Here is a 57,671-nt window from a genome sequence, read left to right on the forward strand (position 1 = left end):
GGGGCGAGGCATGGGTAAGGAACCTAAACCTGGTGAAATACGAAACCATTACCGAACCTATTGAGGCTACTACCAAAATACGCTATAAGGACGCCGGTATGTTAAGCAATATTGTGCAGGTTGGAGAGCATATGAAAGTCGACTTTCACCACAAGGTATCGGGTATAGCACCCGGCCAATCGGCTGTTTTTTACGAAGGCAATGACTTGTTAGGCGGCGGTTTTTTAATCTGATAACAACTCCGATTGTTGCTGTTATTGTTGAAAATTTGCACCTTGTTTGCAAAAATTTGCAATAACTAAAGTTTGCGTTTCATTTTCTTTATGCTTTATTTGCAAAAAAACTTGATAAATGGCTAAAAATTTACTCATTGTAGAGTCTCCGGCGAAAGCCAAAACCATTGAAGGTTATCTTGGAAAAGATTTTACCGTTAAATCGAGTTACGGCCATATCCGCGATTTGGTCAAGTCGGAAGACGCCATTGATATCAAAAATAATTTCGAACAGAAATACGAGGTACCTGCCGATAAAAAGCAGGTAGTAAGCGAGTTAAAAAAATTAGCTAAAGAAGCCGAAATGGTTTGGCTCGCATCGGACGAGGACCGCGAGGGAGAAGCTATATCGTGGCATTTGTTTGATACCCTGGGTTTAAAAGATGCGACTACAAAACGCATTGTTTTTCACGAGATAACAAAGGGTGCCATTGAGAAAGCTATCCAAAACCCACGAAAAATAGATTATAACCTGGTGAACGCTCAACAGGCCCGCCGGGTATTAGACAGGTTAGTAGGTTTTGAACTATCCCCTGTTTTGTGGAAAAAGGTTAAGCCATCGCTTTCAGCTGGTCGTGTACAATCGGTAGCGGTAAGATTGATTGTTGACCGTGAGCGTGAAGTCAATAAATTTAATTCGGAAGCTGCTTTCCGTATCGTCGCTATTTTTGGTAAGGGTAAAGAAGCCTTTAAAGCTGAGTTGCCCGAGCGTTTTAGCAAGCAAGAAGATGCTGAAAAGTTTTTGACGGATTGTATCAACGCTGCTTTCGCTATAAAAAGTCTGGAAACAAAGCCGGCAAAGCGTAGCCCTGCCGCACCGTTTACCACATCTACTTTGCAACAGGAAGCCAGTCGCAAGCTGGGTTTTTCGGTATCGCGTACCATGTCGGTAGCGCAAAAGCTGTATGAGTATGGTAAGATCACCTACATGCGTACTGATTCGGTAAATCTGTCGGACACGGCGTTGAACGCCGCCGAAAAACAGATTGTATCGGCCTACGGCGAAAAATACCATCAGTTACGCAAGTATAAAACCAAATCGGCAGGGGCGCAGGAAGCGCACGAAGCCATCAGGCCAACTTTTTTTGAAAACCACACTACAGACGGCGACCCGTCGGAACGTCGTTTATACGAGCTGATATGGAAGCGTGCGATAGCATCGCAGATGAGTGAGGCACAGTTTGAAAAAACTACCGCCAAAATTGACATTTCGACACGCAGCGAAGATCTGGTTGCCAACGGCGAGGTGATGAAGTTTGACGGCTTTTTGAAGGTTTACCTCGAATCATCGGACGATGAAGAAGAATTATCGGAAGATGGCGACAATGCCATGTTACCGCCATTAGTCCAAGGTCAGTTATTGACTCTGCGCGATATGACCGCTACCGAACGCTTTTCGCGGCCGGCTGCGCGCTATACAGAAGCGAGTTTAGTGAAGAAATTGGAAGAATTGGGTATAGGCCGACCATCTACTTACGCTCCTACCATCTCCACCATTCAAAACCGTGGTTATGTGGTTAAAGAAGACCGCGATGGCAAACCGCGTAACTATCGGGTGATGACATTGGCAAACGGCCACATCAGCAAAGAAGAAAAAACGGAGAATACCGGTGTTGAACGCGCCAAGTTATTCCCAACGGATATTGGCGCCGTGGTGAACGACTTTTTGGTTCAACATTTTAAAGGCATCGTCGATTTTAACTTCACCGCTAAGGTTGAAAAACAATTTGATGAGATAGCCCAGGGATTGACCGATTGGACAGATATGATCCGTTCGTTCTACACCCCATTTCATATTGAAGTGGAGAGCACCAAGGAGACTGCAGAACGTGCAACCGGCGAGCGCGATTTGGGTATCGACCCGGTAAGCGGCAAAAAAGTATCAGTGCGTATTGGCCGTTACGGCCCTTTTGTGCAAATCGGCGAAAGCGAAAGCAAGGAAGAAGGCGGCAATACCGTAAAACCGGCATACGCCAGTTTACGCGCAGGGCAAATGATAGAAAGCATTACGCTTGAAGAAGCTATGGACCTGTTCAGGCTACCTAAAAAAGTTGGTTTTTATGAGGATAAGGACATGACAGTTGCCATCGGCAAATTTGGCCCGTATATACGCCATAACAGCGCCTTTTATTCGCTGCCAAAAGAACTTGACCCGCACGATGTTACTGAAGCGCAGGCCATAGAAATTATCGAAGCGAAACGTAAGCGCGATGCGGAAAGGCTCATCAAAACCTTTGATGAAGACCCGGATGTGAAGATATTGAACGGCCGCTGGGGGCCATACATTGAATTTGGCAAACTGAACCTTAAAATACCTAAGGACAAAGACCCTAACACCTTGACCTTTGAAGAATGTAAGGCTTTAGCCGATATAGCCGAAAAGGAACCTAAGAAACCGGGACGCTTTGGCGCCAAAAAGGCAGCACCTGTTAAAGCAAAGACACCGGCTAAAAAGAAACCGGCAGCAAAAGCTGCTAAAAAGAAGTAAAACCGCGCCCTGCGCTTTGCCGAGGACATGAAAAAAGACCTTCCCCAAAATATAGTACAGGATATAGCTATTGCCGTAGCCTTAGAGCGTGAGGATATCGAACTCAAGATATGGTATGTTTATCTCATCAACCTCAAAAAGGTGGCGATAGAAAATGTACTTATCACGTCGCGCGGGTATGGCGAAAAGAACGGCGAAAAGGTAAAAACTTCGACATTGCGCCACATGTTCCCGAAAGTTGAAAGCGGAAAATCTGTTTTGGTTGAACCTATTGACGAGCAGACCTTCGGCCTTGCCAATGAGTATTGGCTGAGCTACTATATAGACGGGAATATTTACGATAAGAAATTCATCTTTTTGCCCGAAAGCATTATCGATTCGAACTTTATTAAGCTACCTGTTTTAAACAAACCGGGTGTAATGATATTGTAAAAAAGGCCGTACCTATCCACCCAAGGACAAATATCCAAACTCAATGAGGCTCAGTGTTTTGTTAACCAAAGCGCTTTAGGATGCTGTAACAGCAACTTGCCCCAACTGTGAAATATCGGCATGATGATTTTCATATCTTAAAAGCAGCAATTTAAATGCCATCTATCTGTTTTAACGGAACATAAACCCGAAAAGTTGTATAAAACGACGATTTAGTTAGGTTTTTATGTTGATGACAAAATTTTATTTTATTTTTAACCATGCTTGAACAGATAGACCTGCAAAATGTTCTGATTTTAGACATCGAGACTGTCCCGCAATACGCACACTTTGACGAAGTGCCCGATGCGATGCAAAAACTGTGGGCAGCCAAAACCCAATATCAGCGCAAAGACGAAACGCCTGAGGAATTTTATGAACGCGCCGGCATTTGGGCCGAGTTTGGTAAAATAATTTGTATATCGGTAGGCATATTTACGCCGGGGCCGCCTGTTGGTTTACGGGTTAAATCATTCGCCGACCATGATGAGGCCGTTTTATTAAAGCAGTTTTGCATGATGCTAAAAAAGCAGCCAAAAACCTTAATGCTTTGCGCCCATAACGGGAAAGAGTTTGACTTTCCTTATTTGTGCCGACGGATGATCATCAATGGTATATCGATACCGTCACAACTGGATATGGCCGGTAAAAAGCCATGGGAAATTGTGCACCTGGATACCATGGAATTATGGAAGTTTGGCGATTACAAAAGCTACACCTCATTGAGCCTGTTGACCGAAATATTTAATATCCCCACCCCGAAAGATGATATTGACGGCAGCCAGGTTGGCCATGTTTACTGGCAGGAAAACGCATTGGAACGTATTGCTACCTATTGCCAAAAAGATGTGATTGCTACCGCGCAATTACTGCGGCGTTATCGTTTTGAAGAGCTAATTGACGAGATGGATATTGTATATGTGTAAACTTTCAACAAATTATAATGCTGACGTCGACTTACTCACTGTATGGATATCGGGGTTTGGAAAATCCTTTTCTATCAAACCATCGCGCATACGGACGATGCGGTGGGCATGCAGGGCAATATCCTCTTCATGCGTTACTAAGATAATGGTATTGCCTTTGGCATGAATTTCTTCCAGCAGGCCCATAATTTCGACAGATGTTTTAGTGTCGAGGTTACCCGTAGGCTCATCGGCTAAAATGATGGATGGGTTATTGATAAGCGCCCTGGCTACGGCCACACGCTGGCGCTGCCCGCCCGAAAGCTCATTGGGTTTGTGCTCCACACGGTTGCCCAAGCCTACGTTCTCTAAAGCTTTGCGCGCACGGTCAACACGCACTTGTTTTTTTACGCCTGCATAAACCAGCGGAAGACCCACATTGTCTAACGCGGTGTTACGTGGCAGTAAGTTAAACGTTTGGAAAACGAAGCCTATTTCTTTGTTGCGCACTTCGGCCAACTGGTTGTCGCTCATGCGGCTTACGTCAATGCCATTCAAGATATAAACACCTTTGGTTGGGGTATCCAAACAGCCCAAAATATTCATCAAGGTTGATTTGCCTGAACCTGAAGGACCCATTAAAGCAACAAACTCGCCCTTGTTAATGGTGAGCGATACCGATTTTAAGGCATGAATAATTTCGGCACCGATAACATATTTGCGACCTATATCTTTAATGGTAATTAATGGCTCCATCCGTTTTTGTTTTGTTTGACTAAGATATGGTATGTTATGTTACAAGAGAAAAGAAATTAGTTTGCCATCCCATGAATGGAAATAGCGATATAACGGACGACCAATAATAAAACCAGCCACATCAAATCTACCCAATTACTCTTTGCGTACTATTTTGTTGTCCACCTCAATTTCACTTAATATACCCGGGGCATTAGTTGAGTTAGTGAAGCCTTTGCCAGAGCTTGGGGCAGATATTTTGGCTAAATCATTATTAATCTGATCTAATTGTTTAAATAAGCTGTTAATTTCCTTTAAGTGCGAATTGAATATCTTGACCTTGTTATTATAAGCGTCAATTTTATAATTGTTAAGTACGGCATCCGCTTTTTTGGACGTGTCGGTAGGTAAATAACTATAAGGGGACAAATTGCTGATTGTAGTTTGTATTGGGGTGAGCGAGGGTGTCGTATCTTTCGCATCAATCCCTTGCAGCACAAGGCGTACGGGGTCGGGGTTATAAGCTACCAGACTTTTGTATTCATCAACAATTGTTGTCGTGGTTTTGCGCTGATTTGTATAGGTGTTGGCTATAATATTGTTTTTGACATTGTCTTTAAACCCGTTAAATAGAAGCGAAGTAAAATCATAGGCTTTAGTACGCAACACAGCGTTTTGTACCGAATAGTAATTGCCTAAAGATTGATCTTTGGTGTACAGTACGCCCAAATTGGTACTCAATAGCTGAAAACCCGGAACAGCCCCTGTTACGGACAAATCGGTTTCATTGCCAAAGTTATAAAATTGTTTTCCTGTAATTTCAAGGTCATCAATCCGCTCGTATGATGACAGAAAATATAACCTATACCTTTGAAATTCTTTATCAGGGTCGTCGATCTGCGCGTAACAGTTTTGAAGAAACGATTGCACCGATTTATCGTCAAAAACCTGATAGATATTGGCATTATTGCCCGGTCTCCATCTTAAAAGAGAAATTTTTCCTTTAAACTGAACCTGGAGCGTATTATTAACTTTTAATGAGTCGAATAATTTGACTAAAAAATAAGTAACCTGCGTGTTTGATTGTAATTGGTGTCCGGTATTAATTAAAGCTGATAGGCTATCCTGAATAGACAAATAATTTTCGGTATTGTTCCAAAATGATGGCTCTAACGGTGGAACAAGTAAACGGTCGGTTTTAGTATCAACAAAATAAAAGTCCCCAAAGGGTAAACATTTTGAAAATTGTTCTCGAGCAAAGAAAAGCCCGTCATGGCCGTTGAATCCATTTTCAACAAAAAATTCAATACTTTATTGTTTTGTAATTTAAGGCTCAGGTTTTCCAGCGACTCAAAACTCGTATTTTCTTTTTCGGGAATAATTATGGGTATATAGCACGCGTCGTTTTGTTGTCCCTTTAGCGAAACAAAATCTTTCTTGACAATGGCTGATGTTTCATCTTCTGCATTTTGACCATAAAAAGAAATAGTATCCCCTTTGCTTATCGACACATCTTTTATCTTTTGCTCGCCCGGTTGCAATTTAACCAACGACTTCAGCTTAAAATTGCCCGACTTTTTGGTAATCTTGTAAAACACCGTGATACCAGCTTTGGTAGTATTTTTAATCCTGAATTTAAAGCCATCGGCTATTGCCAGTACTGGAAAAAGCGTTGTAAAAAGCAATAAAACAAAACAAAAATGTTTTTGCTTTTTTTGTCCGCAATCATTTTTGTATCCAATCGATTCGACGTATTGCAATAAGGGAGGCTGTTTACCTTTATTACCAAATGAGCATTTAAACATGGTGATTTTCTTTAAATAAACTTATTTGAAAGCTTATTGTTTGATTATTGGATACCAATTGCCGCCCATGCATTTAAACGCACAGGCAGCAGAGAGGCAAGTTTAAAACACAAGGTTTTCACTATTTTCCGATTTCGACGCGGCGGTTCTTTTCACGCCCTTCTTCGGTGCTGTTATCAGCAACGGGATTTTTGGTACCATAGCCCTTACCTGTAATTTGTGCTGCGGTTACGCCCGAATTAAGCAAGTATAATTTAACTGCATTGGCCCGGTCTTGTGACAGCGTCATATTATGCTTTGGTGTGCCTTCTATCGAGGCATATCCTTTTAAAGCGAGTTTTATACCCGGATTAGTTCTCAGTACAGAGGCTACCTGATCCAATATGGCATACGAGCTTGTTTTTAATACACTCGAATCAAATTCGAACTGGATGGTAACCTTATTGTTATTATCAAAACTTAAAGTTGGTGGCTGCGGAGCGGGCGGCGCGACCTGTGCCGGTTTTACTACAGGAGCCTGTTTAGGCGTCTCGGCAGTCGTCGCAGGTTTTACCACCGGCGCTGGTTGGTCAGCAGGTTTTTGTGCCAGTTTTTTTGTTTTACACGCTTGTAAGGCCGCTAAGGCAAATAAAATTGTTATAAATAGAAGATTAGATTTTATAAGTTTCATGGTTGAATTTTTTTATTTTTTTTAAAAAATAGTTATCGGCCGTGTCCATAACCTGTTGATTAATTATTCGATATTTGTAGTGCACCGCGTGCAAATTGTTTATTTGACTTTAGCTGTGGCCTCCTTGTTTGCAAAAAAGGCTTGCGCTTGTTTGTTATCAGGATTAATGTCTTTTGCCTTTCCAAAATTTTCCGCAGCTTTGGCATCGTCCTTTTCCTTGTATTCATAGTATGCTCCCAAATAAGCATAAGCTTCGCCCAGGTTTTTTTTGGTTCTATCGTCGGTTGGCGGTGTTACGGTTGCCAGCGCTATAAATTTTTCGTAGAATGGTTTTGCAAAACCTTGCAGGTTGTTCCTATCGGCATCTTCCATATCTTTGACCCTTGCCCTGTAAAGCATTACATCCGGAATTGGCCTTGCCATTGTCTTTTGCTGTACATAACTAAAAGCGGAGTCGGCTTTTACCAACAGTGTGGAATCAGCTTTGGGTTTATTTGCAGCGGTAGCACTACCGGGAGCAAAATACTGATCACTGTAAGCAAAATAGTAACTCATACCTTCTCTGAAATAGTCATTTAGTTTTGCTTTGTGCGAAGTTTCGATATAGTTTTTATAGGCATCGCCAGCCTGTGCATACTTTCGGTCGGTATAAAATATTTTGGCTATTTCAGTGTTCACATCATCGCGAAAATTGCTGTCTAACATCGCGGCTTTTTGCAGTGTTAAAATACCAAGGGAATCTTGGTTTGTTTTAATCTGCAAATGCCCTAGATATAAATAATCGCGCGGGATAATCCGCTTAGGATCGGCTTTGGCAATAAACATGTTGATGGCATCTAAGCCGGCCTGATAGTTCTTATTCTCGTAGGCGGAATAAGCGAGGTACCGGTACACGCGCAGGTTTGATTTGCTTGATTTTGCGATGTCATTCGCCACTTGTTCCAGTGTTTTATAATCACGTGCAAGTATCAAGAAGTCCGCATAACGCATTTCAGATTCAAGCGACCGGTCGGTCAGGTCGAGGTACTTTTTATAATAATCGGCCCCCTCCTTAATTTTTTCTGGCGACATCGAGGGCTTCAGTTTAGCCCATAAAAGCTCAGTTTCGGCCAACTCCCGGTACGCAGGGCTAAAAGAGGCGTCAATGGCCAAGGCATCCTTTAGTTTTTGGATGCCATCCTCAAAGTTATAGGCTTGTTTCCATAATGCACCTATCGCAACTATCGCTTTTACCTCTTTGGGGTTGAGTGTTAAAGCTTGATTGTAATTGATATAGGCATTGTTGTTATCGTTTTCCACACGATAAGCATCGCCAAGGGCAATAAAATATTCGGGGTTATTCGTACCTAAATTCTTTTTGCTATTCAAAAGCGCTATGGCCGATGCCGGATCAGGGTCAGGTTTTAAAAGGTATGCTTCGGCCATATATATAACCGGTTCTGCATTTTTACCTGTTAGTGATCCGGCTTTATCAAAATCAGCTTTTACCTCGGTCAAATTTTTGTCAGCTCGGGCTACCGCACCTATCCCGACATAGTTCAATGCGGATTTCGGGTTATCAGCGATACCCTTTTGAAACATAGACATAGCTGTGTCGGGGTAGTCCTGTTTCAGGTAAATCCAGCCCAGATAAAAATAGTCTTCGTACTTTAACGGCGACGAAACCAGTAGTTTGTTTAATATTGATTTAGCTTTCTGATACTGTTCAGCATCAATGGCTTTTTTAGCATCGGTTATGGTTTGCGCAAAAACGGATGATACCAATAACAACAGGCATACAGTGCTTACATAAGCTTTCTCTAATTTTTTCATGATCTTTTAATTTAATAGTTAAATTACAAGGCAATAATCAGCGCCTCACCAAGATAGCGCGCATGTGCAAGCAAAAGGACTGGCATAGATTAAGTCCGTCCATACCTTTACAATTGAAGTAACGCATACGGCGCTTTACACAAAAGCCCGCATAAAACGCACTTTCTAAAACAGGTAAGGAAAAAGCGGTGACTAACCAATCAGCAAATTGCGGAGGAATTTGTCAGATCCGGAAGATGCGGAAAACGAGATAAGAATATTGTTTGTTTCGGGGATGATATAACTCGGGGGGAATTAACCGGCTAATGAGTTCGAGCAAAACAAACCCGCTAAAAATAACTAATAAAATAACCGATACTGACTTAATTATATGATGCTGGTCGTCATCAAGGGTGGATCTGTCAATCATCTGTACAAAAACCATGTTTTGGTAGCTGCAATTAACCGTTGGTTTGCTAAAGCCAATGCCGTTAAAAGCTGACGCTCTGTTAGACAGCGAAGTATTACAATTAGGGATAAAGAACAGGTATGCAAGGGCGCAAAAAAGATATGTCATCAAAAAAAACATAGCCTGACGCCCCGACAAAATATGCGACTTACCCTTTTTCATTGATTATTATAACGAACGATGATGAACGTTGTGATAAAATTATGAATAAAAACCGTTTATAAAAAGCAATGTTTTATTAAGTTTTCCCAAAACTACCCAATCACTTTCGCCACCTTAAAATAATCGGCATCGTGCACAGGTGCGTTTGATAATGCTTCTTCATGGCTAATTTCCTGTTTCAGCACATCTTCGCGGAAGTTGTTTACGGTATCGGTCATGTACACCAAGGGTTCAACGCCCGTGGTATCCACCTCGTTCAGTTTGGCCATAAAATCGAGTATGTTGCCCATATCGCCAATCAGTTCTTCGCGCTCGGTATCGGTAACCTCCAGGCGGGCCAGGTGGGCAATTTTGTCGACGGTATCTTTATCTATCTTCATGCTGTGGCAAATTTATCATTTATCAGGTTATAAACCATATCTTTCAGCATATCGGCATCGGCAATGGTCAAATTTGCGGTTTCGATGGGTTTGTGTACATAAATATCGCATACGCCGGGGCGGGTGCCAAGCTCAAAACCACTGTCGAACAACACTTTCCAGGTATTGAGTGAGGTAATGGGTATGATAGGTATCTTCAATTCAATCGCCAAGCGGAAAGGCCCGTTCTTAAACTCGTGCAATATGGGCGGGTAGTCGTCGCCAATCTTACCTTCAGGGAATATCACCATCGAGCGGCCATTCTTTAAATGCTCCTCGGCCTTTTTAAATGCTTTAAAGGATGATATCTTACTATCCCGGTTAACCGGGATATCCAAAGTTTTTAAAAATATGGCGAAAAATGGATTGCTAAGCAGCTCTGCTTTGCTGATGAAGCTAAAATCGTTTTTAACCGCGATGCCCATCGACAAAATATCGAGGTTGGAAGTATGATTGGGGCAAATGATGTAATTGCGGGTCCAGTCGATAGGTTCTTCATACTTTATCCTGAAAAAGATACCCGAGGCCGTAGCGCTGATATAACTGGCAATACGGCGCACCCGGTTCACGTTTTTGTAGCCCGAAGGCTTACGCGAGTAGATATATAGAAAGGGATAGAAAAGCGTAAGCGCGATAACAGCAGTAAATATGTAGTAGTAATTGTGCAGGCGGCGCAAAAAAAGAATCATCTGGTTCAGTTTGCTTTAATATACGGGTGCGAGTAATCGTCAGATTTTACCACTTTTAAACTTTCGGTCGATGATGTTAAAAACCTGTTCTTTTAAGGTGTCGGCGTCATCAACCGTCATGTTGGTGGTTTCGATAATTTTGTGGTAGTAAATATCGCAAATGCCGGGTTTGCTGCCACGCTCCAGACCGGTATCCCACAGCAGTTTCCAGGTATTGATACAGGTTACCGGGATAATGGGTATTTTTAATTCAATCGCCAGACGAAACGGCCCGTTCTTAAACTCATTAAGTTGGGGCGGATAATCTTTAGGTATCTTTCCTTCCGGGAAGATGATCAGCGTCATCCCTTTTTTAAGGTTTTCTTCGGCTTTTTTAAAGGCACGGAAAGATGACATTTTGCTTTCACGGTTAACCGGTATATCTATAGTGCGGAAGAAAAGACCAAGCCAGGGTTTGTGCAATAATTCTTCTTTACCTATATAATGGAAATTGTTTTTTGTGCCGAGCGTGGTTGCTGTGATATCGATATTCGACACGTGGTTAGGACAAATAATATACGTGCGCGACCAGTCAATAGGCTCCTGGTAGGTGATACGATAGAAAATACCTGAAATGGCCGAACTCAGGAAACCGCATATCTTCCTGAAAATGTTCATGATAGGATAACGCTCAGGCTTGCGCGAGAAATAATACAGACAGGGATAGAATATAATTAAAAAAAGACCAACGCTATAGCGGTAATAACGGCCATGCAGTTTTTTTAACATTGTTTTCATTCCGCATCAAAAATAGAAAAAATACTTACTTTCGCGCTATATGGAAACTGTTGTCAGCGGTATTCGTTCTACCGGCAAATTACATTTAGGAAATTATTACGGAGCTGTACAAAACTTCGTAAAGATGCAGCACGAGCATAACTGCTTTTTTTTTATTGCCGACTGGCATTCTTTAACTACACACCCTAACCCGGCCGACCTGCACGGAAACGTAAAGCAAGTATTGGTTGAATATCTGGCCGCGGGCATTGACCCTGAAAAAGCTACGATATATATACAGTCGGAAGTACCGGAAATAGCAGAACTATACCTTTATTTAAACATGAACGCCTATTTAGGCGAATTGGAACGTGCTACATCGTTTAAAGATAAGGTGCGCGACAATCCGGATAACGTGAATGCGGGGCTGCTTACCTACCCTGTGTTAATGGCAGCCGATATTTTGATACATAAAGCCACCAAAGTGCCTGTAGGTAAAGACCAGGAACAGCATTTGGAAATGGCCCGCACCTTTGGCAACCGTTTTAACCGGATGTACAACAACGAATACTTCCCCGAACCATACGCTTTTAACTTTAGCGCTAAACTGGTAAAGATACCGGGATTGGACGGCAAGGGCAAAATGGGCAAATCGGAAGGGGAAGCCAACGCTGTTTATTTGTCTGATAGCCCGGAAGTAATCCGCAAAAAGGTGATGCGTGCTGTTACCGATGCAGGGCCGACCATCGAAAACCAACAAAAGCCCGACGAGATACAAAACCTGTTCGATTTGATGAAAGTTGTATCGACACCCGATACCCTGCAGCATTTTGACGACTTGTATAACAAAATGCAGATACGCTACGGCGACCTGAAGAAGCAATTGGCCGAAGACATGATTATAGCTACCGCCCCCATGCGCGAACGCATTGAGGCTATTGCCAACGATGAAGTTTACCTGCGCCAGGTATCCATATATGGCGCTATAAAAGCCCGTGAAAGCGCACAGAAAACTATTAAAGAGGTACGGGAGATTATTGGGTTTAGGAAGTTTTAATTCCTTAACTCATCTGTTGATGCCCTTTGGACCTAACGGGGAAATAATTGTATGTTAATCCATACAATAAATATTTTCACATTGTTTTAATTGTAATTTTAACAATAATTTTTATCTATATTGCATAAGTTTTTTTCATAGAAATAAAACTCTACCTGGACGACTTATGACTAATACCCTAACCCGACTGTTGATCAGTTTTTGCTTTGCGATATTCATTATGTCGTGCAAACAAAAACCTGTTGCATCTGCCACAACAGCCGCCTATCAACACCAAATTGACAGCCTGATAGCCAAGGGGAAGAAGATACAAAGCGCACACATCGATTCGTTGCTTCCGATAGCGAAGAAGCTGGACCAACTGGCAAATTTGAATTCGGACAAACCGGCGGCTATATATAGCGAGTTGTTTACGGCGCATTACTACTGGCTATCGGCTGAGCCTCAACAGTCGATGGAAATTGCGGTTAAATGTCTGGCCGATGCCGAAAAAGAGAGCTTAAAGGAGATTTACCCAGATATTTATAGCCTCATTTCGAACCTGCACAAAGAGAATGGCAATTATAAAATGGCCTTCGAAGCTGATGCAAAAGGTTTAGACTGGGCCATTGCTAATCGCGATACCACTTCGATTATCGCGCTGTTAAGTTTAAAGGCGATGCTTACCCACACCCATCAGTTATTTCTGCACAGCAAAGCTTTAAACGACACTTCCATTAACCTGCAGTTTTCGGCGTTAAAAATGGCCGAGTCGAGCCCAAAATATGAAAGTATGCGTATCCGTTTTTACGACAACATATCGCAGTACTACCTTGACAATAAAAACTATGATAAAGCCATTTTTTACGGCAACAAGGGTGTGGCGTTGGCGTTAAAACATAACCAACCACGCTCGTTAACTTACGCATACTCCTGGCTGGGCGAGGCATATTACTACAAAGGCGATAAAGTTAAGGGGCTCGATTATTTAAACAATGCCCTGTCTATTTCGCGATCAATTAAAGAGCCCTACCGTATCATGGAAATTTACAGCCATCTGTACGATTGTTATTATTCTTCGGGGGATTATAAGAAAGCACTTGCAATGCTAACTATATCGAGGGACATGCGTGACTCGTTACAGGTAAGCATGAACGAAAAACAGATCAGTGAACTGCAGATCAAGTACGAATCGGTAAAAAAGGACAAGAAAATTGTATCCATGGGTCATGATGAAGATGTAAAAAACCGGTTAATCATGGTGATATTAAGTGGCTCGTTGATTTTTGTTATCTTTTCGGTGCTGTTGTTTTTGCAATATCGTTTTATTAGTCGCAACAACCGCCTGATAAGCTTGAGCAACGAGCAGAAAGGAAAAGCGCTCGAAAATATAGCACATATCCAATCTCACGAGCTAAGAAAGCCGCTGGCTTCGATAATGGGATTGATCAACCTGATTAAAGCGATGGATTATGAATTGGACAAAGAGTGCATTTTAAAGCTTGAAGAAGCCGGACGAGAACTGGATGCAAAAATTCACGCAGTGCTTGAGCATATTGATAACGAACAAGTTGCCAACAACAATCACAAATGATGCAAATGATTATTTGTTATTGATGATGATTTAATTAATTTGCACTACTATATAAATTAATTAAACTGTCAACCCTAAGCCTGGTAAAACGCCCGGCTTGGGGCTTAACTCAAATTATGCACATAGCCATTGTTGGAAACATTGGTGCTGGTAAAACCACACTGACCGAATTATTAGCAAAAAATTATGGCTGGGAACCTTTATATGAGGCCGTTGACCATAACCCCTATCTGGAAGACTTTTACAGCGATATGAAACGCTGGAGCTTTAACCTGCAGATATACTTTTTGAACAACCGCTTTCAGCAGATTATTGAGATTCAAAAAGGTAACCGCAACATTATACAGGACAGGACCATTTACGAGGATGCCTTTATTTTTGCTGAAAACCTGCATGATATGGGGCTGATGACCACCCGCGATTATGAAAACTACCGTGCCATATTTGATAACATTACCGCTTTTATCAAACCGCCCGATTTGTTAGTTTACCTCAAAGCATCAGTGCCTACGCTGGTAAACAACATACAACGCCGCGGCCGCGAGTACGAAAGCGGCATCCGGTTGGATTACCTGTCGAAACTGAACGACAAATACCAGAAATGGATAAGTGGCTATAAACTGGGCAAATTGCTGATATTGGATAAAGATGTGCTCGATTTTACCAATAACCCCGAAGACCTGGGCACCATCATCCAAAGTATTGAAAGGGAAATAAACGGTTTGTTTTAATCCCAATGAAAGTATTAGGCATTATCCCCGCCCGCTACGCGTCTACCCGTTTTCCGGGAAAGCCATTGGTTAAAATTGGCGGCAAAACTATGATACAACTGGTTTACGAGCAGGCCAAAAAATGCAACGCTTTAAGCGAAGTTTTTGTGGCTACCGATAATCAGGGTATTTTTTTGCATGTGCAGCAATTTGGCGGGCGTGCAGTAATGACATCGGACCAGCATCAAAGCGGCACCGACCGTTGCGCCGAAGTGGCCAAAAAATATCCTGAGTACGACGTTATCATCAACATACAGGGTGATGAGCCATTTATTGAGCCCGAACAAATAGCAAAAGTTGCCGCATGTTTTAATGACCCCGATACGCAATTGGCGACACTCGTCAAAAAAATCATAACGACCGAAGAACTATATAACTTCAGCTCGCCCAAAGTCATCATCAATAAAAACTGGGAAGCTATCTATTTCTCGCGTTCGGCAATACCCCATGTGCGCGGCGAAGAGCCACAACGCTGGCTGTACCATAACACCTATTATAAACACATCGGCATATACGGCTACCGCGCCGACATTTTGCAACAGGTAACTAAACTACCTGTATCATCGCTCGAAAAAGCCGAAAGCCTGGAACAACTGCGCTGGATAGAGAACGGCTACCGCATAAAAGTTGCCGAAACGGATATTGAAACCCTTGCAGTGGATACACCGGAAGATTTGGAGCGATTGCTGAAAGGTTTGTAAGTACTCCTTACTGAGTTTGAAATCTATCAACTATTAAATCCTAGCTGCAACAAATTCAGTTCGCAGAGCATCTTTCAATCTTCAAAAAAGCCAGACACAAAGTCCCCGAGGGGCTTTTTATATGATTTATAAAAAATATTCTATATAAATTATGTTTTTTACATATATAATCATATACTTGTAGAGGAAACCATTCCCCGTGGTTTATTTAAGATAAACGGCATAAAATCAGCATTTTATGTTTAATTCAGGCATACGAATAATTACAGTTTAGTTAATATTAATTAATTTTATAATTAATATTAAGATTACATTAAGCGTGTTTTATATTATTAGGATAATATACTATCCAAACGAAAAACCTGGCCCGTACAGGTGCTTAAAACGGGGGTGCAACCCGAAAAACCTTACGAGTAGGGATAACCATTAACCAAATTAAAATTATGTCAACAGAAACATCTCCGTTAATCGGCCTGTACCAGCTATGCCTGCTGGCCGAACAAAAAGGCTTATTGGGTGCACCCACATTCCATCTGGGGCTTTTAGTTAATGCGCCACACGGTACCGTTACCGGCCAGGTGCATATTACGCAAGCCGTTACCCCACCGAGCGGCGCCGTTACCGTTAACGTTACAGGCACCCTCCACGAGTTGGTTTTTGGCCCTACGGTAACCAAAGTTTTAACGCTTTCGGGGCAGTATATCGTATCGTTTCCACCGCCTGCTATTGGCTCTTACCTTGCGCATTTTTCGGCAACTATTGTTTTCCATGGTAATGGCTGGGTAAATGGCCTCGGCAATTTCCATTGGGCAAACCATATCGACAATAATGTTCCTACAAACAGCATTGCTTGTCCGAAATAAAATTTCAGCCCTACAAAAAGCAGCCCTGAATGATTCTTGGGCTGCTTTTTTGTTTGCAACGGGTTGATTTTGAAATGGGGGCGATTTTCCTTATATTGTAAGATATTGCACCTTTGAGAAAAAGGTAAGTCATTTCTTTGAAATAAACCTACTTTTACCCCCCCCTTGTTTGAATAGCAGATGCAGTGGTGAGTGGCGGGAGAAAAGATTCTTTTAAAACACCTACTTTTACCCCCCCCCTGTGTTTGCAAAGCGTACAGCGCGGAGGGCATAGTGTTGGAAAACCCGTTCTTTTAAAATACTGACTTCTACTCCTACCTCAATGACCGGGTTGAATAACAGATACGGCCCGGGCTGCAACAAAACTCAGTTCTCAACAAATTGGTCGAAATCCAAAATAATTCTTACATTTGTATCCCGTACACAAACATTTGGTTTCTTCGTTTTTGAGGCCAGAATCCATAAAACACATGACTAAATATATTTTTGTTACGGGTGGCGTTACCTCGTCGTTAGGAAAAGGTATTATTTCTGCATCGTTAGCCAAATTGCTTCAGGCCCGTGGTTACCGGGTAACCATTCAAAAGTTCGACCCTTATATCAACATCGACCCTGGTACTTTAAACCCCTACGAACACGGCGAATGCTTTGTTACCGAGGATGGTGCCGAAACCGACCTTGACCTTGGCCACTACGAACGCTTTTTGAATACGCCGACATCAAAAGCCAACAACATCACTACCGGACGCATTTATCAAAATGTTATCAACCGCGAACGCGAGGGCGCGTTTTTAGGGAAGACTGTTCAGGTTGTGCCGCACATTACTGACGAGATAAAACGCAATATCCGCATACTGGGCGAAACCGGCGATTATGATATCGTGATTACCGAAATTGGCGGTACCGTAGGCGATATTGAGTCGTTGCCGTTTATCGAAGCAGTACGACAATTCAGGTGGGAAGTAGGCCAAAACAGTTCGCTGGTCATACATCTTACGCTTATCCCCTTTTTGGCAGCAGCGGGCGAACTAAAAACCAAGCCCACACAGCACTCGGTAAAAATGTTGCTGGAGTACGGCATACAGCCCGACATATTGGTTTGCCGTACCGAGCACAGCATCAATATGGATATCCGTAAAAAGATAGCCTTGTTTTGTAACGTAAACATCAACGCGGTTATCGAATCGATAGACGCATCGACCATTTACGATGTGCCTTTGTTAATGTTAAGGGAGCAATTGGACAAAACTGTATTGAGCAAGTTAAAACTGCCAACCAAACAGGAACCAAACCTGGATAACTGGAAAGACTTTTTAGGAAGGTTGAAAAACCCGACCGCCGAAATCAAAATCGGTTTGATAGGCAAATATGTTGAACTGCCCGATGCTTATAAATCCATCATCGAATCGTTCATCCACGCAGGTGCCAAAAACGAATGCAAAGTACGTGTTATTAGTGTACAATCAGAGCAGTTAACACCCGAAAATGCTGTTGAAAAACTAAAAGGCCTACACGGCGTATTGGTAGCCCCTGGTTTTGGATTACGTGGCATCGAGGGTAAAATTGAAGCCATACGTTATGTACGGGAGAACAATATCCCATTCTTTGGTATATGTTTGGGTATGCAATGCGCTGTTGTTGAATATGGTCGTAATGTTTTAGGTCTTGCCGGCGCCCACAGCACAGAAATGGACCAGGAGACTCCCCACCCTGTTATCAGCATGATGGAAGAACAGAAAAAGATAAAGCTGATGGGCGGTACCATGCGTTTAGGGTCGTACCCCTGCGAACTAAAAAAGGGAAGTAAAGCTTTCGCTATATATGGTAAATCGCCAATTACCGAAAGACACCGCCACCGTTATGAGTTTAACAACGACTACCGCAAGCAATACGAAGCATCGGGCCTTATACCATCGGGTATCAATCCGGAAAACGACCTTGTGGAGATAGTTGAACTAAAAAACCACCCGTTTTTTATAGGCGCCCAATTTCACCCCGAATTAAAATCAACGGTTGCTAATCCGCACCCACTTTTTGTTAACTTTGTGGCCGCTGCTTTGGCCTATGCCCGTAAAAATTAGCAGCAACATAGTTTTATATTACAATGGATAGAAATACGTACACAGGGTTTTTCCTGATCTTGCTCATCCTTGTTGGGTTCTCGTTATGGATGAACAACGGCAACAAGGAAATTCTCGCAAAACAAAAACAACAACATACCTTAGATTCGGCACGCAGGGCCGACTCAATCAGACAACACCCGGCAATTGTTAAAGCCAAGGGCGATACATCGAAAACGGTTAGGCCTGTGGATTCGGCTCTGTTAAAAAGCCCTTTCGGTATAGCTACCATCGGTACTGAGCAACTGGTAACCTTCGAAAATAAGGATGTACGCCTCAAGGTTTCCACTTTAGGAGGCCGTGTACAATCAATAGAGTTAAAAAACTATAAGACTTTCGACGGCAAACCGCTGATACAAATCAACGGAGCTCAAAACCATTTTGGTTTGATTTTTCCAGTAGCCGGTAAAAACATCAATACCAACAACTATTACTTTAAACCGAGCGCCGCTACATTGGTTTCGAACGGCAGCGACTCATCAATAACCTTTCGCTTAAATTATAGCGCTACACAGTATATAGATTATAAATACTCGTTAAAGCCCGAAGGTTTTAAAGTCGGCTTTAATATTAAACTGACCGGGCTTGAGCAGGTAATGCCACAAAACGGTTTGAAGTTAAGCTGGCAATCGAGCTTGTTGAAGACTGAAAAGGACATGTCGCAGGAGCGTTTGTACTCAACTGTGTATTACAAAAACACTTTGGACGAAGTCAACAACCTAAGTACCGGTAAAGACGATACAATTACTATTGGCGACAAATCGGTTCAATGGGTATCGTTCAAACAGCATTTCTTTTCGAATGTGTTGATTTTTAAGGAGGGGTTTAAAAACTCGAACCTGCATGTTAGTGTCGACGATAGTTCGAAAGTGGAGGTAAAGCAAATGCTGGCCAACCTGCAGCTACCTGCTACCACAACAGGTATTTACCCGATGGAGTTTTATTTTGGCCCCAACGATTTTACCATATTAAAAGCTCAGGGTTATAAATTAGATAAACAGATAGATTTTGGCTGGGGTCCGCTCAAATTCATCAACCGTTATGCCGTGTTATACGTTTGGGACTTTTTGAAAGCCTCGGGCTGGAACTATGGCATCATCATTTTATTGCTCACATTGGCTCTTAAACTGGTATTATCGCCGCTGACGTACAAATCGTACCTGTCTATGGCCAAGATGCGGGTAATGAAGCCGGAGATTGATGAGATAAAAGCCAAAGTTGGTGAAGACAACCCTACCCTGTTGCAACAGGAAACCATGAAACTGTACAAAAAAGCAGGCGTAAACCCGTTAGGTGGCTGTTTGCCGATGCTGTTACAGTTACCCATAGTATTCGCTTTCCTGCGCTTTTTCCCGGCATTGTTTGAGTTAAGGGGGCAAAGCTTCCTGTGGATGAAGGATTTGTCGACCTATGATGACTTAATCAAATTTGGCACCACACTGCCATTTATTGGCGACCACCTGAGTTTGATGTGTTTGCTGATGACGATATCGACCTTCATTTATACATACTTTAACAACCAGATATCGGGCGTTACCGGGCAGATGAAATACATCGGTTATATAACCCCTGTCATCTTTATTGTGGTATTGAACAAGTATCCATCAGGTTTGAACTATTACTACTTCCTGGCCAACATGATGACTTTTGCACAGCAATATATCATACGTTTGATGGTAGATGATAAAAAGATTCACGCCCAATTACAGGAGAATAAAAAGAAACCTGAAGACAAGACCAAAAAGAAATCGGGCTTTGCCGCGCGTATGGAAGATTACATGCGCCAGCAACAACAATTGCCTGCTTCGAAAAAGAAATAACTGCTTAAGGTAATATGAAAACAAAAAGCGATGGGTTTTAATCCATCGCTTTTTTTGCATCAAAGTTTATTGTTTAGGGGGTTGGGGAGCTGGTGGCGGGCCTTGTCCTTGCGAGGGACGTGGCGGGCGCATCGATTTTTCTACTACTTTGTACTTTTCGAATTGCGCTGGTGTTAATGCCTTTTTTATCACTTCATCGCGAATGGCCGAAAGGCTGTCGGCCTTTTTCTTCTGCTCAGGCGATAAACGGGGCGGAGGTGGTGGCGGAGGCGGTTGTTTATCCTTGCCTCTCACCTTTTCCATGCTTGTAAAAAAAGCCTGGTAAGCCGTAGCCACTTTTTCTGATTGTTCTTTGTTGAGCGATAAGTCTTTCTCCAGCTTTGCTGTAACTTCTTTTGAATGCTCTGCAGGTGGAGGCGGTGGGCCTTGTGGTTTGCCACCGGGCGGCGGGCCCTGCTGTGCATGTACGGCACTGGCAAAAAACAACAAAGCCGGTAACATGATATTGATCTTAGTTTTCATAATTGATTGCTTTACTACATAAGATGTTATCTACTTCAAAAACCTTCGCTAAAATAATTATTGCGGTGGCGGGCCTTCTCCCGGCGGCGGCATACCATTTGGCGGACCATCCTTGAAGCCGCCACCACCCGGCGGCGGGCCCTGTGGCCGCCCCCCTGGCGGCGGCGCCATTATGCGCATTACTTCTTTTATACAGTTATCAAATTTTACTTTTTGTTCGGATGTGCACATGGCGCGCACTTGTTTAAAATGAGTAAAAGTCAGCTCGTCCAACTCCTTTTCGAGCCTGCCAATGGTTGATGATGCGGTGTCGATTGTTTTTGCCGAGGCAGTAGTATCGCTCAACAGATCGAAGAAATTATCCTTGGCGGTATGTAACTGGTCGCGCAAAGCCCTAACTTTTTGCTGGTGTTGCTGTACCAACGCGATATAAGTTTTTTGCTGCTCGGTGTTAAAACCAACCTGCTTTATAACAAAAGCTTGTGCCTGCGATGGGCCTTGCCCGCCAGCCGGGGCATTTGCCGACACATGGTGTATCTTATAATACCAAAACGTACCGAGCGTAACAATATTGGCCATTACCAATAGCACCAACACAATACCTATAAATTTACTTTTCATTATAAAAACCTTTAATGGTTAGTTTGAATACCCTGTACTTGTGCCCAGGTTATATTCGGTAGCAAAGCTCTGCGCTGCTGTTGTTGCAGCTTGCGCTGCCTTATTGCTTATAATGATACCTCGTATTGCAATCACATTCAATATCAAAAAAAGTGTAAGTAAGCTAATGCTGATAGCCGGACGGTTGAGCCATTGCAAAAAGCCAGGCTTTGCAGTGGCTTTCGTTCCCTCCATCCTGGCCAGCAGCCTTGTATAAAAATAAGGCGGTGCCTCGGCCCTGCTTATATGGTCGATGCTGTTTAATATGGCATCTATATCCTGTTTTTGTTTAGTATCGTTTTTCATCATCGTATTATTGATCTGTGTAATATGTCTCCAATGTTTTTCGCAGGTTTTGTTTAGCGCGGTGCATATACGATTCAACGGCGCCCACGCTTGCACCCATTATTTCGGCAACCTCCTGGTAACTTTGTTCTTCAATTTTCACCAATAAAAAAGCTACCTTTTGATTTTCGGGCAGTTTATCTATCGCTTTAAACAGTATAGCCGATCGTTCTTTGTTCTCCATCTGCACGCCCGGATGTATAAAATCGGGCGGATCAACAATCACCTCATCGTTTAAGCCAAACAGGCTGGTTACAACAGCGAACCTCTTCTTCCGCTGTTTGCGCCGCTGCCAGTCTAACGCTTTGGTTATGGTAATGCGATAAAGCCAGGTAGACAACTTCGACTCGCCTTTAAACTGGCCAATCGACTCATAAACCTGTATAAAAACCTCCTGTGCTACATCTTCAGCCTCCTCCTGTTGATGTATGATACCCAGGGCCGTGTTAAAAACCATGTGTTGAAACTGCGAAACCAGCTGCGCAAATGCAGACTGTTGCCTGTTTTTTAAACCTTCAACCAATAGTTGTTCAACCAAACCGGTGCTATATTTAAAGAGTTTGACGTTATTGCAGAAAGAAACCTGCGGTGTAATTTAAAAAAATTCGCACAATAAACTATTGGTTTATTTTTGAACGGAGCATACCTCAATTTTCTTAGACGAAGGCGCACAGTATCATACTAATTAAAACCGCAACCCGTTTATGTTAAAACTATACAACAGGAGTAAAATTTTGTTGCCATTTAACAATTTAGTGATACATTAGTATTTGTGAAAAAGTGCGTCCCCTTGTTGCTGCTGTTTTGCGTTCCCTATTTGTTAAAGGCCCAAACCGATACGGTTACACCTAAAATAAACGCCCTGCCCTATCTTCGTGTTGATGCCGGAGCGCAGTTTAAAGGCGAGCCTTTCGAGAAATACCTTTCGGACCATATACGCCTTCAAACCAACCTAAAAACTGGCCTTTATGGCAATGCCGTATTGGCTATGCGGGTTGAAAGCGATGGCCGCATATCGGAAGCACGCTTATTAAAAACCTTGTACCCAGCGGTTGATAACGAAATAATCCGCACGGTTATGGCATCGCCTAAATGGCAGCCCGCCATGCTAAACGGTAACCCGGCCACTATTTATGTCGTTTTCAATATCGCCATCTCTATAAAAGGCTCGGCCGAAGCGCCATCGCCACAAAAACAATTGAATGTAACGCCTGTTATTACCAAGAATGCTGTTCCCGCTAAACCTGTCAAGGCCGACGTTTATACAAAGCCTGAGTTCCCGGGTGGCGACGACGCGTTTGGCAGATACCTGGGTAGCAATATCAAATATCCGCCGGCAGCCGAGAAAACCAAAACAGAAGGCATTGTTTTCCTTAAGTTTATGATCAGCGCCGAAGGTATTGTAGGCGATATACAAGTACTCAGCTCGCCCTCTACCGACCTCAGTCAAGAGGCGATACGGGTAATCAAAGCTTCACCTAAATGGCAACCTGCCACCGTAAACGGCAAGCCGGTTTCAGGCTCGTACAGGGTGCCTATCAACTTTAAAATGCAGAACAGACCACAATGAGGTACCTTTTAAAATCCGAAATCCAGATGAAAAAATATATCCCGATAATCGCCCTGCTGCTACTGGCTTCTTTAAGCAAGGCACAAACCATCAATATAATTAAAACCGGTCCCGCACCCACTGTAAAGGCGATCGATGTGGAGCCCGAATACCCCGGTGGCACCAAAGCCTTCTATAAATATATATCCGGGCATGTATCGTTCCCGGCCGATGTTGACCCTGCCAAACTGCAAGGCATCATGACCATCAGTATGGCTATCGAAAAAGATGGCCGTTTGACCGATTTTCAGATCATCAAAGGCGTATCAGATGTGATGGACAAAGAGACCATCCGCGTTATTGCATCGGCACCACATTGGAAACCCGGCATGCAGCACGGCGAACCCATCAGGGTGAGGTATACCTACAACATCAATTACGCGCTGATAGGCAAAAAGAAGTAGGCTTTTATGGCACAAAAAAAATAGCGATGGGTTTGAAACCCATCGCTATTTTTTTTTGAATGATTGCTAATTAAGCTTCAGGCTCAGCAGCCGGAGCGGCGTCTTCTTTAGCTGGCGCGGCTTTCTTTGCTTTTGGTGCTTTAGCTACAGGTGCTGCTTCTTCGGCAACAACTTCCGCAACGGGAGCTGCTTCTGCAACAGGGGCAGCTTTAACTTCTTTTTTTGCAACGGGTTTAGGTGCTTCAACAACCGCAACAGGTTCTGCTTCGAAAGGAAGAACAGATACATACGACCTGTTATCGGCTTTCTTTTTGAAAACTACTGTACCATCGATCAACGCAAACAGCGTATGATCTTTACCTATACCTACGTTTTTATCAGGATTGTGCGGGGTACCACGCTGACGAACGATAATGTTGCCTGCGATTGCCGGCTGACCGCCGAAAATTTTGATACCTAAACGCTTGCTATGTGATTCGCGACCGTTTCTGGAACTACCGGCGCCTTTTTTGTGTGCCATTTTCTATATTTTTTTATGAACCGTTACCGGCTCTGATTTTAAATTAAATTATAACGAAATCCCGGTAATTGCAATTTTGGTAAATTGCTGACGGTGACCGTTTTTCTTTTTGTAACCTTTTCTGCGTTTCTTTTTAAACACGATTACTTTATCACCCTTTAAATGAGACAGTATGGTAGCTGTTACCTTAGCGCTTTTCAAATCAGAACCTAATTTTACTCCACCTTCGTTTTCTGCTAACAATACCTTGTCAAATTCAATACTAGCGCCCTCATCACCCTGTAACCTGTGTACAAAGATCTGCTGGTCTTTAGCAACTTTAAATTGCTGTCCGGCTATACTTACTATTGCGTACATTGTTATTTATTTTTGTTTATTTAAAATGAGGTGCAAATATAGGGTTTTAGTTTTCAAATAGCAAGCGGGGCGGATAATTTTATAAATAAGGCGGGGGCAACACCAAATACTTATATCATCACAAAGGAATAGGCTTAGTGTCTTCGTGCCTTTGTGGCTTAAAAGAATTTGGGCGTTTCCGTTAGCTAACGGACCGGGCTATCCACTGCAAGTCCTCATTCACCCCGATAGAAGGGCTCATTCCGGGCTTTCCGCTACTATCCCTAACGCAATTCCTTTGCTCGATTCTTGCCTCTATCTTTTCTCCGCTTCCTCCAACTTCCCCTGTATCTCTTTCACCAACCGTTCCGCGGCATCTTTTAGTTCGGGCTTGTCATCATAAGCGTCGTTAAAAAACACTTTCTTGCTTTTGCGTTTGTAGTTAAACTCGATGTAATAACGCGGCGCTTTGGCCATGCGGGCTTCCAGGGTATCGGGTTCTATGCGGGTCGGAAAATTCCAGAAACCCAGGTCGGCGGCTTTGCGGTGCAGGTACAGCAGGTCATCGTTATTGAGCTTGAGGTGGATATGTACCAACGAATCGCGCGAGGTGAGGTACTGGTAATCCCCTGTTTTGGAGTTATAACGATTCAATAAACTATCTCCTGTACCATAATTAAACACAATGGAATCGAACTCGGCAAACTTATAGGGTGCATTCTTCACCATCATACCGTAATAGTAAAAACAGTAAATAAGGAAGGGCACGATGATGCTTAATATGAGGAATATCTTTTTAGAGCGTAGCGACGACATAGAAAATTGTTTATTGGCCTGCAAAGTTAACAGCTTTCGGCGGTATTAAAAGGCATTGTTAAAACGGACTATCCAATCCGTAATTACGGTAAACCGAATCGATATTGTGTTTGTCTTTCCCTGTTCCTATCATCACCAAAGTATCCTTGCTCAGCATTTTGAGGCGGGCGTGGTAAATATCATCATCAAAAGTGATCACCATCGAATCGCGCTTTAACGTAAAGGGGTAATCGGTATTGGCTATGCCTTAAAATATACGGTTACTGTCTATAGCAAACAACAAGGTGGTATCGCCCAAGCGGCTCCATTGCCCCTTCGTTACTTTCTCCAGGTCCTTTATCGAGTCGGGATAAATACCCATCGCGGCCAACTTTGCACCATCGCCATTATAAGACGAATGGCAACCGAACATGGTTATACTTGCGATAAGGATTAGGGTTAACTTAAAAAAACGCATTGTTTATATTGTGTTATTGGTTATTGACTTTTTAAGGTTTGACCCGCGATATGGGTATTTATGGGTACATTAAAAAAATTACGTCATGCCGTCCGTTAGCTAACGGATCTTCACCCCATCAGACAAGCAACCCGGTAACAGGTACTAATGAACTAATGAACAATTGAACCAATGAACCAACAATATGGGTAAATATGGGTGTTTTCAATTTTATTTTTTTATCACGAAACCGGACATTTTTTGCCATTTGTGTAAAATTCTCACCCAATTTCGCCAACACACATGGGTATTTATGGGTGTTTTTAGAAAAAAACAAGTGTCTCTTTATCAAATTCACAAAGTCGTACCCATATCTTATGTCAATGTGGTTATGGGTATTTTAAAGGCCATATCCGCCGCATTTACCATCGCATCTGTACCTCGCGTACCACTACAAATATACGGATTTTGAAGCTTAAAACTGCATTCTTACCTAATATCCCCTTCAGGGCGTTAGGGGGTCCTCCCACTTACTCACTACCGCCGTAGCCATGGCATTACCCAGCACATTGGTTGCCGAGCGGCCCATATCCAGCAGCGGGTCGATGCCGATGAGGAGCGCCAGGCCCGCTTCGGGGATGTTAAAGGTGGCGATGGTCCCGGCTATCACCACTAAGGATGCACGCGGCACGCCCGCCACGCCCTTGCTGGTGAGCATCAGGATGAGCAGCATGGTGAGTTGCTGCCCCAAAGGCAGGTGGATATTATAGGCTTGCGCGATAAAGAGCGAAGCAAAGGTCATATACATCATGGAGCCGTCGAGGTTAAAGGAATAGCCCAGCGGCAATACAAAACTTACAATCTTGTCTTTACAGCCAAAACGTTCTAATTCGATCAGCACACGGGGGTACGCAGCTTCGCTGGTGGAAGTACTGAAGGCGATAAGGATGGCATCTTTAATACTGTTCACCAAAGTAAAGGCACGGCCCTTTAAAACCAAATAGCCCACAAAAATGATAACGAGCCAAAGGATGAGCAGTCCCGAATAAAACTCGCTGATAAACACCGCGTAGGTAGATATGATGCCCAAACCCTGTTTGGCCACAATGGCGGTAATAGCGCCGAAAACCGCCAAAGGTGCCAGTTTCATCACATAGCCGGTTATCTTCATGATCACATGGGCAATGGCATCCATGGCTTTGATGATGATTTTACCCTGCTCGCCTACCGATGCCGTGGCGATGCCAAAAAATATGGCGAACACCACAATTTGTAGTATCTCGTTATTGGCCATGGCCTCGATAAAGCTGCGCGGCACCACGTGGCCCACAAAATCGCGCAGGGATAGCGCCGATTTCTTGATATCTGTACCCAAATGACTATCGGGCAAAGGGATGTTCATGTGGCTGCCCGGCTGGTACAGGTTTACCAGCAACATTCCCAACAATAACGAAACCAAAGTGGCCGAAATGAACCAAAGCATGGTTTTGCCGCCGATACGCCCTACGGCGCTCACATCGCCCACCTTAGCCACACCCACCACCAGTGTGGTAAACACCAAGGGTGCTACGATCATTTTAATGAGCCGTAAAAATATATCGCTGATGATGGTAAAGCCCTCCAACTTGTCTTCGCGCTTAGTATCAGCCTCCTTGTGTATTTTGGCCTGCGCCGACCGCTGGACCTTTAAGGCTTTGTACTCCACCGAATTGGTGTCTTTTATCAATACGATGCGGTTATCCAAAGTACGGGTAACCGCCTCCGCATTGCCCAAACTGTCATTATACGGTTTTAGTATGCTGACATTGTACAGGTAACCAACCAATACCCCGGCAACCAGGGCAATGAAGATAAACAAGGTGAGTTTGCTTTTGGCCATGTGTTTTAAAAAGCATTAAAATATAACAAAAATTCAATTAGAATAGATTTTAGCGGCGTATGCTGTTATGACATATCTTCACGTATAAAAAAGCTTATTTTATACTGATCGATCCAACTGTTTTTACATACTTGTCCTTAAGGGCTTCAACGTCATTATATGCACTTCCAAGAAAAAAAATGCTTGACTTTTCGCCAATCAAAGCAACCATATAACTTATTCCATTTTTGTTATTGTATGACACGTTTGAAGTCATAGTTACCGCCGGATAATTATTAATGGTTGTTTTTACAAAGTCCTTTTTGTCGAATTTAACCCCCTTTTTTTCATAATTCCAACTGATACTTTCCAAAAGTGCAATGGTGCTTTCCTGTGATACTTTAGGAAGTGTACCGATCTGAAATGAATCAGAACCAATTTCCTGGCTGTCTTTTAATCCATCTTTGGAATAGAAATAAATATTAGATATGGCAGTGGAAAATTTAAAGTTCGTTATTGAATGATCGAAATCAAAATTGGCTAACTCTAACGGATCTTTTTGTAAAAATTTATCAAAATAAACCGACCCAACGATTTTCCTTAATTCTCCTTTTGTTATTTCGTCGGCTATTTTACAAACGCCTGTGATAAAAACAACAAAAGTTTCATCCCCAAAAACTAACACTACCTGCATTTTATCGAACTGTTCTGAAGGCGCTTCACAGTAAACCCCATCAAATTGGCCTATTTTTACGTCCTTTAACACGTATAATTTTGCACCCGAGGCAATAAGTTTTTCTTTAAATTTCCGCTTTGATTGAGTAAAGTTATTATTGTCTGCCTCGGTAACTTGCAAGTACTGATCATTATCTTTCTGAAATCTTGTTAACTCTTTGATGTATTGATAACCAGGTGGTTGCTTTAAATAAATTTTAGTGCCTAATATTCTTTTCAAATCATTGGCCCTAACGTTTTGTATTTTATCAGGGAAAATTTTTTCATTTTGGGCAAAGCAATTAAACACTACAAAAACTAAGATCAGGCTAAAAAGGTTTTTCATTTCTTTACTTTGTATTTTTTCTAAAATAAACAAAATTCCAACTTGCCATTCATATCTGATGATTTTTTCTCGATATCTCATGCATACCAGCAATACAGCTTAAATCTTAATTTTTCTTATCGATTTAATAAACCTGATACTCCTGCTACCATGAATCACATTTAACACTTCGATCCTTTGCTTTGCCACGCGATAGATAACGAGATAATTGCCATGAATGAGGTTTCGATACATTGCTGATTGCGTTTTTAAAAACCTGCATTCGGGGTACAAAAGGTAATCTTCCGAGAGAGATTCAATTCTTTCGTTCAATTCATCAATAAAAACAGTCGCAGCGTTTAATGCGAAAGTTTCTACTCCATAATCAAAAACATCTTCAAGACTTTGTGTAGCAATATCACTAATAACTACTTCGAGTATTTTTCTTTCCACTTAGCGATTTTTTCTTTGAGACTTTGCATTGAGTGAAACGGACCATTCTCCGCTTCTTTGATCATCTGCTCCATCTCCTGCTGGCTAAGCGGTTCCCCGGGGAGGGCATAATTTATTTTGGATGATTTTACCTTTGCCATAAACCAAAAATACAAATTTAAAGTTTACGTTTTTAATGGCTATTGAATTTTTACGAATCTATTAGTATCTAAATCGCTTTGCGTCTTCGCGTCTTTGCGTGAAATAATAAATACGTAATTTGCCAAATTATTATGGGCATCAAACAATACGGCTTACAGGAAGTAAAAAAAGAACTGCAACAGTTAAACGGAAAGCAGGTGGCCGAGTTGTGCCTGCGCATGGCGCGTTATAAAAAAGAAAACAAAGAACTCCTCGCCTACCTGCTGTTTGATGCCGATGATGAACTGGCTTTTGCCGAAAGCTTTAAACAGGATATTGGCCTTGCCGTTAGTCAGGTGCCATCGCAAAGTTATGTGGCTGCCAAAGCCTTGCGCAAAACGTTAAAGTTGGTGAATAAATACATCAAGTTTACGGGCTCAAAACAGGTAGAAGTTGAACTGTTGCTTCGCTTTTGTCGCAATTACGTGGAATATGTTGACAGGCGCACCTCGCACAAACCCCTGCGCCTTATCCTCATTAAACAACTCGAAAAAGTAAAAAAGGCCATTGCCAAGTTGCACGAAGACCTGCAGTTTGATTATACACAGGAATTTGATGCGCTGCTTGACGATGCCGTTACCCGCCTGCCCTGGCTGCACAAACACGACCTGCTATTGTAACATTTGTTAAATTAGCGCATCTAAAAAACAAAAACTACTAAGTGGCCAAAGAGGAACTCTTTAAAAAGGTATTCGAAGCTAATTCAAAAAAGATATTCCATTTGTGTTATGGTTATACCGGCGATGATGACGCCGCTAACGACCTGATGCAGGAAACTTTTATGAAGGTTTGGCAAAACCTCGATAAATTTCGCAACCAGGCCATGATATCTACCTGGATATATCGTATCGCCGTTAATACCTGTCTCACTTACCTCCGCTCCGAAAAGCGGCAGGCAAAAGACGAGATAACGCCCTTACTGGCCGAAACAAAACAAGAAGAATTTAGTGAAAAAAATGAGCAGGTCGCCCTGCTGTACAAGTGTATATCGAAATTGGAAGAGTCGGAAAGAATAATCATTACCATGGTATTGGATGAGCTGCCATACCCTGAAATAGCGGATATTTCGGGCATATCCGAAGGAAATTTGCGGGTAAAAATCCACCGTATAAAACAGAAATTAACAGAATTATATAACCACTATGAAAGACTTTGAGCATATAATGTCGGTTTGGCAGGCACAGCCCGCCAACGACCAGCTTTCGGTGGATGAAGCGCTGAAGCAAGTGAAGAAAGGGATAAGCGGGTTAAGCCGTAAGTTGTTGTGGGGCATCATCGCGATGATTGTTGCTTTGATCGACAGCATTGTCGTACTGTTCTTCTTTGTTTTCCAATCGTGGGTAACCTACGTTGGGCTGTTCATCATCGTAATGACCATTTTATTGTACGTCATCATGATGATACGCGATTACCGCATCATCCGTAAGCGGGACATCACCATCAGCCCCGGCGAGTACCTGCAGACCCTGAAAGAATACCAGAAAAACCGCGCTAAACTATATGGTCGGCTGTATTACACTTACGTGATGCTACTGAGCACCGGCATGACGATGTATTTTATAGAAGTATTGCACGATGCCTCGCTCGTCGGGAAGATCATTGTTTATACGCTGACCATTGCCTGGTTTTTGATATGTACCTTCTATCTCAAACAGCGCATCGAAAAAAACGAGCAGGAAAAGATTAATTTGATTGTGGACAGGTTGGAAAGGTTGAAGGGGCAGTTTTTGATGTAAGATGGAAGACGGAAGATGGAAGAGGTGATGTGAAAAATGTATTTTTGATACATGAACGACAAAACAATACAACTACTCGACAGGACTTTCGCCTTCTGTGTAAACACACTTAAATTCTTAAACAGCTTACCCGACGACCATATTTATAGATCGGTTAAGCTACAGATAGCAAAATCATCAGGCTCCGTTGGGGCTAATTATGAAGAAGCCCAAGGTGCCTCTTCAAAAAAGGACTTTAACAATAAAATAAGCATTTCTTACCGTGAAGCAAGGGAGTCTTTGTACTGGTTTAGGGTTTTGAAAGAGCTTTACCCGGATGATATTTACAAAGAAAGCTTTGAAAAACATATTCAGGAAGCCGGTGAGCTAAAGAAGATATTTGCCAGCATCAAGCTATCACCAAAAGGATAATTGCCTTTTCTTCATACATCTTCCGTCTTCCATTTTCCATCTTCCATCATCTGGTATAATTCGGCGCTTCCTTCGTTATCGTAATATCGTGCGGGTGCGATTCGCGGATACCGGCTGCGGTAATGCGTACAAATTGCGCTTGTTGTAAGGTAGGTATATCTTTGGCACCGCAATAGCCCATACTGGCACGCAGGCCTCCAACATATTGATACATTACCTCTGCCAATGTACCTTTAAAGGGTACACGGCCAACAATACCTTCGGGTACCAATTTCTTAATATCATCCTCCACATCCTGGAAATAACGGTCTTTCGAGCCTTGTTCCATCGCCTCTATAGAACCCATACCGCGGTACGATTTAAATTTACGGCCTTCGTAAATAATGGTTTCGCCCGGCGATTCTTCCACCCCCGCGAACAACGAACCTGCCATAATGGAACTCGCGCCTGCTCCTATCGCTTTCGCTATGTCGCCGGTGTGTTTGATACCGCCATCGGCAATAACCGGTACACCGGTGCCTTCCAAAGCTTTAGCGCATTCGTAAACAGCATATAATTGCGGTACACCCACACCCGCGATGATACGCGTGGTACAAATAGACCCCGGACCAATACCCACTTTTACGGCATCGGCACCTGCATCGGCAAGGGCTTTAGCACCCGCGCCTGTGGCTACGTTGCCCACTATTACCTGTAAATTAGGGAATTTGGCTTTTACTTCTTTCAATTTATCAATAACCCCTTTCGAGTGCCCGTGCGCCGTATCTATCGCAATCACATCCACACCGGCTTTTACCAATGCTTCTACACGCTCCAATGTATCAGCAGTAACACCAACCGCAGAGCCAACACGCAAGCGGCCATGCTCGTCTTTACAAGCTTCAGGAAAGTTTTTGAATTTCTGTATATCCTTAAAGGTGATCAAACCACTCAGGCGGCCATCTTTATCTACTACAGGTAGTTTTTCGATTTTATAATTTTGCAATATTTCTTCGGCCTGTACCAGCGTGGTGCCTTCGGGTGCGATAACCAGGTTTTCCTTGGTCATCACATCGGCAACGGGCAGGCTCATTTCCTTTTGGAAACGCAGGTCGCGGTTGGTAATAATCCCCTTTAGTTTGCGGTCGGCATCAATAATCGGGATACCGCCTATCCTAAACTCCTTCATTATTTTAAAAGCATCGGCCAATACTGCCGTTTCCAACAAGGTAACGGGGTCCTGTATCATCCCGCTTTCCGAGCGTTTTACTTTGCGTACCTCGTCGGCCTGGCGTTGTATGCTCATGTTTTTGTGCAGCATGCCTATCCCGCCTGCCTGTGCAATGGCTATGGCCAGTTGCGCTTCGGTAACGGTATCCATAGCGGCTGATACAATGGGCACGTTTAGCCTGATATTACGGGTAAGATAACTGCTTGTGTTTACTTCGCGGGGCAACACTTCGGAGTACGCCGGGAGCAACAATACGTCATCGTACGTTAAACCTTCACTGACAAATTTGTTGGGATTGGATTGCATGGCAAATAATGTTTTTGGGGTTATTATTTGCGGGGCAAAGATACATTTAAATGTGCAGATGTGCAAATGAGTTAATGTGCGAATTTATGTAAGAAGGAAAATGTAAGATGCCTGCCTGTCGGCAGACAGGGAAGATGGGGAATAAATTAAAAATGATAACTTGGTTTGCGTATTAAAATTGAGTTGATTTAAAGTAATCATACCCCTAAAACGTCTTTATCACAAAAAAGCCTATGGAAAAGCCAAACATACCTACCCTTTACGAATGGGCCGGCGGCATGGAAACCTTTGAAAAGCTGACCGCCCTGTTTTACGAAAAAGTTTTAAAGGACGACTTGCTGGAACCTGTGTTCAGGGATATGTCGCCGGAGCACCCTAAGCGCGTGGCACATTTTATTGCCGAAGTTTTTAAAGGCCCCGAAACTTACAGCAGCACTGATGGCGGCAGCCACTATAAAATGGTGAAAAAGCATTTTTTAAAACACATCAACGAGGCCGAACGGCAGCGTTGGATTGCTTTGTTGCTGCAGTCGGCAGATGAGATCCAACTACCCGACGACCCCGAGTTCCGCTCGGCATTTATGGCCTATATTGAGTGGGGCACGCGTTTGGCCATCATCAATTCCAACGTCGACGAGATACCCATGCACCCCGAAACCCCGATGCCAAAATGGGGCTGGGGCGAGCCGGGCGGGCCGTATATTCCTGAAAAGTAAAAAAAACGCCACCGCTCTTTTACAAGCAATGGCGCAGCGGTTTACTATTGGTCAGTTAATAGTATTTTATTGGGCCGTTTTAAATATAGGCATATCCAAATGTTTGGTGAGCGGTACGATGGTGGCACCTTTACTTTCTTTTATCTCTTCTTCCACTTTGTGGATGGCATGTACCGTTTTAAAGAAGGAATCGGGTGTTACCGATATACTGCCGATGCCCTGCTCTACCAAAAACTGGGCAAAATCGGGGAAATCGGATGGGCCTTGTCCGCAAATGCCTACTTTTACGCCTTCGCGCTTGGCTGTATTGAGCAGCATCGTGATCATGCCTTTTACGGCTTCGTTGCGTTCATCGTAAATATGAGCAACCAAGGATGAATCCCTGTCCAGACCCAAAACCAATTGGGTCAAATCGTTCGAGCCGATGGAGAATCCATCAATATGTTTGGCAAATTGTTCCGCCATGATCACGTTCGATGGCAGTTCAGCCATCAAAAATACTTCTAGGCCATCTTCGCCGCGGTGCAGACCGTATTCGTTCATTACCTCATACACCTGCAGCAACTCTTTTACGGTACGGCAAAAAGGTATCATCACGGTAACGTTCTTCAAACCTAACTTTTCGCGAACAAGTTTGATGGCTTTACACTCTAAACCAAAGGCCTCTTTATATTGCGGCGAGTAATAGCGCGAAGCGCCCCTCCACCCAATCATCGGGTTTTCTTCAATCGGCTCAAAGTATTTGCCGCCCAGCATGTTAAAGTACTCGTTGCTCTTAAAATCGCTAAAGCGGACGATCACTTTATTGGGATAGAACGCGGCAGCAATTTTTGATACCCCGCAGGCCAGTTTCTGCACGAAGAAGTCTTCCTCATCCTTATAACCACGAATCAGTTCGTTTATCTGCGCGGTCAGGTCGGCATCGCCCAATTCTTTGTGTTTCAGCAAAGCCATGGGGTGTACCTTGATGTAGTTGTTGATGATAAACTCCTCCCTTGCCAAACCTACACCCGCCTGCGGAAAATGCGAAAAATTAAATGCCATTGCCGGCGATGCGACATTAAGCATCAAAGGCGTATCGGTTTTGGGCAGTTCATCCAGTTTGTAAACGGTTTCTTTATAGGTAACCGCGCCATCATATATCAAACCCGCGTCCCCTTCGGCACACGATGCGGTGATGAGCTTGCCTTGTTTTAGCATTTCGGTAGCGTTACCGCAGCCAACTATAGCCGGCACGCCCAGTTCGCGGGCAACTATTGCCGCGTGGCAGGTACGGCCACCTTTATTGGTAATAATGGCCGAAGCCTGTTTCATAATGGGCTCCCAATCCGGGTCGGTCATATCGGTAACCAGCACATCGCCTTTTTTAAAATCGATATGGCTAATATCGTCCTTGCCCTGCGCTACCAATATGTTCACATTGCCGGTAGCGATCTTATCGCCAACGGCAATGCCCTTCAATATCAGTTTATCATGCCTTTTGGCATCGTCAATGGTGTATTCAACCACGGTATTGTATTCCTTGCGGGAATGAATGGTCTCAGGGCGCGCCTGTACAATGAACAGTTCGCCGGTGGCGCCGTCTAACGCCCATTCCACATCCATTGGGCACCAGTGGCCTTTTATGCCGGTATAATAACTTTCAATCATCACCACCCAATGCGCTAACTGCAACACCTGCTCATCGCTGATGCAAAAACTGTCGAATTGTGCTTTGTCGGTATTTACAATTTTCACCCTTTCGGTGATGGTATTGCCGTACACCATCATTTTATCCTTCACACCCAGTTTACGCTCGATAATGGAATCGAAGCCTTGTTTTAAAGTTGGTTTGAACACGATAAATTCATCCGGCGATACGGAACCTTGCACGATGAGTTCGCCCAGGCCGTAAGAGCCATTGATGATAACAGCGTCTTTAAAACCACTTTCGGTACATAGTGAGAACGCCACACCCGAAGCGGCCAGGTCCGAACGTACCATTTTTTGTACGCAAACCGAAAGGCCGATATCAAAGTGGTCGTATTTAAAGCTTTCGCGATAGCTGATGGCGCGGTCCGTAAACAACGAGGCAAAGCAGTTGCGTACCGCCTCCAGTAAGCCGTCAATACCACTAATGTTCAAAAAGGTTTCCTGCTGACCGGCAAAAGAAGCATCGGGCAGGTCTTCTGCCGTTGCCGATGAGCGCACGGCAACATCTACGTTATCTCGCTTATAAGTCAACGATAATTGGGTATAGGCGTTTGTGATGTCTTCCACAATACTTTGTGGGAAAACACCGGCGGCCACCATGCGGCGCACTTTTTGCCCGCACAGCCGCAGTTCGTCCAGGTTATCCAGGTTGGATGAGCGGATAATGGACTTGATCTGGTCTTCCAAAAAATTATAGGCGATAAACTCTTTGTATGCCGCTACGGTGATAACATAACCGCCCGGTATACGGATGCCCAGGTTGGTCAGGTTTTGCAGCATTTCGCCGAGCGAGGCGTTTTTACCGCCTACTATTTCAATATCGTTAATGCCGACTTCGTTCAGGTTCAATATAAATTTATTGGTTTTCATAATATAAGCTTTACAGATAATTGGTTTACGGTGTAAAGGTAGGGTGGCTTTTTTGCATCGATTGAATGATAGTTAACTACTTTTAATACTATTTTAACCTATATTTTGTTTTTTTTGTTTAAAAACAGTTATCTTAGTATATCTTATGGAAGCAGAGCTTTATAAAGTAGACACAGACAGCGAATATTCCTTTAGCGTACAGCACGAGGTGGCCCCGTATTTTTATAATCAGTTGCACTATCATTCCGAAATTGAACTGACCCTAATTATACGCGGTACAGGCTCGCGTTTTATTGGCGATAACGTAGATACCTTTAAGAAAGACGACCTGATACTGATTGGCCCGGGCCTGCCACACCTGTTTAAAAATGATGAGAAATATTATAAAAACAACCCCGCATTACAGGCAGAATCGGTTTCCATACATTTTTTGCCCGCCATTTTCGGGACGGGGTTTTTAAACATCCCCGAAAACCGGGATATCAAAACCCTGCTCGAAGCTGCAGCGTATGGTATCAGCATTACCGGCGAAACCAAAGAAAAAGCAAAAAAACTGATTGCCGACATCGGCACTGCCGGTAAAAGCGGGCGTATAATATTGTTGATGCAGTTACTAAACGTTATTGCCGAAGGCGCCGATAAAACCCCCATCGCTAAATTCAAAACCAAGGGCATCAACCGCAGCGACGAGAACCGCCTGAACCGCATTTACCAATATACCCTCAACAACTTTACCCGCGAAATCACGCTAAAAGAAATAGCCGCAATTATCTATATGGTGCCCCACTCCTTCTGCCGCTATTTTCGCCAGCGTACAAAAAAGAGCTACTCGGAGTTTTTATTAGAGGTACGTGTTAACCAGGCCTGCAAACTATTGGTGGAAACCGATTTTAGTGTAGCCATTGTTTGCTGGGAAAGCGGTTTTAAAAACTTCTCCAACTTTAACCGGCATTTTAAGGCCATTGTTGGGCAGTCGCCGCTGGAGTATCGTAAAAATCACAACCAGCTCCAATAACAAAATTGCGCTTAGGCATTTTAAAAAAATAGGTTAATTTTAAAACCAAATGACCTTTGGCTATATATCGAAACATAAACAAACCATACTTTACGGTGTGGCGCTGGCAGTACTGTTGTTTTTATTGAAATGGCTGGAGTGGCGGTTTATTATTGTAGACCATACCATAGAACTGTACGCTGGTTGTATAGCTGTTATTTTTACCGGGCTGGGTGTTTGGCTGGCACTTAAACTCAGCAAGCCTAAAACCACTGTTATAACGGTCGAAAAAGAATTGCGCGTTAACGATAGTACGTTTGTTTTAAACGAAGCCGCGTTGGATGAGACAGGCATCAGTAAACGCGAACTGGACGTTTTGCTGTTAATGGCTGAAGGTTTAAGCAATCAGGAGATAGCGGAACGTTTATTTGTATCGCTCAATACCATTAAAACGCATTCGTCAAACGTGTTTGCCAAACTGGACGTGGAGCGACGTACACAAGCGGTGGAGAAAGCCAAGCGGCTAAGTATTATCCCTTAAAGGCATAGTACTTAAGTATGAAAACCATTTTAAATGCTAAATTCACCCTAAAGTATGACCGAAATGAAATACTAAACATACAATTTTGACCCAAATTAAAAACCAAAGAACATGAAAAAGAACGTATTTAAGTATGGGTTGATATCTGGTTTAATCATATCAGCTTTTGCACTTGCATCGGTAGCAATATGCGATGTGATCGGTAATTATAACGGCAGTATGCTCGTGGGTTATACCGCGCAGGTATTGGCGCTTTCGTTTGTATACGTGGGCGTCAAAAACTATCGCGATACGCAAAATGGCGGTATTATCTCATTTGGCAAAGCGCTTCAATTGGGCTTGCTCATTTCGCTGGTGGCGTGCACCATGTATGTTGTGGCCTGGGCTATCGATTATAACTTCTTCATCCCCGATTTTATGGATAAGTATTCGGCGCACATCATAAAAGAGGCGCAACAAAGCGGTAAATCTGCAGCCTATATCAGCGCGCAAGTAGCGCAGGCTGCACAGATGAAGGATTTATACAAAAACCCGATATGGTTTACACTATTTACTTACCTTGAAATTGTGCCAACAGGTTTGATCGTCTCGCTCATAGTTGCCCTGTTATTAAAAAAGAAAGCAGCTGACGAAGGACAGGTTGCAACAGCTTGATATTGTAAAAATTATTAAAATAAGATAAAATGAAAAAAGTAACAGGTATTGGCGGCATCTTTTTTAAGTGCGATGACCCGCAAAAAATGAAAGATTGGTACGCGCAAAACCTTGGCCTCCCGGTTCAAAGTTGGGGTACGATGTTTAAATGGCGCGAAGTTGAAAATCCTGAAAAGGAAGGAACGACCGTTTGGAGCCCTTTTAAAAGCGACACCAAGTATTTTGAGCCCTCGAAAAAAGATTTCATGATCAATTACCGGGTGGAAGATCTGGAAGCTTTGGTAGAACAGCTCAAAAAAGACGGCGTAACCATTATTGATGAGATAGCTGTTTATGAGTACGGCAAATTTGTGCACATCCTCGACCCGGAAGGCAACAGCATTGAGCTTTGGGAAGACGCCAAATGATTGTTTGACCCGCTCTGTTAACCGAATTGCGTTAATCAGTTAATGTTTATAATATTGCGTACCAATTATAAGTGTCATAATGAAAATTAAAAACATTATCCTGTTCAGCGCAATTGCTGTTTTAGCTGCAATTACCTTGTTTGGTTTTAAAGATCTGACAGGCCGAGAAAACGCCTGACCGATATGCTGATTCACGCCAATAATTGACTCACCCGGTCGTAGCTTCGCTCGACCACCCTCTCTTCGCCTGCGGCGGAAAGAGGGTTTTGAAAAAAATATTTTTTGTTTTTTTACCCTCTTTGCGCGAAGCGAAGAGAGGGTCGACGAGTGTAACGAAGTCGGGGTGAGTCAAAAACAAAAAGGCCCCGAAAATCGGGGCCTTGGTTTTGCATAGATATATGATAGAATTGATGTTATGCCCTCATCACACCGATTTGGTTACCAGTCCACTCAGGAAACAGCACTTTATCGTTGTTTATTTTCAGGTGTTTATCGGCAACTTCGCTGAATACAGCGCGGAAATCGGTAGTTACCGCTAAGTCGCGGCCATCTTCCAAATTCTCAACAGCCAAAGGCGCTACGTTACCATGTACGATACCACCGTTCACATCGTTACCTAAAATAAAGTTACAGCTTGCACGGCCGTGGTCGGTACCGCCGGTGCCGTTTTGTTTTACGGTACGGCCAAACTCGGTCATGGTCATCAGGGTAACATCGTCCTGGTATTGGCCAAGGTCAGTCCAGAAAGCCACGATGCTCTTGCTCAAATCGTCAACGTTACGTGCAAATATACCGGTATCCGATCCCTGGTTAAAGTGTGTATCCCAACCGCCCGATTCGGTAAAGGCAACTTCCAAACCTACATCCATTTTTATGAGCTGGGCGATTTGTTTTAACGAGTTTGCCACGGCGCTGTTTGGATAAACCGCCCCGTTTGCCGGTTTGTAGTTTTTAACATCAACTTTTTGCAGCATTTTTATGGCATCAAAGCTTTCCTTGCCTGTCGATTTTAACAGATTGGATGATGTTTGGTCGTACAAATCTTCAAAGCTTTTTGCGGCCATGTTGGCACCCATTGGGTTACCGCGCATCTGGATGGCAAAATCCTGCAGGTTGCTGATGGCTACCGACGGGTTATCGCCATAAAACGAACGTGGCAAAGCCGATGTTAAACTTACTGCCTGGAAAGGGGTGGTACCGGCATCGTGGCCCAAAAGCCCTACAGCGCGGTTTAACCAGCCACTCGCAGTGCCTTTATTGAATGGTGTGCCCGATTCCATATAATCCTGCGCATCAAAGTGCGAACGGGTATTATTTGGCGATCCTATACCATGAACAATGCTCAGTTGTTTACTACGGAAGAGCGGCTCAAAAGCGCTCATTGAAGGGTGCAGGCCAAAACGACCGTCCAAATCGATTAGCGGGCTACGGTTGCCGTCTTTAGTGGCCGGTATAAACAGCGTTGGCCTCGCGGCTTGCAGGTAAGTATCGGTAAATGGTGTAACCGCCATCAGGCCATCCATAGCACCACGTTGAAAGATACAAACCATTATCTTTTTCTTTTTATACGGACCTACCCTTTTTTCGCTGGCTGCCGCTTCGGCAATAAACGATGGAATACCGCCCATTAAACTGATGCCGAATAAGGCCAGTCCCCCTGCTTTTAAAAATCCTCTTCTCGATGTCATGATAATATATTTATAAATGTTGTAATTCTTCCTGTTAATTATCTCCTTTGGTACTCCGGCGAACCAATCAATATCCCAACCACCTGCGATAGCATGGTGTTGTTGCCGGGCGCACCTTCCATAGCGTATTCTAAACGGGCTTGCGCATTTTGTCCGCCTTTTCCGTTCACACGCGCTTTGGTTGCTTTGTTCATCGCGGCATCGCTCATCGGGTCGTTGGCGTTCATATCTGCCGGTGCTGCCTGTGTGTTTTTACCGGCAGCCTCATCTACTTTTTTGAGCAGGTCAGGGTCGTTCAGCATGGGGGTTAGGCGTGCAATGGTTTGGTCCAGGTTACGTTCCGGCATCAGTATCTTACCATAAGTCAGCAGTGCCGCTTGGGCGCTTTCGGGTTCGTGGTGATTGTTTAATGCCGCCAAATCAAACTTTATACCCGGTATACGTTGCGAGGCTAATGCCAAACCAAAGTTCATACGGTTTAACAGGGCGCCGGTATTTATCCAATATTGGCCTTTATCAGGATAACCTGTCGGAGCCTGATAGTAATACATTTTTTCTCCCATTTTAGTTATCCACGCGTTCAACAGGAATGGCGCGCTGATGGTGGCATTTAAGCCGCGTACCGAACTGATGGCCAGCTCGAACGGCGATTTGGTCTTTTCGCGCAAAGCATCGGCTGTCCAAAACTCCGGCGAACTCACCATGGTAATCAATACCTGTTTGATGTCGCCGTCGTGCTCAGTGAAAGATGTAGCCATTTTATCCAATAAACTTTGCGGCGGCGTATCGCTTACAAAACGCACGGCTATTTTTTTGGTAATGAATTTAGCTGTGGATGGGTGATGTGCCAACATTTCGAGCAGGTCTACACCTTCCTGGTAGCCTTGTGCACCATCAAAAGTATGACCCAATACAGTTACCGTAGCTTTATCGTGTCTGTTCATATTGAAGAGAAAATCCCCATCATGTACAAAACCTGCTTTAGCTAAATTGTTATCTCCATAAGCGCCTATTATTTTCTTACCAAGCGTGCCAAGGCCACCTTTATCGTCCAGCGGGTAAACGCCCCATCCGGTGAGTACGCGCGCGGCTTGCGTAACGTCGCTTTGGGTATAGCCCCCATCAACACCTAAAGTGTGCAGTTCCATTACTTCGCGGGCGTAATTCTCGTTTATACCTTGGTTTTTGCGGGCCTGTTGTGCTTGTTGTACAAATTTAGCAGCTTGCGGATTGGCCATTAGGTTAGGATTCTGCGCTGTCTGAAAATTCCTTCCATTTCCTGCATTAGGTACCGAACTTTGGAAATTATCCAAATAGTATAACATGGCCGGCGATTTGGCCGTGGCCAACAGTAACTGGTCGAACTTGCCTAATACATTGGGGCGTATCACATCGCGTTCGTATGCGGGTATATATGAGGCACAGTCGTTTTTGGTGACCGATACGTTAAAGTGGTTGAACCAAAAGCTGGTCAATACTTCCTGTAATTGGTTATTGCTATAAGCAGCCCTTAATATTTTTTGATTGATAAACTGGCGATAAAGCTCTTGCTGGGGTTTCATGCCCTTGGTTTGCATGTACGCCAATAACTGGTCGCGGTATTGTTTTTGGTCGGCTTTTACCGAATCCTTACTAATGATGCCATCTTTTATAGCCATTCTTAACACCGTGCCGGGCTTTGGATATTCGGCTTCAACCTGCGCGTTGGTCAAATTAATGGCATCTAACTTACTCAACATTGTCTTTAACGAGTCATCCGGGTCATTTGCCGTCAATTGTTTTTCAAACCAATTTTCGAGGCCCATACTCATCATCTCGTCTATTTCTCCCGGCTTCTCTCCAAAAGTGAAACGGTTGAGCAAGTGTGCTGCTGCCTGACGTTCGGTCAGTCCTGCTTTTTTATAAGGGAATGTGGTTGGTTTTGATGCCAGGCGGGGACCTGCTAAAAACGACGACAACAATATCCCAGATACAAAAACAGCTAAAACTATTGATAAGAATTTAAAGTGCGCTTTCATGAACAATACTTTAGGTGTGGAATTAATTATGAGACGTTAAAATGCCTCGTTAGTTTAATTAACCGTCTAAATTTATATAAAAAATGTAAAAAATTTAATCCTCAACAGGTTATGGGCAATAGCTTGGTTGCTTTTTTCTCAAAAAAAGAAAGTAAAACCCGGACTTTTTTATTCACTGAACATGCGCTGGTAATCCTCAACGGCGTATTTGAGCATGGCTTGTAGTATATGAGCGTTCCAAACGTCCAAAAAGTTAAAACTTTTGTTGATGTGTACGTTTTGGCGGTGGTGGATAACAAAGTAAGATTGGTAATTGCTGAGCGATACCTGGTTCCAGCGGAGCATGATATGATTGTCCCAGCTGATACCATTAGGATAAAAGTTTATCCCGGCTATGTTGAAGCTTTGTTTTAGCTGGAACAACTCGATATACAAGTTTAACTGGCTCGAAAAATAAAAGCTGTACAAGTGTTTTACCATATCGGCCCAAGCCAGGTCGTAATCTTGCACCCTGAGGTTGTACAGGCTATTCAGGTTTATTTTTACGATACTGTCATCATGCAATTTCAACTCGATGACATATTGCTTGCCGATAGAAAAGAATTTATCGTTAAGCCAGGTGATGCCGATGTTGTTCACCCCCATCCTGATGGCGGCAAGGTTTTCGGCCGGGATGAACTTCACCGCGTTAAAACCAAAAGATTTTTCAATAGTAAGCCCTTCGACTGCAAAAATCAGTCGACGGCTAATACTATGGTTCAATAGCGCCGGTATTTCAATAATATGGTTTTGCTGTGCCACGGGTATAAAAGTAGCGAAATGGATTGTTGTTTAGACAATTATATTTTAAAAAGGTTTGAATTTTGATAAAAAAAATACAAATCAGGGTAAGCAAATGCTTTATGCTTTTTGCAGATTTTGCGCTAAACTTGTAACATCAAATGAAAGCGTTTTACGGAGACCTTAAATTAGGCATATTAGGCGGCGGCCAACTGGGCCGCATGCTCATTCAGCAGGCCATTAATTACAATGTGAACATCAAGGTATTGGACCCCGACCGTGAGGCCCCATGCCGCAAATTATGCGACGAGTTTACCGTAGGGTCGCTGGGCGATTACGAAACCGTTTATAAGTTTGGCAAAACGGTGGATATGCTCACCATCGAAATAGAAAAGGTGAATGTTGACGCACTTGACCAGTTGGAAAGCGAAGGCGTTTTGGTGTACCCGCAGTCCCGCATCATCCGCCTGATACAGGATAAGGGTCTGCAAAAGCAGTTTTTTAAGGAAAACGATATCCCAACGGCCCCTTTCCAGGTCATATCAAGTCCGGAAGAATTACGAGAAAGCCACATCCCCTTCCCCTATATCCAAAAGCTGCGCCGCGATGGTTATGATGGCAAAGGGGTTTATAAAGTGATTGACGAAAGCTATTTGGACAATGCGTTTAAAGAACCCAGCCTGATTGAGGAATGGGTGGATTTTGAAAAGGAAATAGCCGTTATAGTTGCCCGCAACGATGATGGCGACATCAGCACCTTCCCGGTAGTGGAAATGGAGTTTAACCCAAAAGCCAATTTGGTGGAGTTTTTGATTTCGCCCTCTACCCTGCACTTTGATATACAGGTGCGGGCGGAAGCTATTGCCAAAAAAATCGCGGAAAGCTTAAAAATAGTTGGCCTGTTAGCGGTGGAAATGTTTTTGGACAAGCAAGGCAATATCTTAGTGAACGAGGTTGCCCCGCGCCCGCACAACAGCGGCCACCAAACCATTGAGGGCAATACCGTATCGCAATTTGAGCAGCATCTACGTGCCATATTTAACCAGCCCTTAGGCGATACCAAAAACCTGAACCACGCCATTATGGTAAACCTGCTGGGCGAAGACGGCTATGAAGGCCCCGCGCAATACCAGGGTTTGGAGGAAGTAATGAAACATGCCGGGGTTTATGTACATTTATATGGTAAGTTGCTCACCAAACCGCTCCGTAAAATGGGACACGTTACTATTGTGGATGCAGATAGGGAAAAGGCGATTGAAACGGCGAAGTTTGTGCAGGCAACGTTGAAAGTTGTTTCATGATCATTAGTCATTAGTCATTGGTCATTGGTCATTAGTCATATTTTTAAAAAAATTTCATGAGTATAAATCGCATTGAAGATTTGGAAGTTTACCAACTTGCTGATCAGTTTTCAAATGAAATTTGGGAGCTTGTGATTACATGGGATTATTTTGCAAAAGACACAGTTGGTAAACAAATTGTTAGGTCGGCAGACTCGATCGGAGCTAATATAGCTGAAGGCTTCGGCAGATTTCACTATAAAGAAAATAAGAACTTTTGCTATTTTAGCAGAGGCTCGTTAATTGAAACCAAAGGTTGGTTGATAAAATCTAAGGCAAGAAAGTTAATTTCCGAGGAACAGTTCATCGATCTAATAACTAAACTCGAACTAATTCATTTTAAACTAAATGCCTACATTAAATTTATCGGCAATAAATGAACCAATCAACCAATGACTAATGACCAATGACACAATGACTAAAATAAAAGTAGGTATCATCATGGGCAGCAAATCGGACTTGCCAGTTATGCAGGACGCTGCAGATGTATTAAAGGAATTAGGTGTTGAATACGAAATTACCGTGGTATCGGCACACCGCACACCCGACCGTATGTTTACCTATGCCCGTGCCGCTGCGGAGCGTGGCCTGAAAGTCATCATTGCAGGTGCAGGCGGCGCGGCGCATTTGCCGGGCATGGTGGCCTCGCTTACTTATTTACCGGTTATCGGTGTACCCATCAAATCGAGCAACTCCATCGATGGCTGGGATTCGGTATTGTCCATACTCCAAATGCCCAATGGCATACCCGTGGCTACCGTAGCGCTCAATGCAGCAAAGAACGCCGGCATATTGGCCGCGCAGATATTATCGACAGCGGATGAAAGCATCGTTCAAAACCTTATCGATTTTAAAGAGAACCTAAAATTGAAGGTTGAGGAGAGTGCGAGGGAGATGTAGGCTCCTAACCCCTAAAGGGGAAAAAAATTGTCAGATTACTTTTGACTAAGATATTTTACGATTAATGGTCGGTAATCTTCATCTTTTTCATTTATCGCGATTGAATTATCTTTTTCAGAAACAACGATAAATAATTCGGCCTCCCCATCGTCTGATTCTTTATCGTCTTCAAAAAAAAGTTTGTAAGTTTTCTCCCTCGGATTTTCAATTGGTGCTCTGGATACAGTTTTAGCGAACTTGTTAAGGTCGGCAAAACTTACTTTAATTGATTTCACAAACTTTTGGTTCGAGCTTACTTTAATGCCATATGCCTTTGATAGTTCTATCAAAAAAGTATCGCTAATTGGGCCTAAAGTTTTTAATACAATACCCTCTCCTAAACCATTTTTTGCCGTGTTTTTCTTTGGTATATCTATCTGTAATCCTATTTTTTTGTCATGATATAAGGTGTCCACCTGATAGGATATATAGGAATCTGATTTAAGGATTTTTCTAATGTGAAATTTGAAATCCCTGCCCCAATCATCATCTTTCTCTGTACCAGCCAATGGTTGTCCTATAATGACTTTATCATCGTTGGTTTTGGACGTACAACTACCAATCATCAATACGAAAAACACTAAACCGGTAAAAAAACTTTTTTTCATTCAATCTTGAAACAAACTTAACTAAAGTTAAATATTTCTAAGCAAAAAAAGCGGACAGGTAACCACACCCATCCGCTTAAATCAAACTATACTTAAAAAACAAAACTATTTACTGCTTCCGCTTAACAGGCCGTCCAATGTAACAGAGGCATAGTACAGGCCGCCAATAGTTGGGCCGCCGGCATACTGTATGTAGCGGTTGTTGAATATATCAGATGCGCCCACTTTAAAGCTGGCTTTATAGGCCGGTACTTTCAGGGTAACCTGTGCATCAAAGGTGCTCACCGCAGGTACGTTGCCTGTGATGACCAACTGGCTTTGCCATACGTAGGCTTGCTGCCATTTGTACACAATATTAAAGCCCAGGTTTTTTACCACCTCGCGATTGCCGAAGGACAGGTTGGTTGTCCATTGCGGGGTATTAAAACCGGTGATGAAGATATTGTCGGCATTTTGACCTACCATTTTGTTAAAGCTCGCATTTCCTGATACGGTATATTTTTTATAGAAATTATAGGTCAGCCCCGCCGATGAACCATAAGCGTTGTAAACATTCTTAGCGTTGGTATACACGCGGTAGCGACTTTGGCCTAAACTGGCCGAGTTGGTGGAGGTGGCCGTTGTAGGATCGCGATTGGCGTCGAGCATGGCTTCCACAGCCGCATCGGTACCCACGGTGGTACCATTGGGTACATACACCTGTATCTGGCCTAAAAATCCGTTATATTGGTTGGTATAGGCATCCACATCTAAAAACACCTTGTTATCAACCAATACGCCTTTGTAGCCTATTTCGTAAGAGGTGATCTGCTCGGGCCTTGCGGGCGGCAGGTTGGCTACCTGTAGCAAGTTGCGGTTGGCCAACGCGGCGGCATCGGTACTGCCCTGGGCTGCTGCGGCGGCGTTAAACGTGGCTACCGAGGCTTGTGTATAGCTGTTCTCGAGATAGCCAAGGCCTTCGTCGATAAAAGGCAGGCTACCTACCCGTTTTACACGACCGTTGTTTACGTAAGACAGCGCTTCGAACAGCGACGGGAAGCGGTAACCCAACTGGTAGGTAAACCGGAAGTTATTGTTTTCGTTCGGCGAATAAACGGCGGCCAAACGCGGGGTGAATTTAGGATCGAAATAAGGGTTGTAATCCCAACGGAGCGAGCCAAATAGTTTTAGCTTATCATCGAAAACGGTTTTGGTGATCTGGGCAAACGAACCAAATTTTTTATAGTAAACATCGGCACCAAAACTACCATCGGGTAATGCTGTATTTCTATCGGCGATAGATCGGCTAAAGTCGACAAAGTTGTTGCCGTCGGGGATGATCTGGTAAACGCGCACATCGCCGCCCACCAACAGGTCGAATATTTTTACCTTATCGCTCAAATCCCACTGGGCCTCGCCGTTATACATGCGGCTTTGCTGGATGAGCGCAGCACCACCGGTAACTGGCGCAGTTGGTATCAAACTCGATTTGATGTCCCAGTTGTTGATACCTATAATGGTGCTTCGCAACTGGTTAAAGGCATCGGTACCGGGCAATACACGGCCGGCATCGGCGGCGGCGCGGGCAAAATCGGTAGCGGCGGCAAAGTTTGCCGAAGTTAACGACCCACCATTGTTATTGGCAAAGGTGGTGAGCGCACTTTTATAAGTTGCAGCCCATGCGGTATTACTGGCATGGTTAAGGTCGAGGTTATCGGCCAGTGGTTTTACATTGAACGAGTTACCTGTATTTTCGAGGGATACATATCCCCGTACTAAAAAGTTCTTACCTTTCAGTTCAATCTTATGGTTTTGCACGGTGGCACCATTCAGCTCTATTTTATTGCCGCGCTGAAAAACACCGTCCATCAAACCAAAACGGTAACCGTAGGATAGTTCGGTGGTTTTGCCGAGTTTATAGGCAAGCGTTGCATCCAATTTTACGTTGGAAACTTTGGGATCAACCAAATCGACTTCGTTATAGCCGGTACGCGCCACGGTGAGCGGCGCCCTTGCCACCCCATTGATCACGATGCCTTTAATGGTTACAGTATTACTCCCCGAAAGGGCATCGTCGCCATATTTGTTCCAGCCATCGTAGGCCGCGTTATCGTTGTTGAGTTCGGGATAGAGCGGGTTGGCTGTTTTTAAGTTATTGGGGTTTTGATCCTGCTGCGTATTTGAGCGCCAATCAACCCCCTGCAAATAGCTGGCATTGATCTTGAACGCGAATTTGTTGTTAAAGGCTTTGGCATACCGGATGGCGGTTTCGGTGAGGCCGCTTGGCGGTTCGTCGATACCGTCGGTATGGTTAATGCCTACGCGCTGGTAAAAACTTAATCCCTGGTAAGTAAACGGACTTTTGGTCGTTAAGTTAGCTAAACCACTAATGGCGTTGGTGCCGTAAAGCGCCGCTGCGGCACCGGGTGTGATCTCGATGCTTTGTATATCCAGTTCGGTGGGGCCAATGGCATTACCGAGCGGTACACCAAGCGTTGCCGATTGCATATCTATACCATCCACCAGCTGCATAAACCTGAAGTTGTTGGGGCTGTTAAAGCCTCGTGTGTTAGGTACCTGCAAGGTTAAACTCGAAGTGGTCATTTGCACGCCTTTAACATTGCCCAGGGCTTCGTAAAAGGTTGGTGCTGGCGATTCCTTGAGTGCCCTGATATCGAGCTTATCGATAGCCACCGGCGACTTCAGGAGTTTTTCTTCCCTGCGTGAAGCGGTAACCACCACCTCGTTTATGAGTAGGGATTGCGTGGTGAGCTGTACCGCCAGTTTGCTGTTGGCGTTTTTAATGAGGAACTCCTGCGGCGAATACCCTATTTCGTTAAAAACCAAAGTGAACGGAAATTTAGCGTTGGTAGTAATGGAAAAGTGCCCTTGCTGGTCGGTTGAGGTACCATTGGTTGTGCCTTTTATGGTAACGGTGGCGCCGGGCAGGGGTTGGCCTTTATCGTCGTTAACCTGGCCGCTCAACAGGTACGAACCGTTGAGCTGCGCATAACTCAATGCCGGTAAAAGGGCAAAGAAAAGTATTGCGGTTTTAAAAATCTTTGTAGAAATGGTCATGGATTAAATTTAGATTGTAGATAAAAAATGCTGATGAATTAATTTGTGAAGGGTGTTGTATCAGCAACAACAGCAGGCAGTTGGGGACTGCATTTTGCACATGGACATCGAAGTAAAAATATAATTGTACATAAATTCTATAGAATTAGTCGACAAATATAATACGAGAATATATTTCTGCAAATTATTTTTTATAATTTCACTCAATTAATTGTAATACAGTGGATTGAATTTACCTGATTTGCCCATTACCGGTTACATACCACTTTTCAGTAACCAGTTTTTCGAGCGCGAAGGGGCCGCGGGCATGGAGTTTTTGGGTGGATATGCCGATCTCGGCGCCAAGCCCGAACTGTCCCCCATCGGTAAAGCGGGTTGAGGCGTTGGTATACACGGCAGCGGCATCCACTTCATTTAAAAAGCGTTCGCAAAGTTCAGGGTCTTTGGATATGATAGCTTCGGAGTGTTTGGATGAATACCCGGCGATGTGGTTTACCGCTTCGTCATAACCATCTACCACTTTAACGGAACATTTAAAATCGAGGAACTCGCGACCAAAATCTTCTTCGGTTGCGTGCTGCAGGTATGGGTAATGGAGTTGTTGCAGGATGGTGTAACTCACTTCATCAGCAAATATCTCTACATCGTAAGCCAACAGACCGGGAGCCGCAAGGGTGAGCAGTTCGTTGGCGATGGCGCTATCTACCAAAATGGTATCCAGTGCATTGCAAACCGAGGGGCGCGATACTTTGGCGTTCACCACAATTGCGGCGGCCATTTGCAGGTCGGCAGTTTGTTCCACATAAGTATGACAAACGCCGGCCCCGGTTTCGATGGTGGGTACTTTTGAGTTTTGGCGCACGTATTCAATCAATTGCTGCGAACCACGCGGGATGATGATGTCGATATATTTTACAGCCTCCAGCATCTCGATGATGAACTTGCGGTCGACAGGCAACAGCTGTATGATGGCAGTATCTAAACCAAATTCCTTTAAAACATCATGTATCAGGTTAACCAACACCATATTGGTATGCAGGGCATCGCTGCCGCCGCGCAGCACGCACACATTACCCGAGCGGATGCACAACGCAGCGACATCGATGGTTACATTGGGGCGAGATTCGTATATCACTCCTACTACACCCAGCGCCACTGTCTTTTTTTGGATATGCAAGCCATTGGCAGTGGTGTTTTCCAACAATAGTTTACCCGTTGGGTCGGGCAGTGCAGCAATTTCGTTCAGGCTCGATGCCAGGTCTTCTATCCTACCCTCGTCCAGTAATAACCTGTCCTTTTTGGGGTCAGTATCGGGCATGCGGTCGAGGTCCTTTTTGTTTTCGACAATAATCCGGCCGGTATGTTCAACAATAACCACAGCCAGGCGCTGCAATAAGGCCCGCTTTTTAGCATCCGTTAATTGCCCGATAGACCGTGTGGCCTGTTTGGCTTGTTGCAATATGGGTAGTATGTTTTCCATGTTCTCAGATCAGTACGATATCATCGGCATTGGCAATGGTGAGCTTGGGCGTTTTTAAATTCGCGGCCAAGTCATCCGACGATACTTTGGCCCTGCCTACAGCGACTGTAATTTTTTCTTCATCCAATATCTCGAACACTTCACCCGACTCAAATTTATCGATTATGGCCTTTACCCCTACCGCCAACAGACTATGACCATTTTGCAGGGCTTTATAAGCGCCGGCATCTATTTGCAGGCTGCCGGTAACCAAACTGCCGCTGGCCAGCCATTTTTTTCGGGCCGGCATGGCGCAATCCTGCGGATAGCAGAGCGTGCCCGTTTGTTCTTTTATGGCGTTGAGTATCCCGTCGGTAGTACGGATGCCGAAAATCACCACTTTAATGCCCATGCGGGTAGCCAAACGCGCGAATGTAAGCTTGGATATCATACCGCCCAAACCTAAGGCCGACTTCTCTTTATTGGCCAATGCGAGTGCCTTTTTATCGATTACCTTTATCTCGGGTATTACTTTACCATCCTTATCGAGCACGCCGGGCACCCATGTGCTGAACAATAGTACAGACGCGCCGAAACCTACCGCAATTAATGTCGCCAGCTCGTCGTTGTCCGAAAACTTGAGTTCCAGGTTGCTTACCACATCATTTTCGTTGGCGATAGGGATGATACCGTTTGCCCAAAGGTCCTCGTAGGTTTTTTTGAGCTGTAAAAACTGGTTGCGGTTGCTAAAATGCTGACGTTCGCAAAGGCTCTGCGCAATGTAGATGCCGTAAGGCTCAAAGTATTGCGCGTATTTGTTAAGCAAAAGCGGGTTACCGATGGCGGCAGCGGCTTTACGCTCGCTGATGGTGCCGGTATAATTCTTCAATAATTTTTTACCGGCGGCAACCGCTCCTGATGATACCATCACGATGTGATAGTGGTTGTGGATGAGGGCAACCTGGCGAGCAATATCCTGCATCACCAATTCATCCAAATCGCCGCTTTTGGTGGTGATGGATGCTGTGCCGAATTTTATAACGAGTATGGGCTTTATCAATGTATGCTGTAAAATTGCCCAAATTTATAAAAAGACTACAAAACACGTAGGCTTTTTGTTGTTTTAATGCAGGGATGGGTATTAATGTTCAAAATGGGTAGCCCCTACGGGGCAATTTTCACTTTCAATATTTTTCTACAAACAGGTAGCCCCGATGGGGCATACTATCCCATTATTAGGAAATCCCATATATTTATAAAAAGATAGATTATCTCGAATGATGTATCATTTAACGTATCTCAGCTTTTTAAAAAAAGCATAAAGGGCATCTCCACCCTTTTTGCTAAAACCGTCTAAAGGGTATATCCTTTTTCCATTATCATCATGCACCCATTTAATCCGGCTTGCCTTAATGGGTACTGTGCTGTAAAGATGATTACATTCAAAACATATATCTATTTGGATTACGGGTTTATTGTTTTTAAAATATACTAACGCCAATGCTGGTTCGAAACAAGATGCCGGAGCTTCACCATAAGTTTTAGGAGAGCTGAGTATCTTATCCAAATAATCAATATCCGATTGAGCCAATGCCATATATTTTTTTACGTATTTTGTCGGCTGTCCTTTGGAATCGATCACTGGAGGCGACCCTTCCGGATTACTTTCAAACGAATAAGCCAAAACCCGATCATATCTAACACCCAAAAAACTTTTAAGTTGACTTTTAAGTGGTGCAAATCCAAAGCATACAAAAGCAACAAAAAGTACCGCACAGGTTCTTGTAATGGATGATTTCATACTTCTTAAAATTATTTTGAATAAATATGCTTTATAAACGATGTAAGCGTACCACCTACATAGGTTACTTCGTTTCCTAACAGGCCATTATCGTCATAATAATATTTGGTCGTTTCGAGCGGAACGGCATTTTTGATATCGGCATAAGCCACATCATTAAAATGTTCTTTTTTGATGCAATCCTTGTTTACGTTGTAGGTGTAAACTTCATACAGTTTTTTACCGGCTTTAAACACCATCCGCTTTTTGGCCGGGTAATCATAATCAAATGAATAGGACGCGATCTCGCTGCCATTTACATCCATGTAATATAGACCCGACAGGTCGCCGTTTTCGTTATAGATCATGGCCTTATCGGTCAAATAATCATCATCGGTCAGCTTGTGCATTGTGCTGATCAGTTGTTTTTTGGAGTTATACATCAACTGTGTGGTCTGCAAATTCGTGGTATCCTTACTGTACCTGAAAATAAACCTGGTATTTCCCAACGTATCATACTGCAACTGGTAGATCAACGAATCCTTTTTCCCGCCGGTTAAATCCGACTTTGAGGTGATATCGACATACTTTACCAGGGTATTATATTGATCGTAATAGTACTTTCGGGATATTTTGGTTTTGCTGCCTTCGGTTTTCAACTCCCAGCTTACCAGTTGATGCGCCGGGCTGTAGGCATACTGCTTTGTCCATATCAAAACCGAATCTTTTACACCTTTGTTGCCAAATACCACCGCGTATTCTTTTTCGGTGGCGATGAGGTTGGCTACTATCCGTTTAGATGGCAATATCGGGTCGGTATTATATGGGATATCGATGTATTGGGCATGAGTGCTTGTGGTAAATAAAAAGCCGGCCAGTATGACATAAACCGTCTTCATATTAATCCCCATCCTTTTTACCATTGCTGTCCTTGCCGGGATATGGCTTTTTGCCTTTGGCGGCGTACCATAACATACGGTTCATGAGGTCGTCGTTACCGCCATCAATGTGGCTATATTCGGGCCTGAGCGAAATTTTGGCATAATATAGGCCCATACCTTTTAGTGCCGAAAGGCGTTTGTTCATTTCGTCCAGAGGTATACGGTTTGGTAAATGGGTATAGGCATAGTCGTCGGCTGTGCTTTTAAAGCAATCGAACATGGGTAAAGCCGTGGCATCGATCATGTTCATGGGCGGGATACCCAATATCTGCTCGATGGTACGTACCATACTGGTTTGGTTATAATTGGTGTGCACTTCGCGCTGCAGGCGTGAGTATTTGCTGATAACAAAACCCGTGGTTCGGTAGGCCGAAACATGGTCCCAACCATCCTGCGAATCGTCTTCGGTAATAAAAATGACCGTATTGGCATAAAAACGGCTGTGTGCAACGGCTTCGATGATACGGCCAACTGCAAGGTCGTTATCGGCAACCATGGCACGTGGCGTTGGTAAACGCGGACTCATGCCCCCGGTATGGTCGGCAGGGAGGGCCAGTTCCATTAATTGCGGCCAGGTATCCCCGGGTTTGCTTTCGGCTTCTTTCAGTTCTTTGATGAAGGCATCGGCGCGTATCTGGTCATTTATGGCATGGTTATCATAACCGGGATAGGTAGGGCTTAATATGGGCCTCACCCGCGAAATGGTCGTATAATTTGTAAAGCTGAAAGGTTTACCTTCTTTATACAGCTGGTAAATATCGGTCCAGCCCAATTTCGGGTCAAAACTTGGAGTTGCGGTTTCGCCGTATATGCGCACGGTTTTACCATGATCGAGGGCGTTGTTCCAGATAAAGCCTTGTTTATCGTAAACCATAGCATCAGTTTGTACGTGCGGATAGCTGCGGAACCAAGCCCTTACGTTTTTCTCTACATAATCGTTCACCATGGCCTGATCGGTCCATTGATGGCCTTCGGCGGATGATTTGCCTGACGCGTAATAGTTATCGAGCAATACAAAATCCTTCGCCAATTGGTGTTGGTTAGGGGTAACGCTATCGCCGTATATGCAAAGTTGTTTGCTGCCGTTACCGCCGGGCATATCCCCCAAAATTTGGTCGTACGTACGGTTTTCTTTTACGATGTAGATGACATGTTTAAACACCGATGGCTCCCCTATCCTTTCGGGCACGGGTTTTGGCTCCACGTTGCGGCGGGGCATTTTGCGGGCGATATCTTCGCGGAAGAGCAGGTTAAGATCGCGGACGTTTTTGGTATAGGTGCTATAATCCGCACCCTGGGTTGGCAATGGTACGATGGTTACCGTAGCGTCCTGATGGTGCGCGTTAAAGGCATCCACACCGGGCACGCCTTTGGCTTTGGCACCGGCGTTTTGCTCATCAACGATGCGGTTGCTCACCACCCTTGCGCCTTCGCCCTCCAAATTGGTAATAAAAAGGCTGGTGCCATCGGTAACTATGCCGCCGGGGTAAGCCTCGGTGGGCACAAAGCCTGCAATGGTAGTGACGTCTTTGCCAAGGGTGGCATCGGCAGGGCCGAGTTTGATGACCGCAATGGCATTGTCCAAACCATTGGCTACGTATAAAATAGTACCCAGAGGACTCGTTGCCAGCGCATTGGGCGAATCGCCGATGAAGCCTTTGTCGTTCAGGTCGAGTTTGACGCTGATGGAATCGACCATGCCCATTTTGGCGACATCGATAACGGAAATATTATCGCTGTTGCCATTGGCTACGTATAAAAAGTGCTTATCAGGACTGGGGATAATGGCGTTGGGGTGCAGGCCGACAGTAATTTCTTTAATGAAACTACCGGTATGGGTATCAAACACCGAAACACTACCCTGGCTAATAGCGCCTGTAGCGTGGTTGATGATGGCATGTCCATAAGGTACGCCAGCGGTTTCGTGGGTAATGGTATCGGTTGGGTTGGTACCGCCCCAGTTTGTTACGTACGCTTTGCCATTGAATAAAGTTAAGCCGTAAGGTGCTACGCCCGTGGGCGATTTCCATATTACTTTTTCGGTATTGAGGTCGAGTTTTACGAGTTGGTTGTTGCCATTGAGTACCACGTACAGAAAATCAGTGCCATTTTCTTCGGTTACTGCAAGTTCGTTTGGCAGGGCCAGCGGCGAATCGCCTTCGGGTTTAAAGGCAATCTGTTTTTTAAAAAAAAGGTGTTCGCCGTCCCAGTTTACCATCATCACAAAGGATTCGTGGGTATTAGGGTTGGCGGCGCTCCAGAAAATATTTGTTTTGCCGTATTGCTGTACCACCTGTATACCTGAGAAGGTGCTCATCAGACCTTTAAACCGTTTTTCTTCATTAAAGGAAAGATGGGTAATCTCGTCCTTGGTTTTGGTGTTGATCATGGTGATGCCGTAGCGGTCTTCTACCGCCAGCACATTTTGACCGGGCACCAATTTACAATCGAGGCTGTGGTTTTCGTATTTGGTATCGCCGAAGGCGATGGTGGTACCGGCCGGATTGATGATGCGGTTATAAGGCATAATGTACGGCGCGGCCTTGTTGTATAGGGCGCTATCGTCGTAACCAATCCTTTCGGAAGTATTGTTAACCGTTTGTGCATTGGCGCTCTGCTTGGTTTGGCACGAAAAGAGGCCTATCGCAACAGCTAAAAGCAGAATATGGTTTTTGATGCTCATTTGTTTAAAAATCAAAATTCTTTGTCGGCTTTAAGGCCAAACAGTTTACCTTTTTTGTATAAGGCACGCTCCTGTGCTAACGAAGGCGCGTTGCGGGTAGTCAGTTCTTTTTTGTCGATATCGCTCAGGTCGGGTTTGCCAGCATTTACCCATGCCGTATACCAAAAGCTGGCAGAGGTGGCTATCGCGGCACGCAATTGCCTTTCGACCATTCCTTTCAGGCCATCATGGTATAGTTTGCAGTAACCGTACGTATGTATGGGTTCGTTATACTCGTTGGTTTTAATGTTGCCAGCAGCGTCGAGCACATATATTTTGTCTTGAGGCAGGTTTTTCATCAAGTCGCGATCCACCCTTAACAGGGTATCGGCCGATTTTAAGCTTGCTAACAGGATGCGCCAGGTTTCAGCTTGGACGTCGGTAACATATTTTACCTTGCTGCCAACGTTGTAGTTATAAGTTTCGCCAAACACTTCGGGCAATTGCGACTCGAAAAGGGAGTGCGCGCCTTTGGCATTGGTTAAAGTGCCATTATGGTTTATGGAAACGTGCAAGGGCATATAAGCATCGCCAATGTAATGGGCCAGATCGGCAGAGAGGAAGAGGATATCGGTTTTGTGTTTGCGTTTAAAGGCGTCGGTCAGTTTTGCCATCATATCCTCAATTGCCCAGGGCAACATGCCATGGCGGATAAAGAACTTGCGGTCGTATTGTTTTAATGCTGCCGCGGGCGATTTAGGCACGGTATCCAAATTGCCCAATGCCTCCAAGTGGATGAAATGGCGCGGGTACTCGGCCGTGTCGCTCATGGTGTATTTGCGGATATCCGGCTCGTTGGATTCCTGGGTGATATAATCGATATGGTTGTAGTAAAAGGTTTGTATGGGCATGGGCAAGGCCATTACGGTAGCGCGATTGATATGTTCGTGCCCGAATTTGCCCCAGGAGATAAGCATTACAGCAGCCGGGACGAGAAAAAAAAATACCCTAAGTTTAGTTTTTGGCATGGCGATGTTTACAATGGTAAAAATATGTAAAAGCTTTATTAAAGCGTAAATAAAACAGAAACGTTACCAATAGTTGTCGCCACGAAGGCACAAAGACACGAAGCCTTAAATTTTGCGATA

Annotated in this window: 59 protein-coding genes (1 of these 59 only partly in view); 25 read left to right on the forward strand and 34 right to left on the reverse strand. The window is 43.9% G+C overall.

Annotated elements, in window-relative coordinates; all coding sequences use genetic code 11:
• The 4 genes from mnmA to QZX97_RS12645 all read left to right on the forward strand — a co-directional run.
• Positions 1-233: the 3' end of a tRNA 2-thiouridine(34) synthase MnmA gene (gene mnmA / locus QZX97_RS12630; RefSeq protein WP_295650331.1), read on the forward strand. Its footprint begins 856 nt before the window's first position; only the last 233 of its 1,089 coding nucleotides appear in the window; its start codon lies beyond the left edge, outside the window; the stop codon is at positions 231-233.
• 118 nt (positions 234-351) lie between these two features.
• Positions 352-2,760 (forward strand): type I DNA topoisomerase, encoded by a 2,409-nt coding sequence (gene topA, locus QZX97_RS12635; RefSeq protein WP_295650328.1) that lies wholly within the window; start codon positions 352-354, stop codon positions 2,758-2,760.
• Positions 2,761-2,787: 27 nt separating this feature from the next.
• Positions 2,788-3,192 (forward strand): hypothetical protein, encoded by a 405-nt coding sequence (locus QZX97_RS12640; protein ID WP_295650324.1) that lies wholly within the window; start codon positions 2,788-2,790, stop codon positions 3,190-3,192.
• A gap of 260 nt (positions 3,193-3,452) precedes the next feature.
• The gene (locus tag QZX97_RS12645) at positions 3,453-4,157 is read left to right on the forward strand and encodes a 3'-5' exonuclease (protein ID WP_295650321.1); all 705 of its coding nucleotides are present in this window, start codon (positions 3,453-3,455) and stop codon (positions 4,155-4,157) included.
• Between the two features lie 12 nt (positions 4,158-4,169).
• On the opposite strand, the gene QZX97_RS12650 is transcribed toward QZX97_RS12645, so the two are convergent.
• The 8 genes from QZX97_RS12650 to QZX97_RS12685 form a co-directional block, all read right to left on the reverse strand.
• Positions 4,170-4,892 (reverse strand): ABC transporter ATP-binding protein, encoded by a 723-nt coding sequence (locus QZX97_RS12650; RefSeq protein WP_295650319.1) that lies wholly within the window; start codon positions 4,890-4,892, stop codon positions 4,170-4,172.
• Positions 4,893-5,027: 135 nt separating this feature from the next.
• On the reverse strand, positions 5,028-6,008 hold the full coding sequence (locus QZX97_RS12655; protein ID WP_295664689.1) for a hypothetical protein: 981 nt from the start codon (positions 6,006-6,008) through the stop codon (positions 5,028-5,030).
• Between the two features lie 32 nt (positions 6,009-6,040).
• Positions 6,041-6,556, reverse strand: a complete 516-nt coding sequence (locus tag QZX97_RS12660; protein WP_295664690.1) for a hypothetical protein — start codon at positions 6,554-6,556, stop codon at positions 6,041-6,043.
• Positions 6,557-6,797: 241 nt separating this feature from the next.
• Entirely contained in the window at positions 6,798-7,346 is a 549-nt protein-coding gene (locus QZX97_RS12665) for an OmpA family protein (RefSeq protein ID WP_295650313.1), read from the reverse strand.
• A gap of 99 nt (positions 7,347-7,445) precedes the next feature.
• On the reverse strand, positions 7,446-9,158 hold the full coding sequence (locus tag QZX97_RS12670; RefSeq protein WP_295650311.1) for a hypothetical protein: 1,713 nt from the start codon (positions 9,156-9,158) through the stop codon (positions 7,446-7,448).
• Positions 9,159-9,860: 702 nt separating this feature from the next.
• On the reverse strand, positions 9,861-10,148 hold the full coding sequence (gene gatC / locus QZX97_RS12675) for an Asp-tRNA(Asn)/Glu-tRNA(Gln) amidotransferase subunit GatC (protein WP_295650309.1): 288 nt from the start codon (positions 10,146-10,148) through the stop codon (positions 9,861-9,863).
• The gene (locus QZX97_RS12680) at positions 10,145-10,876 is read right to left on the reverse strand and encodes a lysophospholipid acyltransferase family protein (protein WP_295650307.1); all 732 of its coding nucleotides are present in this window, start codon (positions 10,874-10,876) and stop codon (positions 10,145-10,147) included. Before QZX97_RS12680 ends, gatC begins: the two co-directional genes overlap by 4 nt.
• 39 nt (positions 10,877-10,915) lie before the next feature.
• Entirely contained in the window at positions 10,916-11,653 is a 738-nt protein-coding gene (locus tag QZX97_RS12685; RefSeq protein ID WP_295650306.1) for a lysophospholipid acyltransferase family protein, read from the reverse strand.
• Positions 11,654-11,693: 40 nt separating this feature from the next.
• Between QZX97_RS12685 and trpS the strand changes: the two genes are divergently transcribed.
• From trpS to yidC, 7 genes are all read left to right on the forward strand, one after another.
• Positions 11,694-12,689 (forward strand): tryptophan--tRNA ligase, encoded by a 996-nt coding sequence (gene trpS, locus QZX97_RS12690; protein ID WP_295650303.1) that lies wholly within the window; start codon positions 11,694-11,696, stop codon positions 12,687-12,689.
• Positions 12,690-12,855: 166 nt separating this feature from the next.
• Complete coding sequence (locus QZX97_RS12695; protein ID WP_295650299.1) at positions 12,856-14,262, forward strand: hypothetical protein; 1,407 nt, start codon at positions 12,856-12,858, stop codon at positions 14,260-14,262.
• A 116-nt stretch (positions 14,263-14,378) separates the two neighbouring features.
• Complete coding sequence (locus QZX97_RS12700) at positions 14,379-14,993, forward strand: deoxynucleoside kinase (RefSeq protein WP_295650297.1); 615 nt, start codon at positions 14,379-14,381, stop codon at positions 14,991-14,993.
• 5 nt (positions 14,994-14,998) lie between these two features.
• Positions 14,999-15,733, forward strand: coding sequence for a 3-deoxy-manno-octulosonate cytidylyltransferase (gene kdsB, locus QZX97_RS12705; RefSeq protein WP_295650294.1), 735 nt, complete (start codon positions 14,999-15,001; stop codon positions 15,731-15,733).
• 443 nt (positions 15,734-16,176) lie between these two features.
• Positions 16,177-16,596 (forward strand): DUF1842 domain-containing protein, encoded by a 420-nt coding sequence (locus QZX97_RS12710; protein WP_295650293.1) that lies wholly within the window; start codon positions 16,177-16,179, stop codon positions 16,594-16,596.
• A gap of 470 nt (positions 16,597-17,066) precedes the next feature.
• On the forward strand, positions 17,067-18,677 hold the full coding sequence (locus tag QZX97_RS12715) for a CTP synthase (protein WP_295650291.1): 1,611 nt from the start codon (positions 17,067-17,069) through the stop codon (positions 18,675-18,677).
• 23 nt (positions 18,678-18,700) lie between these two features.
• Entirely contained in the window at positions 18,701-20,536 is a 1,836-nt protein-coding gene (gene yidC / locus QZX97_RS12720) for a membrane protein insertase YidC (protein ID WP_295650289.1), read from the forward strand.
• 66 nt (positions 20,537-20,602) lie between these two features.
• On the opposite strand, the gene QZX97_RS12725 is transcribed toward yidC, so the two are convergent.
• From QZX97_RS12725 to QZX97_RS12740, 4 genes are read right to left on the reverse strand one after another with little or no spacing between them, the layout of a single operon-like run.
• Positions 20,603-21,058 (reverse strand): hypothetical protein, encoded by a 456-nt coding sequence (locus QZX97_RS12725; RefSeq protein WP_295650286.1) that lies wholly within the window; start codon positions 21,056-21,058, stop codon positions 20,603-20,605.
• Between the two features lie 57 nt (positions 21,059-21,115).
• Positions 21,116-21,679: a periplasmic heavy metal sensor gene (locus tag QZX97_RS12730; RefSeq protein ID WP_295650283.1), complete on the reverse strand. Its 564-nt coding sequence runs from the start codon at positions 21,677-21,679 to the stop codon at positions 21,116-21,118.
• An 18-nt stretch (positions 21,680-21,697) separates the two neighbouring features.
• Complete coding sequence (locus QZX97_RS12735) at positions 21,698-22,027, reverse strand: hypothetical protein (protein WP_295650280.1); 330 nt, start codon at positions 22,025-22,027, stop codon at positions 21,698-21,700.
• Between the two features lie 4 nt (positions 22,028-22,031).
• Positions 22,032-22,601: an RNA polymerase sigma factor gene (locus tag QZX97_RS12740; protein WP_295650276.1), complete on the reverse strand. Its 570-nt coding sequence runs from the start codon at positions 22,599-22,601 to the stop codon at positions 22,032-22,034.
• 234 nt (positions 22,602-22,835) lie between these two features.
• Here QZX97_RS12740 and QZX97_RS12745 point away from each other — a divergent pair, with 234 nt between their 5' ends.
• Positions 22,836-23,633, forward strand: a complete 798-nt coding sequence (locus QZX97_RS12745; protein ID WP_295650274.1) for an energy transducer TonB — start codon at positions 22,836-22,838, stop codon at positions 23,631-23,633.
• Positions 23,630-24,076: an energy transducer TonB gene (locus QZX97_RS12750; protein WP_295664691.1), complete on the forward strand. Its 447-nt coding sequence runs from the start codon at positions 23,630-23,632 to the stop codon at positions 24,074-24,076. The genes QZX97_RS12745 and QZX97_RS12750 overlap by 4 nt, the downstream gene beginning before the upstream one ends.
• Before the next feature lie 70 nt (positions 24,077-24,146).
• On the opposite strand, the gene rpmA is transcribed toward QZX97_RS12750, so the two are convergent.
• The 9 genes from rpmA to QZX97_RS12795 all read right to left on the reverse strand — a co-directional run bounded on the left by rpmA (position 24,147) and on the right by QZX97_RS12795 (position 29,674).
• Positions 24,147-24,596 (reverse strand): 50S ribosomal protein L27, encoded by a 450-nt coding sequence (gene rpmA, locus QZX97_RS12755; protein WP_295650269.1) that lies wholly within the window; start codon positions 24,594-24,596, stop codon positions 24,147-24,149.
• Between the two features lie 48 nt (positions 24,597-24,644).
• The gene (gene rplU, locus QZX97_RS12760) at positions 24,645-24,953 is read right to left on the reverse strand and encodes a 50S ribosomal protein L21 (RefSeq protein ID WP_295650266.1); all 309 of its coding nucleotides are present in this window, start codon (positions 24,951-24,953) and stop codon (positions 24,645-24,647) included.
• Between the two features lie 294 nt (positions 24,954-25,247).
• Entirely contained in the window at positions 25,248-25,748 is a 501-nt protein-coding gene (locus QZX97_RS12765) for a hypothetical protein (RefSeq protein ID WP_295650265.1), read from the reverse strand.
• Between the two features lie 58 nt (positions 25,749-25,806).
• Entirely contained in the window at positions 25,807-25,950 is a 144-nt protein-coding gene (locus tag QZX97_RS12770) for a hypothetical protein (RefSeq protein ID WP_295650264.1), read from the reverse strand.
• A gap of 45 nt (positions 25,951-25,995) precedes the next feature.
• Positions 25,996-26,205 (reverse strand): hypothetical protein, encoded by a 210-nt coding sequence (locus QZX97_RS12775; protein ID WP_295650261.1) that lies wholly within the window; start codon positions 26,203-26,205, stop codon positions 25,996-25,998.
• Positions 26,206-26,689: 484 nt separating this feature from the next.
• A complete protein-coding gene (locus tag QZX97_RS12780) occupies positions 26,690-28,063 on the reverse strand; it encodes a dicarboxylate/amino acid:cation symporter (RefSeq protein WP_295650258.1) in 1,374 nt (457 codons plus the stop codon).
• Between the two features lie 94 nt (positions 28,064-28,157).
• Positions 28,158-29,183 (reverse strand): hypothetical protein, encoded by a 1,026-nt coding sequence (locus QZX97_RS12785; protein WP_295650255.1) that lies wholly within the window; start codon positions 29,181-29,183, stop codon positions 28,158-28,160.
• 18 nt (positions 29,184-29,201) lie between these two features.
• On the reverse strand, positions 29,202-29,534 hold the full coding sequence (locus tag QZX97_RS12790) for a type II toxin-antitoxin system RelE/ParE family toxin (RefSeq protein WP_295650252.1): 333 nt from the start codon (positions 29,532-29,534) through the stop codon (positions 29,202-29,204).
• Positions 29,510-29,674, reverse strand: coding sequence for a hypothetical protein (locus QZX97_RS12795; protein ID WP_295650251.1), 165 nt, complete (start codon positions 29,672-29,674; stop codon positions 29,510-29,512). Before QZX97_RS12795 ends, QZX97_RS12790 begins: the two co-directional genes overlap by 25 nt.
• A 132-nt stretch (positions 29,675-29,806) precedes the next feature.
• Between QZX97_RS12795 and QZX97_RS12800 the strand changes: the two genes are divergently transcribed.
• From QZX97_RS12800 to QZX97_RS12815, 4 genes are read left to right on the forward strand one after another with little or no spacing between them, the layout of a single operon-like run.
• Entirely contained in the window at positions 29,807-30,334 is a 528-nt protein-coding gene (locus tag QZX97_RS12800; protein WP_295650248.1) for a hypothetical protein, read from the forward strand.
• Positions 30,335-30,375: 41 nt separating this feature from the next.
• On the forward strand, positions 30,376-30,870 hold the full coding sequence (locus QZX97_RS12805) for an RNA polymerase sigma factor (protein WP_295650245.1): 495 nt from the start codon (positions 30,376-30,378) through the stop codon (positions 30,868-30,870).
• Complete coding sequence (locus QZX97_RS12810) at positions 30,857-31,450, forward strand: hypothetical protein (protein ID WP_295650242.1); 594 nt, start codon at positions 30,857-30,859, stop codon at positions 31,448-31,450. Before QZX97_RS12805 ends, QZX97_RS12810 begins: the two co-directional genes overlap by 14 nt.
• 51 nt (positions 31,451-31,501) lie before the next feature.
• Positions 31,502-31,861: a four helix bundle protein gene (locus QZX97_RS12815; RefSeq protein WP_295650239.1), complete on the forward strand. Its 360-nt coding sequence runs from the start codon at positions 31,502-31,504 to the stop codon at positions 31,859-31,861.
• A 46-nt stretch (positions 31,862-31,907) separates the two neighbouring features.
• Here the strand turns inward: QZX97_RS12815 and guaB are convergent, their stop codons facing one another.
• Entirely contained in the window at positions 31,908-33,377 is a 1,470-nt protein-coding gene (gene guaB / locus QZX97_RS12820) for an IMP dehydrogenase (RefSeq protein ID WP_295650237.1), read from the reverse strand.
• A gap of 233 nt (positions 33,378-33,610) precedes the next feature.
• On the opposite strand from guaB, the gene QZX97_RS12825 reads away from it, so the two are divergent.
• Positions 33,611-34,093 (forward strand): group II truncated hemoglobin, encoded by a 483-nt coding sequence (locus tag QZX97_RS12825; protein WP_295650234.1) that lies wholly within the window; start codon positions 33,611-33,613, stop codon positions 34,091-34,093.
• A gap of 66 nt (positions 34,094-34,159) precedes the next feature.
• On the opposite strand, the gene ppsA is transcribed toward QZX97_RS12825, so the two are convergent.
• Positions 34,160-36,655 (reverse strand): phosphoenolpyruvate synthase, encoded by a 2,496-nt coding sequence (gene ppsA / locus QZX97_RS12830; protein WP_295650232.1) that lies wholly within the window; start codon positions 36,653-36,655, stop codon positions 34,160-34,162.
• Positions 36,656-36,800: 145 nt separating this feature from the next.
• Here ppsA and QZX97_RS12835 point away from each other — a divergent pair, with 145 nt between their 5' ends.
• The 4 genes from QZX97_RS12835 (at position 36,801) to QZX97_RS12850 (ending at position 39,251) form a co-directional block, all read left to right on the forward strand.
• Complete coding sequence (locus QZX97_RS12835; RefSeq protein WP_295650230.1) at positions 36,801-37,670, forward strand: AraC family transcriptional regulator; 870 nt, start codon at positions 36,801-36,803, stop codon at positions 37,668-37,670.
• A gap of 49 nt (positions 37,671-37,719) precedes the next feature.
• On the forward strand, positions 37,720-38,190 hold the full coding sequence (locus QZX97_RS12840; RefSeq protein WP_295650227.1) for a LuxR C-terminal-related transcriptional regulator: 471 nt from the start codon (positions 37,720-37,722) through the stop codon (positions 38,188-38,190).
• 111 nt (positions 38,191-38,301) lie between these two features.
• Positions 38,302-38,844: a DUF4199 domain-containing protein gene (locus QZX97_RS12845; protein WP_295650224.1), complete on the forward strand. Its 543-nt coding sequence runs from the start codon at positions 38,302-38,304 to the stop codon at positions 38,842-38,844.
• Between the two features lie 29 nt (positions 38,845-38,873).
• Positions 38,874-39,251, forward strand: a complete 378-nt coding sequence (locus tag QZX97_RS12850; protein ID WP_295650222.1) for a VOC family protein — start codon at positions 38,874-38,876, stop codon at positions 39,249-39,251.
• Positions 39,252-39,664: 413 nt separating this feature from the next.
• On the opposite strand, the gene QZX97_RS12855 is transcribed toward QZX97_RS12850, so the two are convergent.
• From QZX97_RS12855 to QZX97_RS12865, 3 genes are all read right to left on the reverse strand, one after another.
• Positions 39,665-40,939, reverse strand: coding sequence for a DUF1501 domain-containing protein (locus QZX97_RS12855; protein WP_295650220.1), 1,275 nt, complete (start codon positions 40,937-40,939; stop codon positions 39,665-39,667).
• Between the two features lie 38 nt (positions 40,940-40,977).
• On the reverse strand, positions 40,978-42,957 hold the full coding sequence (locus QZX97_RS12860) for a DUF1800 domain-containing protein (protein WP_295650218.1): 1,980 nt from the start codon (positions 42,955-42,957) through the stop codon (positions 40,978-40,980).
• A gap of 168 nt (positions 42,958-43,125) precedes the next feature.
• Entirely contained in the window at positions 43,126-43,758 is a 633-nt protein-coding gene (locus QZX97_RS12865) for a hypothetical protein (protein WP_295650216.1), read from the reverse strand.
• Positions 43,759-43,898: 140 nt separating this feature from the next.
• Here QZX97_RS12865 and QZX97_RS12870 point away from each other — a divergent pair, with 140 nt between their 5' ends.
• Genes QZX97_RS12870 through purE form a run of 3 tightly spaced genes read left to right on the forward strand, consistent with a single transcriptional unit; the run spans position 43,899 to position 45,977 of the window.
• Positions 43,899-45,038, forward strand: a complete 1,140-nt coding sequence (locus QZX97_RS12870; RefSeq protein WP_295650213.1) for a 5-(carboxyamino)imidazole ribonucleotide synthase — start codon at positions 43,899-43,901, stop codon at positions 45,036-45,038.
• 56 nt (positions 45,039-45,094) lie between these two features.
• A complete protein-coding gene (locus tag QZX97_RS12875; RefSeq protein ID WP_295650211.1) occupies positions 45,095-45,457 on the forward strand; it encodes a four helix bundle protein in 363 nt (120 codons plus the stop codon).
• Between the two features lie 34 nt (positions 45,458-45,491).
• Positions 45,492-45,977, forward strand: a complete 486-nt coding sequence (gene purE, locus QZX97_RS12880; protein WP_295650207.1) for a 5-(carboxyamino)imidazole ribonucleotide mutase — start codon at positions 45,492-45,494, stop codon at positions 45,975-45,977.
• A 35-nt stretch (positions 45,978-46,012) separates the two neighbouring features.
• Here the strand turns inward: purE and QZX97_RS12885 are convergent, their stop codons facing one another.
• The 8 genes from QZX97_RS12885 to QZX97_RS12920 all read right to left on the reverse strand — a co-directional run bounded on the left by QZX97_RS12885 (position 46,013) and on the right by QZX97_RS12920 (position 57,551).
• Entirely contained in the window at positions 46,013-46,624 is a 612-nt protein-coding gene (locus QZX97_RS12885) for a hypothetical protein (protein ID WP_295650204.1), read from the reverse strand.
• A 105-nt stretch (positions 46,625-46,729) separates the two neighbouring features.
• Entirely contained in the window at positions 46,730-49,681 is a 2,952-nt protein-coding gene (locus tag QZX97_RS12890; protein ID WP_295664692.1) for a TonB-dependent receptor, read from the reverse strand.
• A gap of 232 nt (positions 49,682-49,913) precedes the next feature.
• Positions 49,914-51,161, reverse strand: coding sequence for a glutamate-5-semialdehyde dehydrogenase (locus tag QZX97_RS12895; protein ID WP_295650199.1), 1,248 nt, complete (start codon positions 51,159-51,161; stop codon positions 49,914-49,916).
• A 4-nt stretch (positions 51,162-51,165) separates the two neighbouring features.
• Positions 51,166-52,200, reverse strand: a complete 1,035-nt coding sequence (gene proB, locus QZX97_RS12900) for a glutamate 5-kinase (RefSeq protein ID WP_295650196.1) — start codon at positions 52,198-52,200, stop codon at positions 51,166-51,168.
• A gap of 225 nt (positions 52,201-52,425) precedes the next feature.
• Positions 52,426-52,941, reverse strand: coding sequence for a hypothetical protein (locus QZX97_RS12905; protein WP_295650193.1), 516 nt, complete (start codon positions 52,939-52,941; stop codon positions 52,426-52,428).
• An 11-nt stretch (positions 52,942-52,952) separates the two neighbouring features.
• The gene (locus QZX97_RS12910) at positions 52,953-53,819 is read right to left on the reverse strand and encodes a hypothetical protein (protein WP_295650191.1); all 867 of its coding nucleotides are present in this window, start codon (positions 53,817-53,819) and stop codon (positions 52,953-52,955) included.
• Position 53,820: 1 nt separating this feature from the next.
• Complete coding sequence (locus QZX97_RS12915) at positions 53,821-56,544, reverse strand: beta-propeller fold lactonase family protein (protein ID WP_295664693.1); 2,724 nt, start codon at positions 56,542-56,544, stop codon at positions 53,821-53,823.
• 11 nt (positions 56,545-56,555) lie between these two features.
• Positions 56,556-57,551, reverse strand: coding sequence for a S1/P1 Nuclease (locus QZX97_RS12920; protein WP_295650186.1), 996 nt, complete (start codon positions 57,549-57,551; stop codon positions 56,556-56,558).
• Positions 57,552-57,671 lie beyond the last annotated feature (120 nt).

The sequence above is a fragment of the uncultured Mucilaginibacter sp. genome (assembly GCF_903893715.1).
Taxonomy (GTDB): Bacteria; Bacteroidota; Bacteroidia; order Sphingobacteriales; family Sphingobacteriaceae; genus Mucilaginibacter.

Bases quoted from the DNA above. Each gene is read 5' to 3' on its own strand.
- topA (WP_295650328.1), top strand. From the start codon at position 352: ATGGCTAAAAATTTACTCATTGTAGAGTCTCCGGCGAAAGCCAAAACC.
- QZX97_RS12640 (WP_295650324.1), top strand. From the start codon at position 2,788: ATGAAAAAAGACCTTCCCCAAAATATAGTACAGGATATAGCTATTGCC.
- QZX97_RS12645 (WP_295650321.1), top strand. From the start codon at position 3,453: ATGCTTGAACAGATAGACCTGCAAAATGTTCTGATTTTAGACATCGAG.
- QZX97_RS12650 (WP_295650319.1), bottom strand. From the start codon at position 4,892: ATGGAGCCATTAATTACCATTAAAGATATAGGTCGCAAATATGTTATC.
- QZX97_RS12665 (WP_295650313.1), bottom strand. From the start codon at position 7,346: ATGAAACTTATAAAATCTAATCTTCTATTTATAACAATTTTATTTGCC.
- QZX97_RS12670 (WP_295650311.1), bottom strand. From the start codon at position 9,158: ATGAAAAAATTAGAGAAAGCTTATGTAAGCACTGTATGCCTGTTGTTA.
- gatC (WP_295650309.1), bottom strand. From the start codon at position 10,148: ATGAAGATAGATAAAGATACCGTCGACAAAATTGCCCACCTGGCCCGC.
- QZX97_RS12680 (WP_295650307.1), bottom strand. From the start codon at position 10,876: ATGATTCTTTTTTTGCGCCGCCTGCACAATTACTACTACATATTTACT.
- QZX97_RS12685 (WP_295650306.1), bottom strand. From the start codon at position 11,653: ATGAAAACAATGTTAAAAAAACTGCATGGCCGTTATTACCGCTATAGC.
- trpS (WP_295650303.1), top strand. From the start codon at position 11,694: ATGGAAACTGTTGTCAGCGGTATTCGTTCTACCGGCAAATTACATTTA.
- QZX97_RS12695 (WP_295650299.1), top strand. From the start codon at position 12,856: ATGACTAATACCCTAACCCGACTGTTGATCAGTTTTTGCTTTGCGATA.
- QZX97_RS12700 (WP_295650297.1), top strand. From the start codon at position 14,379: ATGCACATAGCCATTGTTGGAAACATTGGTGCTGGTAAAACCACACTG.
- kdsB (WP_295650294.1), top strand. From the start codon at position 14,999: ATGAAAGTATTAGGCATTATCCCCGCCCGCTACGCGTCTACCCGTTTT.
- QZX97_RS12710 (WP_295650293.1), top strand. From the start codon at position 16,177: ATGTCAACAGAAACATCTCCGTTAATCGGCCTGTACCAGCTATGCCTG.
- QZX97_RS12715 (WP_295650291.1), top strand. From the start codon at position 17,067: ATGACTAAATATATTTTTGTTACGGGTGGCGTTACCTCGTCGTTAGGA.
- yidC (WP_295650289.1), top strand. From the start codon at position 18,701: ATGGATAGAAATACGTACACAGGGTTTTTCCTGATCTTGCTCATCCTT.
- QZX97_RS12725 (WP_295650286.1), bottom strand. From the start codon at position 21,058: ATGAAAACTAAGATCAATATCATGTTACCGGCTTTGTTGTTTTTTGCC.
- QZX97_RS12730 (WP_295650283.1), bottom strand. From the start codon at position 21,679: ATGAAAAGTAAATTTATAGGTATTGTGTTGGTGCTATTGGTAATGGCC.
- QZX97_RS12735 (WP_295650280.1), bottom strand. From the start codon at position 22,027: ATGATGAAAAACGATACTAAACAAAAACAGGATATAGATGCCATATTA.
- QZX97_RS12750 (WP_295664691.1), top strand. From the start codon at position 23,630: ATGAGGTACCTTTTAAAATCCGAAATCCAGATGAAAAAATATATCCCG.
- rpmA (WP_295650269.1), bottom strand. From the start codon at position 24,596: ATGGCACACAAAAAAGGCGCCGGTAGTTCCAGAAACGGTCGCGAATCA.
- rplU (WP_295650266.1), bottom strand. From the start codon at position 24,953: ATGTACGCAATAGTAAGTATAGCCGGACAGCAATTTAAAGTTGCTAAA.
- QZX97_RS12765 (WP_295650265.1), bottom strand. From the start codon at position 25,748: ATGTCGTCGCTACGCTCTAAAAAGATATTCCTCATATTAAGCATCATC.
- QZX97_RS12770 (WP_295650264.1), bottom strand. From the start codon at position 25,950: ATGGTGATCACTTTTGATGATGATATTTACCACGCCCGCCTCAAAATG.
- QZX97_RS12775 (WP_295650261.1), bottom strand. From the start codon at position 26,205: ATGCGTTTTTTTAAGTTAACCCTAATCCTTATCGCAAGTATAACCATG.
- QZX97_RS12780 (WP_295650258.1), bottom strand. From the start codon at position 28,063: ATGGCCAAAAGCAAACTCACCTTGTTTATCTTCATTGCCCTGGTTGCC.
- QZX97_RS12785 (WP_295650255.1), bottom strand. From the start codon at position 29,183: ATGAGATATCGAGAAAAAATCATCAGATATGAATGGCAAGTTGGAATT.
- QZX97_RS12795 (WP_295650251.1), bottom strand. From the start codon at position 29,674: ATGGCAAAGGTAAAATCATCCAAAATAAATTATGCCCTCCCCGGGGAA.
- QZX97_RS12800 (WP_295650248.1), top strand. From the start codon at position 29,807: ATGGGCATCAAACAATACGGCTTACAGGAAGTAAAAAAAGAACTGCAA.
- QZX97_RS12810 (WP_295650242.1), top strand. From the start codon at position 30,857: ATGAAAGACTTTGAGCATATAATGTCGGTTTGGCAGGCACAGCCCGCC.
- QZX97_RS12815 (WP_295650239.1), top strand. From the start codon at position 31,502: ATGAACGACAAAACAATACAACTACTCGACAGGACTTTCGCCTTCTGT.
- guaB (WP_295650237.1), bottom strand. From the start codon at position 33,377: ATGCAATCCAATCCCAACAAATTTGTCAGTGAAGGTTTAACGTACGAT.
- QZX97_RS12825 (WP_295650234.1), top strand. From the start codon at position 33,611: ATGGAAAAGCCAAACATACCTACCCTTTACGAATGGGCCGGCGGCATG.
- ppsA (WP_295650232.1), bottom strand. From the start codon at position 36,655: ATGAAAACCAATAAATTTATATTGAACCTGAACGAAGTCGGCATTAAC.
- QZX97_RS12835 (WP_295650230.1), top strand. From the start codon at position 36,801: ATGGAAGCAGAGCTTTATAAAGTAGACACAGACAGCGAATATTCCTTT.
- QZX97_RS12840 (WP_295650227.1), top strand. From the start codon at position 37,720: ATGACCTTTGGCTATATATCGAAACATAAACAAACCATACTTTACGGT.
- QZX97_RS12845 (WP_295650224.1), top strand. From the start codon at position 38,302: ATGAAAAAGAACGTATTTAAGTATGGGTTGATATCTGGTTTAATCATA.
- QZX97_RS12850 (WP_295650222.1), top strand. From the start codon at position 38,874: ATGAAAAAAGTAACAGGTATTGGCGGCATCTTTTTTAAGTGCGATGAC.
- QZX97_RS12855 (WP_295650220.1), bottom strand. From the start codon at position 40,939: ATGACATCGAGAAGAGGATTTTTAAAAGCAGGGGGACTGGCCTTATTC.
- QZX97_RS12860 (WP_295650218.1), bottom strand. From the start codon at position 42,957: ATGAAAGCGCACTTTAAATTCTTATCAATAGTTTTAGCTGTTTTTGTA.
- QZX97_RS12870 (WP_295650213.1), top strand. From the start codon at position 43,899: ATGAAAGCGTTTTACGGAGACCTTAAATTAGGCATATTAGGCGGCGGC.
- QZX97_RS12875 (WP_295650211.1), top strand. From the start codon at position 45,095: ATGAGTATAAATCGCATTGAAGATTTGGAAGTTTACCAACTTGCTGAT.
- purE (WP_295650207.1), top strand. From the start codon at position 45,492: ATGACTAAAATAAAAGTAGGTATCATCATGGGCAGCAAATCGGACTTG.
- QZX97_RS12885 (WP_295650204.1), bottom strand. From the start codon at position 46,624: ATGAAAAAAAGTTTTTTTACCGGTTTAGTGTTTTTCGTATTGATGATT.
- QZX97_RS12890 (WP_295664692.1), bottom strand. From the start codon at position 49,681: ATGACCATTTCTACAAAGATTTTTAAAACCGCAATACTTTTCTTTGCC.
- QZX97_RS12895 (WP_295650199.1), bottom strand. From the start codon at position 51,161: ATGGAAAACATACTACCCATATTGCAACAAGCCAAACAGGCCACACGG.
- QZX97_RS12905 (WP_295650193.1), bottom strand. From the start codon at position 52,941: ATGAAATCATCCATTACAAGAACCTGTGCGGTACTTTTTGTTGCTTTT.
- QZX97_RS12910 (WP_295650191.1), bottom strand. From the start codon at position 53,819: ATGAAGACGGTTTATGTCATACTGGCCGGCTTTTTATTTACCACAAGC.
- QZX97_RS12915 (WP_295664693.1), bottom strand. From the start codon at position 56,544: ATGAGCATCAAAAACCATATTCTGCTTTTAGCTGTTGCGATAGGCCTC.
- QZX97_RS12920 (WP_295650186.1), bottom strand. From the start codon at position 57,551: ATGCCAAAAACTAAACTTAGGGTATTTTTTTTTCTCGTCCCGGCTGCT.